The 57,271-nt window shown below is 56.5% G+C and carries 57 protein-coding genes and 1 tRNA gene (1 of these 58 running past the window's edge); 29 read left to right on the forward strand and 29 right to left on the reverse strand.

Annotated elements, in window-relative coordinates; translation table 11 throughout:
- The 3 genes from AC13DE_RS18885 to AC13DE_RS18895 all read left to right on the forward strand — a co-directional run.
- Positions 1 to 119: the end of a DUF3772 domain-containing protein gene (locus AC13DE_RS18885; protein ID WP_483048706.1), read on the forward strand. It extends 2,200 nt beyond the left edge of the window; the window shows 119 of its 2,319 coding nt (coding positions 2,201-2,319); the start codon falls outside the window, past its left edge; its stop codon occupies positions 117 to 119.
- Complete coding sequence (locus tag AC13DE_RS18890) at positions 116 to 835, forward strand: alanyl-tRNA editing protein (protein WP_446313649.1); 720 nt, start codon at positions 116 to 118, stop codon at positions 833 to 835. Before AC13DE_RS18885 ends, AC13DE_RS18890 begins: the two co-directional genes overlap by 4 nt.
- A gap of 69 nt (positions 836 to 904) precedes the next feature.
- Positions 905 to 994 (forward strand) — tRNA-Ser (locus AC13DE_RS18895).
- 109 nt (positions 995 to 1,103) lie between these two features.
- Here the strand turns inward: AC13DE_RS18895 and AC13DE_RS18900 are convergent.
- The 18 genes from AC13DE_RS18900 to AC13DE_RS18985 all read right to left on the reverse strand — a co-directional run bounded on the left by AC13DE_RS18900 (position 1,104) and on the right by AC13DE_RS18985 (position 18,526).
- Entirely contained in the window at positions 1,104 to 2,060 is a 957-nt protein-coding gene (locus AC13DE_RS18900; RefSeq protein ID WP_446313648.1) for a CobW family GTP-binding protein, read from the reverse strand.
- Complete coding sequence (locus AC13DE_RS18905) at positions 2,057 to 2,362, reverse strand: hypothetical protein (protein ID WP_446297321.1); 306 nt, start codon at positions 2,360 to 2,362, stop codon at positions 2,057 to 2,059. Before AC13DE_RS18905 ends, AC13DE_RS18900 begins: the two co-directional genes overlap by 4 nt.
- A 57-nt stretch (positions 2,363 to 2,419) precedes the next feature.
- The gene (locus tag AC13DE_RS18910) at positions 2,420 to 3,322 is read right to left on the reverse strand and encodes a polysaccharide deacetylase family protein (protein WP_446297320.1); all 903 of its coding nucleotides are present in this window, start codon (positions 3,320 to 3,322) and stop codon (positions 2,420 to 2,422) included.
- Positions 3,323 to 3,366: 44 nt separating this feature from the next.
- On the reverse strand, positions 3,367 to 4,719 hold the full coding sequence (locus AC13DE_RS18915) for an amidase (protein ID WP_483048707.1): 1,353 nt from the start codon (positions 4,717 to 4,719) through the stop codon (positions 3,367 to 3,369).
- An 11-nt stretch (positions 4,720 to 4,730) separates the two neighbouring features.
- Positions 4,731 to 5,837: an ABC transporter ATP-binding protein gene (locus AC13DE_RS18920; RefSeq protein WP_446297318.1), complete on the reverse strand. Its 1,107-nt coding sequence runs from the start codon at positions 5,835 to 5,837 to the stop codon at positions 4,731 to 4,733.
- A 70-nt stretch (positions 5,838 to 5,907) separates the two neighbouring features.
- Positions 5,908 to 7,131 (reverse strand): ABC transporter substrate-binding protein, encoded by a 1,224-nt coding sequence (locus AC13DE_RS18925; protein ID WP_483048708.1) that lies wholly within the window; start codon positions 7,129 to 7,131, stop codon positions 5,908 to 5,910.
- Between the two features lie 65 nt (positions 7,132 to 7,196).
- A complete protein-coding gene (locus tag AC13DE_RS18930; RefSeq protein ID WP_446297316.1) occupies positions 7,197 to 7,952 on the reverse strand; it encodes an SDR family NAD(P)-dependent oxidoreductase in 756 nt (251 codons plus the stop codon).
- Entirely contained in the window at positions 7,949 to 8,665 is a 717-nt protein-coding gene (locus tag AC13DE_RS18935; protein ID WP_483048709.1) for an SDR family NAD(P)-dependent oxidoreductase, read from the reverse strand. Before AC13DE_RS18935 ends, AC13DE_RS18930 begins: the two co-directional genes overlap by 4 nt.
- Positions 8,662 to 9,513 (reverse strand): ABC transporter permease, encoded by an 852-nt coding sequence (locus AC13DE_RS18940; RefSeq protein WP_446297314.1) that lies wholly within the window; start codon positions 9,511 to 9,513, stop codon positions 8,662 to 8,664. The genes AC13DE_RS18935 and AC13DE_RS18940 overlap by 4 nt, the downstream gene beginning before the upstream one ends.
- Positions 9,514 to 9,516: 3 nt before the next feature.
- Positions 9,517 to 10,383: an ABC transporter permease gene (locus AC13DE_RS18945; RefSeq protein ID WP_413851532.1), complete on the reverse strand. Its 867-nt coding sequence runs from the start codon at positions 10,381 to 10,383 to the stop codon at positions 9,517 to 9,519.
- Positions 10,380 to 11,465, reverse strand: a complete 1,086-nt coding sequence (locus AC13DE_RS18950) for an ABC transporter ATP-binding protein (protein ID WP_483048710.1) — start codon at positions 11,463 to 11,465, stop codon at positions 10,380 to 10,382. Before AC13DE_RS18950 ends, AC13DE_RS18945 begins: the two co-directional genes overlap by 4 nt.
- 237 nt (positions 11,466 to 11,702) lie before the next feature.
- Positions 11,703 to 12,686 (reverse strand): GntR family transcriptional regulator, encoded by a 984-nt coding sequence (locus AC13DE_RS18955; RefSeq protein ID WP_483048711.1) that lies wholly within the window; start codon positions 12,684 to 12,686, stop codon positions 11,703 to 11,705.
- Positions 12,683 to 13,918: an ABC transporter substrate-binding protein gene (locus AC13DE_RS18960; protein ID WP_446313642.1), complete on the reverse strand. Its 1,236-nt coding sequence runs from the start codon at positions 13,916 to 13,918 to the stop codon at positions 12,683 to 12,685. Before AC13DE_RS18960 ends, AC13DE_RS18955 begins: the two co-directional genes overlap by 4 nt.
- A gap of 343 nt (positions 13,919 to 14,261) precedes the next feature.
- Positions 14,262 to 15,233: a 5-oxoprolinase subunit C family protein gene (locus AC13DE_RS18965; RefSeq protein WP_446297310.1), complete on the reverse strand. Its 972-nt coding sequence runs from the start codon at positions 15,231 to 15,233 to the stop codon at positions 14,262 to 14,264.
- Positions 15,223 to 16,098, reverse strand: a complete 876-nt coding sequence (locus AC13DE_RS18970; protein ID WP_483048712.1) for a 5-oxoprolinase subunit B family protein — start codon at positions 16,096 to 16,098, stop codon at positions 15,223 to 15,225. The genes AC13DE_RS18965 and AC13DE_RS18970 overlap by 11 nt, the downstream gene beginning before the upstream one ends.
- 16 nt (positions 16,099 to 16,114) lie before the next feature.
- Positions 16,115 to 17,482 (reverse strand): acetyl-CoA carboxylase biotin carboxylase subunit, encoded by a 1,368-nt coding sequence (locus AC13DE_RS18975; protein WP_483048713.1) that lies wholly within the window; start codon positions 17,480 to 17,482, stop codon positions 16,115 to 16,117.
- A gap of 3 nt (positions 17,483 to 17,485) precedes the next feature.
- The gene (locus AC13DE_RS18980; protein ID WP_483048714.1) at positions 17,486 to 17,722 is read right to left on the reverse strand and encodes an acetyl-CoA carboxylase; all 237 of its coding nucleotides are present in this window, start codon (positions 17,720 to 17,722) and stop codon (positions 17,486 to 17,488) included.
- 24 nt (positions 17,723 to 17,746) lie between these two features.
- Complete coding sequence (locus tag AC13DE_RS18985; protein WP_483048715.1) at positions 17,747 to 18,526, reverse strand: 5-oxoprolinase subunit PxpA; 780 nt, start codon at positions 18,524 to 18,526, stop codon at positions 17,747 to 17,749.
- A gap of 129 nt (positions 18,527 to 18,655) precedes the next feature.
- On the opposite strand from AC13DE_RS18985, the gene AC13DE_RS18990 reads away from it, so the two are divergent.
- From AC13DE_RS18990 to AC13DE_RS19025, 8 genes are all read left to right on the forward strand, one after another.
- Positions 18,656 to 19,558 (forward strand): LysR family transcriptional regulator, encoded by a 903-nt coding sequence (locus AC13DE_RS18990; RefSeq protein ID WP_446313639.1) that lies wholly within the window; start codon positions 18,656 to 18,658, stop codon positions 19,556 to 19,558.
- Between the two features lie 107 nt (positions 19,559 to 19,665).
- On the forward strand, positions 19,666 to 20,580 hold the full coding sequence (locus tag AC13DE_RS18995; protein WP_483048716.1) for an AEC family transporter: 915 nt from the start codon (positions 19,666 to 19,668) through the stop codon (positions 20,578 to 20,580).
- 250 nt (positions 20,581 to 20,830) lie between these two features.
- On the forward strand, positions 20,831 to 21,142 hold the full coding sequence (locus AC13DE_RS19000) for a cupin domain-containing protein (protein ID WP_446297303.1): 312 nt from the start codon (positions 20,831 to 20,833) through the stop codon (positions 21,140 to 21,142).
- Between the two features lie 119 nt (positions 21,143 to 21,261).
- Positions 21,262 to 22,227: an AraC-like ligand-binding domain-containing protein gene (locus tag AC13DE_RS19005; RefSeq protein ID WP_446297302.1), complete on the forward strand. Its 966-nt coding sequence runs from the start codon at positions 21,262 to 21,264 to the stop codon at positions 22,225 to 22,227.
- 97 nt (positions 22,228 to 22,324) lie between these two features.
- Positions 22,325 to 24,352 (forward strand): hydantoinase/oxoprolinase family protein, encoded by a 2,028-nt coding sequence (locus AC13DE_RS19010; RefSeq protein WP_483048717.1) that lies wholly within the window; start codon positions 22,325 to 22,327, stop codon positions 24,350 to 24,352.
- Positions 24,353 to 24,355: 3 nt separating this feature from the next.
- Positions 24,356 to 26,317, forward strand: coding sequence for a hydantoinase B/oxoprolinase family protein (locus tag AC13DE_RS19015; protein WP_446297300.1), 1,962 nt, complete (start codon positions 24,356 to 24,358; stop codon positions 26,315 to 26,317).
- A 78-nt stretch (positions 26,318 to 26,395) separates the two neighbouring features.
- Positions 26,396 to 26,881: an Lrp/AsnC family transcriptional regulator gene (locus AC13DE_RS19020; RefSeq protein WP_483048718.1), complete on the forward strand. Its 486-nt coding sequence runs from the start codon at positions 26,396 to 26,398 to the stop codon at positions 26,879 to 26,881.
- Between the two features lie 172 nt (positions 26,882 to 27,053).
- Positions 27,054 to 28,424, forward strand: a complete 1,371-nt coding sequence (locus AC13DE_RS19025; protein WP_446313634.1) for an aspartate aminotransferase family protein — start codon at positions 27,054 to 27,056, stop codon at positions 28,422 to 28,424.
- 177 nt (positions 28,425 to 28,601) lie between these two features.
- Here the strand turns inward: AC13DE_RS19025 and mepK are convergent, their stop codons facing one another.
- Entirely contained in the window at positions 28,602 to 29,147 is a 546-nt protein-coding gene (gene mepK / locus AC13DE_RS19030) for a peptidoglycan L,D-endopeptidase MepK (protein ID WP_446297342.1), read from the reverse strand.
- Positions 29,148 to 29,485: 338 nt separating this feature from the next.
- Here mepK and AC13DE_RS19035 point away from each other — a divergent pair, with 338 nt between their 5' ends.
- Genes AC13DE_RS19035 through AC13DE_RS19050 form a run of 4 tightly spaced genes read left to right on the forward strand, consistent with a single transcriptional unit; the run spans position 29,486 to position 33,749 of the window.
- Positions 29,486 to 31,114, forward strand: coding sequence for a L,D-transpeptidase family protein (locus AC13DE_RS19035; protein ID WP_446313633.1), 1,629 nt, complete (start codon positions 29,486 to 29,488; stop codon positions 31,112 to 31,114).
- Between the two features lie 29 nt (positions 31,115 to 31,143).
- On the forward strand, positions 31,144 to 32,250 hold the full coding sequence (lpxD, locus tag AC13DE_RS19040; RefSeq protein WP_483048719.1) for a UDP-3-O-(3-hydroxymyristoyl)glucosamine N-acyltransferase: 1,107 nt from the start codon (positions 31,144 to 31,146) through the stop codon (positions 32,248 to 32,250).
- 23 nt (positions 32,251 to 32,273) lie between these two features.
- A complete protein-coding gene (locus tag AC13DE_RS19045) occupies positions 32,274 to 32,531 on the forward strand; it encodes an acyl carrier protein (RefSeq protein ID WP_446297295.1) in 258 nt (85 codons plus the stop codon).
- Positions 32,532 to 32,534: 3 nt separating this feature from the next.
- Positions 32,535 to 33,749, forward strand: a complete 1,215-nt coding sequence (locus AC13DE_RS19050; protein ID WP_483048720.1) for a beta-ketoacyl-[acyl-carrier-protein] synthase family protein — start codon at positions 32,535 to 32,537, stop codon at positions 33,747 to 33,749.
- Between the two features lie 59 nt (positions 33,750 to 33,808).
- On the opposite strand, the gene AC13DE_RS19055 is transcribed toward AC13DE_RS19050, so the two are convergent.
- Entirely contained in the window at positions 33,809 to 34,540 is a 732-nt protein-coding gene (locus tag AC13DE_RS19055; protein WP_483048721.1) for an invasion associated locus B family protein, read from the reverse strand.
- A 471-nt stretch (positions 34,541 to 35,011) separates the two neighbouring features.
- On the opposite strand from AC13DE_RS19055, the gene AC13DE_RS19060 reads away from it, so the two are divergent.
- On the forward strand, positions 35,012 to 36,562 hold the full coding sequence (locus AC13DE_RS19060; protein WP_483048722.1) for a helicase HerA-like domain-containing protein: 1,551 nt from the start codon (positions 35,012 to 35,014) through the stop codon (positions 36,560 to 36,562).
- 75 nt (positions 36,563 to 36,637) lie between these two features.
- Here the strand turns inward: AC13DE_RS19060 and AC13DE_RS19065 are convergent, their stop codons facing one another.
- From AC13DE_RS19065 to AC13DE_RS19100, 8 genes are all read right to left on the reverse strand, one after another.
- Entirely contained in the window at positions 36,638 to 37,942 is a 1,305-nt protein-coding gene (locus AC13DE_RS19065) for a branched-chain amino acid ABC transporter permease (RefSeq protein ID WP_483048723.1), read from the reverse strand.
- Positions 37,939 to 38,949 (reverse strand): branched-chain amino acid ABC transporter permease, encoded by a 1,011-nt coding sequence (locus tag AC13DE_RS19070; protein WP_446297290.1) that lies wholly within the window; start codon positions 38,947 to 38,949, stop codon positions 37,939 to 37,941. Before AC13DE_RS19070 ends, AC13DE_RS19065 begins: the two co-directional genes overlap by 4 nt.
- Entirely contained in the window at positions 38,949 to 39,401 is a 453-nt protein-coding gene (locus tag AC13DE_RS19075; RefSeq protein ID WP_446297289.1) for a hypothetical protein, read from the reverse strand. Before AC13DE_RS19075 ends, AC13DE_RS19070 begins: the two co-directional genes overlap by 1 nt.
- Positions 39,402 to 39,404: 3 nt before the next feature.
- Positions 39,405 to 40,226, reverse strand: coding sequence for an ABC transporter ATP-binding protein (locus AC13DE_RS19080; protein ID WP_446297288.1), 822 nt, complete (start codon positions 40,224 to 40,226; stop codon positions 39,405 to 39,407).
- A gap of 11 nt (positions 40,227 to 40,237) precedes the next feature.
- Complete coding sequence (locus AC13DE_RS19085) at positions 40,238 to 40,804, reverse strand: hypothetical protein (RefSeq protein ID WP_446297287.1); 567 nt, start codon at positions 40,802 to 40,804, stop codon at positions 40,238 to 40,240.
- The gene (locus tag AC13DE_RS19090) at positions 40,801 to 41,580 is read right to left on the reverse strand and encodes an ABC transporter ATP-binding protein (RefSeq protein WP_446313625.1); all 780 of its coding nucleotides are present in this window, start codon (positions 41,578 to 41,580) and stop codon (positions 40,801 to 40,803) included. Before AC13DE_RS19090 ends, AC13DE_RS19085 begins: the two co-directional genes overlap by 4 nt.
- Positions 41,581 to 41,681: 101 nt before the next feature.
- On the reverse strand, positions 41,682 to 42,875 hold the full coding sequence (locus AC13DE_RS19095) for an ABC transporter substrate-binding protein (RefSeq protein WP_446297285.1): 1,194 nt from the start codon (positions 42,873 to 42,875) through the stop codon (positions 41,682 to 41,684).
- 114 nt (positions 42,876 to 42,989) lie between these two features.
- Positions 42,990 to 43,994, reverse strand: a complete 1,005-nt coding sequence (locus AC13DE_RS19100; protein ID WP_446297284.1) for a GlxA family transcriptional regulator — start codon at positions 43,992 to 43,994, stop codon at positions 42,990 to 42,992.
- A gap of 201 nt (positions 43,995 to 44,195) precedes the next feature.
- Here AC13DE_RS19100 and AC13DE_RS19105 point away from each other — a divergent pair, with 201 nt between their 5' ends.
- Positions 44,196 to 45,566, forward strand: coding sequence for a class II 3-deoxy-7-phosphoheptulonate synthase (locus AC13DE_RS19105; RefSeq protein WP_446313624.1), 1,371 nt, complete (start codon positions 44,196 to 44,198; stop codon positions 45,564 to 45,566).
- 66 nt (positions 45,567 to 45,632) lie between these two features.
- Here AC13DE_RS19105 and AC13DE_RS19110 read toward each other — a convergent pair whose 3' ends face one another.
- A complete protein-coding gene (locus tag AC13DE_RS19110) occupies positions 45,633 to 46,268 on the reverse strand; it encodes a PAS domain-containing protein (protein ID WP_446295323.1) in 636 nt (211 codons plus the stop codon).
- A 314-nt stretch (positions 46,269 to 46,582) separates the two neighbouring features.
- On the opposite strand from AC13DE_RS19110, the gene AC13DE_RS19115 reads away from it, so the two are divergent.
- The 12 genes from AC13DE_RS19115 (at position 46,583) to aroQ (ending at position 57,245) form a co-directional block, all read left to right on the forward strand.
- The gene (locus AC13DE_RS19115) at positions 46,583 to 47,473 is read left to right on the forward strand and encodes a YicC/YloC family endoribonuclease (RefSeq protein WP_483048724.1); all 891 of its coding nucleotides are present in this window, start codon (positions 46,583 to 46,585) and stop codon (positions 47,471 to 47,473) included.
- Between the two features lie 3 nt (positions 47,474 to 47,476).
- Positions 47,477 to 48,118 carry a guanylate kinase gene (gene gmk, locus AC13DE_RS19120; protein ID WP_446295319.1) on the forward strand — a complete coding sequence of 214 codons (642 nt, stop codon included), beginning with the start codon at positions 47,477 to 47,479 and terminating at the stop codon, positions 48,116 to 48,118.
- The gene (locus tag AC13DE_RS19125) at positions 48,115 to 48,636 is read left to right on the forward strand and encodes a gamma carbonic anhydrase family protein (RefSeq protein ID WP_483048725.1); all 522 of its coding nucleotides are present in this window, start codon (positions 48,115 to 48,117) and stop codon (positions 48,634 to 48,636) included. The genes gmk and AC13DE_RS19125 overlap by 4 nt, the downstream gene beginning before the upstream one ends.
- Positions 48,637 to 48,639: 3 nt before the next feature.
- A complete protein-coding gene (locus AC13DE_RS19130; protein WP_446313622.1) occupies positions 48,640 to 49,683 on the forward strand; it encodes a sensor histidine kinase in 1,044 nt (347 codons plus the stop codon).
- A 151-nt stretch (positions 49,684 to 49,834) separates the two neighbouring features.
- Positions 49,835 to 50,875 (forward strand): substrate-binding domain-containing protein, encoded by a 1,041-nt coding sequence (locus tag AC13DE_RS19135; protein ID WP_446295313.1) that lies wholly within the window; start codon positions 49,835 to 49,837, stop codon positions 50,873 to 50,875.
- 103 nt (positions 50,876 to 50,978) lie between these two features.
- Entirely contained in the window at positions 50,979 to 52,478 is a 1,500-nt protein-coding gene (pstC, locus tag AC13DE_RS19140) for a phosphate ABC transporter permease subunit PstC (RefSeq protein WP_483048726.1), read from the forward strand.
- The gene (pstA, locus tag AC13DE_RS19145; protein WP_446295310.1) at positions 52,475 to 53,815 is read left to right on the forward strand and encodes a phosphate ABC transporter permease PstA; all 1,341 of its coding nucleotides are present in this window, start codon (positions 52,475 to 52,477) and stop codon (positions 53,813 to 53,815) included. Before pstC ends, pstA begins: the two co-directional genes overlap by 4 nt.
- A gap of 17 nt (positions 53,816 to 53,832) precedes the next feature.
- On the forward strand, positions 53,833 to 54,630 hold the full coding sequence (pstB, locus tag AC13DE_RS19150; RefSeq protein ID WP_446295308.1) for a phosphate ABC transporter ATP-binding protein PstB: 798 nt from the start codon (positions 53,833 to 53,835) through the stop codon (positions 54,628 to 54,630).
- Positions 54,631 to 54,635: 5 nt separating this feature from the next.
- Positions 54,636 to 55,343 carry a phosphate signaling complex protein PhoU gene (gene phoU / locus AC13DE_RS19155; RefSeq protein ID WP_446295306.1) on the forward strand — a complete coding sequence of 236 codons (708 nt, stop codon included), beginning with the start codon at positions 54,636 to 54,638 and terminating at the stop codon, positions 55,341 to 55,343.
- 5 nt (positions 55,344 to 55,348) lie between these two features.
- Positions 55,349 to 56,038: a phosphate regulon transcriptional regulator PhoB gene (gene phoB / locus AC13DE_RS19160; RefSeq protein ID WP_446295304.1), complete on the forward strand. Its 690-nt coding sequence runs from the start codon at positions 55,349 to 55,351 to the stop codon at positions 56,036 to 56,038.
- Positions 56,039 to 56,345: 307 nt separating this feature from the next.
- Positions 56,346 to 56,747 (forward strand): rhodanese-like domain-containing protein, encoded by a 402-nt coding sequence (locus tag AC13DE_RS19165; RefSeq protein WP_446295302.1) that lies wholly within the window; start codon positions 56,346 to 56,348, stop codon positions 56,745 to 56,747.
- Between the two features lie 60 nt (positions 56,748 to 56,807).
- Positions 56,808 to 57,245 carry a type II 3-dehydroquinate dehydratase gene (gene aroQ, locus AC13DE_RS19170; RefSeq protein WP_483048727.1) on the forward strand — a complete coding sequence of 146 codons (438 nt, stop codon included), beginning with the start codon at positions 56,808 to 56,810 and terminating at the stop codon, positions 57,243 to 57,245.
- Positions 57,246 to 57,271: the final 26 nt, after the last annotated feature.

Consider the following 57,271-nt stretch of genomic DNA (forward strand, 5'->3'; position numbering starts at 1 on the left):
GTGACATCAATCACGCGATCGCCGCACGCTTCACCGAAGAAAATATCGAAGTGCCCTTCGCACAGCGTGACGTATGGCTTCGCAACCCCGAAGCCCTGAAGGTGAGAAACGAGGAATGACCGAAGCCCTGTATCTGGAGGATGCCTATCTAAGGGATGCACCGGCGCGTGTTCGCCATGTTACCGCCGAAGGTGGTATCGTGCTGGACCGTACGATCTTTTATCCCACCGGGGGTGGTCAGCCGGGCGACAGCGGCTGGCTGTCTTGGGATGGCAGGCGCATGCCGATCGCAACGACGGTAAAGGGCGACGACGACAGCATCGTGCTGGTACCCGCAGAACCGCAACAGATGCCGCAGACCGGAACGCATCTGATCCAGTCGCTGGATTGGGACCGGCGACATCGCCACATGCGGGTGCACACGTTGCTGCATCTGTTATCGGTCGCCGTGCCTTTCGGCGTGACAGGCGGGCAGGTTTCGGTCAACCACGGGCGGCTGGATTTCGATATGCCCGATGCACCCGATGACCGCGAGGGTATTGAAAACGCGCTAAGTGAATTCATCACGGCGGATCTTCGCGTAAGCAGCGCATGGATCACGCAGGACGAGCTTCGCGCGGCACCTGATCTGGTCAAGACCATGGCTGTGGCACCGCCAAAGGGCGCCGAACGGGTCAGGTTGGTGCAAATCGGGGATATGGAAAGCCGGATCGACCTTCAGCCGTGTGGCGGCACCCATGTCGCCCGCACCGGCGAAATAGGTTCGATACAGCTGGGCAAGGTCGAAAAAAAAGGTCGTCACAATCGCAGGGTTTATGTCCATCTTGACGGCTGATCGCATTGTGGAAATAGGTGCATTTTTGCCCTTGCACCCAGACCGCGGCTCACGCTAAACCCCCCTAACGGACAGGTGGCCGAGTGGTCGAAGGCGCACGCCTGGAAAGTGTGTAGGCGGGAGACCGTCTCCAGGGTTCGAATCCCTGTCTGTCCGCCACTTGCCCTTTCAGTTTGTTCCTTCAGACTTTTTTACGGTAGACAGCGAGGCCGAGCCGGGTTTTCGCAGGTGCATGCGTGGGGCTTGGTCGGAAAGAATACCGCGCGGATCAACTGCGCGAAAAATAGTCGAGCGACCTGCGAAGATCGTCACCCTCGTATCCGCGACCGATAAAAACAATCTGGTTTTTGCGGCCAGTGGCACCGGGTGGAAGCAACTCCGGCGGTTGGACGGATTTGCGAACGGCCTGCAATAACAAGGGTCCGGCCGGTGTTGCGAAGACACCCTTGACCCGGACAAGATCGTCGCCTCGCGCATAGAGAAGCGCAGAAAGCCAGACTGAAAACGTCGCCCAGTCTATATCATCGCCAATGTCGATTTTGGTGGGCATGATAGGGGCTTCGCCCGCGGCAATGCTGGGCAAGTCATACGGTTCAGCCGAAGGAAGTTCCGGAATGCTGAAAGGCTGGCCTTTCACCGCCGCTTCGATCGGGGCCGAGGGATTAAGCTGTTTCAACGTCGCGATGACTGCGGCAAGTGTTGCGTCGGGTACAGCATCCACTTTGGTCAGGACCATGCGATCCGCAGACTCGACCTGTGCTCTGCTCAGATATTCACTGTGCAACTGGTCGGCGGCGTTCAGTGCGTCTACCAGTACGACGATCTCGGCTATGCGGACGTGGTGCACCAAAACCCCATCGTTTCTGATCGCATCCAATATGGCTGCCGGATCGGCCAGCCCGCTGGTCTCGAGGATTACCTGGTTGGAGCCTCTCTCGGTCGCGGTTTGCCGCGAGCGTTGATCGCACAGGGTACGCAGCGCGGTAATCAGATCGTTTTTGCCCGTGCAGCAGGCACACCCCCCGGCCAATGTGGTCAAGCTTGCCGCTCGCGAGGCCAGCAGTGTATCATCCACCGGCGTTTCGGCGGCCTCGTTGACCAGAATATGAGCATTGCCAAAAGCGCCGTCAAAAAGCTGGTGGCGCAGCCAGGTTGTTTTGCCAGACCCCAGGTAACCACCAAGGATCGTCAAGCGTAGTCGGCTGTCAACTGGCTGTGCAGTCATTGGGCTGAGGGGGCGGAAGATGTGAAGCGAGGGTCAAGCGGGTCGATCGGATGGCCAAGTTGTCGCGCGCTTTCTTCCCACAGGGCCTCCAGATCGGGGACCAGGGTGGTGCGGCCCGAAAACGAAGACAGGGCAAACCCCGGTCCGTGTCCGGGCGTACGTGCATTAAAACCATAGCCACTCAGCAGCTTGTTCAATATTTGCGCACGGCGCAGCTGAAGCCGAAGCCGGTCGCCGGTATTATCCGCACCAGCGTCGGTCCAGTGGCCGGGGCGGGTCGGGAAACCGCATGCATTGCACATTCAAAATCTCCTGACATGGCGGAAAGGGTAACGCTGCGTGCATTACCCTTTGATGTTTCAGATCACTTCGGGGCGCTTATCGCCGTCAAACGGGAAGCGTTTGCGGAAATCATCCGCGATGGTGTTGAAATCCACCCACTCCACGCCGGAATGCCCGTTGATATATTCGATCAGCCTTTCAAGCATAAGCAGGACCTGCGGGCGGCCTGCGACGTCGGGGTGAATGGTGATCGGGAACACGCCATATTCCATTTCGCGGTACACCCAGTCAAACTGGTCTTTCCACAACTGTTCAATGTCGCGGGGGCTGACAAAACCGTGGCTGTTGGGGGCATTCTTGATGAACATCATCGGGGGCAGATCATCCACGTACCAGTTGGCACCGATGTCAACCAGGTCGATCTCTTTACCGTGTTTCAGCGGGTGCATCCATTCCCCCGCGGTTTTGGAATAGTCGATCACATTCCATTCGTCACCGACCCGCGCATAAAACGGCTGAAAATCGCGGTAACTTTGGCTGTGATCGTAGGAAAACCCGTATTTGCCCAGAAGCGCCGCCGTCACGTTCGACATTTCCCACCACGGGGCCACATATCCCTTAGGTGCCTCGCCGGTAAGCCCCTTGATCAGTTCGATGGACTTGACCAGAACGTCCTCCTCCTGGGAAGGCGTCATGGCGACGGGGTTCTCATGCAGATACCCATGTGCGCCAATCTCGTGACCGGCTTCGACGATCATGTCCATCTCTTTGGGGAATGTCTCGAGCGAGTGGCCGGGAACAAAGAAAGACGTCCGCATTTCATACTTTTTGAACAGACGAAGCAAACGGGGCACCCCGACCTCGGTTGCGAAAATGCCGCGCTGTATGTCATTGGGCGAATCGCCGCCCCCATACGAACCAATCTGGCCCGCGACAGAGTCGATATCCGTGCCGAAGGCACAATAGATTTTTTTGGTCACTTTTCGGTCTCCTCTTGGTTTTTGCAGTGTTTGTCATGGCGGTGTCAGCCGCGGATGATGTCCTCGCAGCCCAAAGCTGCCCGTAGTAACGCCGTGTCTTGTCCGGTCGGGGCAGACAGCAGGAAACCTGTCGGCATGCCATCGGCGTCGGTCCCGTTTGGAATGGACACACCGCACCAATCCAGGAAATTTCCCAAACTGGTGTTGCGCAGGGTCAGTCCATTGTGGCGAAAGAATTCGTCTTGACCCGCTTCCAGAGGCGCGGTTTCCATCGCAGTCGTCGCTGTGGTCGGACACAGGACGATGGCATTCGCGATCCTTGCTGCGGTCGATGCCATAAGCCGGTACCGGGCTTCCTGAAGCATAAGAACATCAACCGCGCTCATGGTTTCCGCCAGCTTGATGCGGCGCACCACCCGTGCATCCATCTGCGCTGCGGCGGGGCCGCACACCCGGTCACGGTGTATCATCAGAGCCTCTGCACCCGCCAGAAACCCGTGACGCGCGATCAAATCGCTAAGCTCGGACAGTTCGGGCAATGAAATACGCGTGACCTTAGCACCTGCTGACTCGAGCCGTGCTACCGTGGCGTCGAAATTTGCTGAAACAGCAGGCATCACCCCGTCAAACAGGATCTGGTCGGGGATAACGAAGGACAATGTCTTGGCGGGCACGGCCTCGGCCTCGGGCCTGTCTTTGCCTCGCAGCACCGCATCGAACAAGGCGCAATCGGCCACGGTGTGGGCCAGCGGTCCAATTGTGTCTAGAGACGGGGCCAGCGGATAGACCCCTTGCATCGAATACCGACGCGATGAGGTCTTGTAGCCGACAACTCCATTGAACGACGCGGGAATTCTGACCGACCCTCCGGTGTCGGACCCCATCGACAGAGGCACGATGCCAGCCGACACCACCACCCCCGACGCCGAAGACGACCCGCCGGGACTGCGTGTTTGTCCTGTCGGTGCATGTATGTTGCGCGGGGTCCCGTAATGGGGGTTAAGTCCGATGCCGGAATAGGCGAATTCGGTCATGTTTACGGTTCCGGTGGTAACCATTCCCGCCCTGTGGGCCGTCGCAACGACCTGGGCGTCTGCCGTTGCCGGCGGATCGGTCCTGGTGACGACGGCCCCGGCGGTGGTCACGCGACCCTTCAGGTCAAAAAGATCCTTCCATGCGACAGGAACCCCGTCGAGAGGGCTGGCGGGCAGCCCGGCCTGAAGCCGCAAGCGCGACGCATGTGCTTCGACCATCGCCCGTGAGCGCGTGGTTTCGATATAGATCGCGCTGTCGCCATGTTGCTCGAGGCGCTCGTATACCTCTTCGGCTAACGTAACCGGGTCTAGTTTTCCCGTCCTCAGGCGTTCTGAAATCTCAGTTGCGGTGGCATGAACCATTGTTTTGCGTCCTAGCGGTCGATCACGGTAGCATTGGCGGATTTCCACGCGACGAAAGCACTTCCCCCGGCTTTCAACCTGTCGCGATACTTGTCGACATGGCCTTCGACATTGATCTGCTTGCCATCATCAAAACGCACGACCATGTGCATGATGTGGCCCACGATCTGCAAACGTTCTATGGTGCAGGGGATCGCGTTTGAACCAAAGGCGGCGCGCATTTCTGATTCGGGCACATCGGCGGGAACCAGATCAACCGCCTCCGCGGGCAGGATTATGCTCATCTCGCGACCCACATGTGCATCGGTTTTGGCGCGGTTGGCACCGGCCAAATTGCCGAACGCTGTTTGCAGAAACACGTTGCCGTTCTGTTGCGATGTGACCGTGCCGGGCAGGATCGTGTTGGAACCGATAAACCGGGCCACAAACTGACTGCTGGGACGCGTGTACAGTTCGCGCGGCGGGCTGATCTGTTCGATCCGGCCCGCATTCATCACGACGATACGGTCCGACAGGGCAAGCGCTTCGGATTGGGCATGGGTCACGAACACAAAAGTGATGCCCAGATCGCGCTGCAGCAGTTTCAGTTCGTTTTGAATACTCTTGCGAAGGTTTGCATCAAGCGCGCCAAGCGGTTCGTCCAGCAACAGGATGTCCGGTTCGACCACAAGCGAACGTGCCAGGGCTATACGCTGTCGCTGGCCGCCCGATAGCCGTGCTGTCGGCATCTGGGCAATATCGCTCAGACCCAGCTTTTCAAGGATTTGATCAACCTTGCGATCGGCCTGCGCCTTTGGCATTTGCTTGACTTCAAGGCCAAACAGGACGTTCTGCCGCACGTTCATGTGTGGAAACAGCGCGTAGTTCTGGAAGATCATCGAGGTCGGGCGTTTTTCGGGTAGCTGATCGTTTACGCGTTTGCCTCGGATCATCAGGTCGCCTGAGGTGACTGTCTCGAAGCCGGAAATCATCCGCAAGGTCGTAGATTTTCCGCAGCCCGAGGGGCCAAGAAAGGCAATGAACTCGCCTTTTTCGACGCTCAGATTGAAGTCGATGACGGCCGGAGTTCCATTGTCGTAGGTCTTGTAGACATTTGTGAGCTGAAGATCGTAGGCCAAGGGAAACGTCCTGTTCGTGATAAAAGGGAAGGGTGGGTTCAGCCGGTAACCCGGCTGAACCATCCGTGATTTAGGCTGACAGGAATTCGTCCCATTTGCGGATGAGAAGGTCATATTCGTCGGGCCACTGGTGCCAGTAAGCGACGTTCGCCGCACGCTCTTCCAATGAACCGCCGTCGCGCAGGTCGCCTTCCTTGATGCCGCGCTCGGCTTCGCCGACCCAGGGTTTCCCCTCGTACCAGAACGCGTATTTATCGGGATCCATGACGTTCTTGACGTTTGTGGTCGGCGAATAATAACCCTGTTCGGACACGGCAATCGCGGGAGGACCGGAGAGCCAGTAATCGGCATATGCAGTGACGGCTTCGAGGTTCGGAGAGGTTTTTAGCGGTGCCACGCCGATCGCCCAGCCACGATAGCCGCTTTTCATCGTCGCATAGGAGCATTCAACACCCTGCGCCTTGACCGCCATGACAGCAGGCTGCCATGCGTCGGCAATCACCATCTCGCCCGATGCGAGCAGGTTCACCAGTTCGCCGAAGTCGCCCCAAAGTGCGCGGAACTGACCTTCTTTCTTTTTCGAAATCAGGAACTTGGCCGCTTCTTCGATGGCTGCAGCATCGGGGTTCCCCGGGTTGCTTACTTCAAGAAGTCCCAGTTCGTTCATGGCCAGAACCGCCTGACCAAAGGCGATCAGAGGGTCAACGTTGAGGCCGGTCTTGCCCTTGAACTTCGGGTCAAACAACGCCGACCAGTTCGATGCTTCCTCGGCGTCTACCAGATCGGGGCGATACCCGATGGAGTCGTAGTTATAAACCGTCGGCACCATGTTCAGGCGTGTCTGGCTTTCGTCTTCCCAGATTTGACCGACGATTTGCTGGTTCAGCGCCCAACGGTCCGACGGCTTTGTGAAGGTTTCGCGAATACCGGCCCAATTGGTCAGATCCGCCGCAGCGACCGGGGCCAATTTGTCTGTGGCAACCATTGCGGCCAGACGTTCGCCGATGATCTCCCAGCAGTCGTATGCATCCGACCCAGACAGGATTTCGGTTTGGGTGTTTGGAAAGATATCTGCCTTGCCGCTGACCGATCCGACGCCCGACTGCGCCTTGAAATCGTTCAATATGCGCTCTTGCACAGTCACGGACAGGCCGACTGTGCGCAGTTCCTGATTGCCCAGGTTCGCGGCAAAGGCTTGTTGGGCACCAAGGAACGGCATCCCACCGGCTGCCAGCGCGGCCCCGCCAGCAGTGGTTTTCAGAAAGTTGCGCCTTGAGAAATTTGAGTGTGTCACTTGTCTTCTCCTTGTTGAGGTCGTTTTATTTTTGCAGTTTCGGAGGGCTGGCCCTCCGTACGTGTTCAGTAGCGCCCGACCATCAGCCCACCGTCCACCGTAATGACTTGTCCCGTCAGATAGCGCGCGGCATCCGACGCCAGAAATCCCACCACATCAGCGATGTCATCGGGTTGCCCGATGCGGCCCAATGGGACGATATCGCCCACGGTCTTGGCACCTTCGGGGCCAAGGGAATGTTTCTCGGATAAAAGCTGGGCGGTGCGGATGTAACCCGGCGCGATGCCGTTCACACGTATCCCACTGCGGCCCAATTCAACCGCAAGTCCGCGCACCAACCCGACCACACCGGCCTTGGCCGATGAATAATGCACATGCTCATCCCACCCATAGGCCACACCCATGATCGAGGATAAGCAGATAATCGAACCGCCGCCGCGCGCTTTCATGCCAGCGGCCGCCGGGCGAATGACCCGCAGCATCCCCTTGAGGTCGATGTCAAAGGTCTGGTCCCATTTTTCGTCGGTTAGCTGTTCTATCGGTACCCGGCGCGCGATACCCGCGTTGGCGACAATGGTGTCAATCCTGCCAAAGCGGGTCTCGATATCCTTGACCACAGAGTTGGCGCGGGTAGTGTCTCTTACATCCAGGTGCTGAAACTCGGCCTCACCGCCGGCTTTGCGAATTTCCTGAACGACGCTGCGGCCGTCATCCTCGAGAACATCGGTGACGACGACGTGATCACCCCGTGCGGCGAGCATCTTGGCCGTCGCACGTCCAATGCCGATACCGGCCCCCGTGATCAATGCGATTGATGTCATAACATTACGTCTCCCGAATTTGGTGACAGCGTCTGGCCCACATAAAGGCGTGCCGCGTCGGAACATAGAAACGCCACGGTTTCTGCCACGTCCTCCGGTTCTCCGAAGTGGCCCAATGGCAGCTCGGCGGCCTTGGCATTGCGCCAATCGTCCGAGAGCGCGCGCACAAGCGGGGTGTTGATCGGGCCGGGGGCCACTGCGTTAACACGCACGCCTTGGTTCGATACCTCTCGTGCCAAAGCCTTGGTCAGCCCGATTATGCCCGCCTTCGCCGCAGAATAATGAACCAGCTCAATACCGCCAATCTGGCCAAGCTGCGAGGCCATGTTCACCACGCAGCCTGATTTCCGGGTCAGCATGTCGGGCAACACCGCGCGGGTGCACAGGAACGTTCCGCGCAGGTGCACGGCAATCATCCGGTCGAATTCGGCAGGGTCCAGATCCACAAACCGGGACTGGTGGACGTGACCTGCGTTGTTTACCAGATGTGTTGCAGGGCCGTACGCGTCAACGCAGGCTTGTATCATCCCTGCGACATCGGCCTCGTTCGAAATGTCGCCTTGCACGGCCAGTCCGCCAATGTCATCGGCGGCTTTGTTGGCAGCATCGCCGTCATAATCATTGACCACCACATTATAATCCAGCGCGGCAAGCTTTCTTGCGACCGCAAGGCCTATGCCTGATCCGGCACCGGTTACGATTACGGTGCTCATGCGATATCCTCCTGCATCGCCATCTTTTTGGCGCGCCGCACGCTCAGGCCCATCAAGATGCCATAGACAGCCAAAAGAGCGAACGAGAACAGTGTCGTCATCACCCCGAATGCAAAGATGTTCGGGTGGATTTCGACCGAAAACGTTCCGTAAATCGCCAGTGGCAGGGTCTGGTCACGTCCCGACGCGAACAAAGTGCGAGGGAATTCATCAAAGCTGAGGGTAAATGCGAACAGCATCGCCGACAGGACCCCAGGGAAGATAAGCGGAAATGTTACCTTGCGAAATGTCGTCATCGGCGACACGCCCAACGACCACGATGCTTCTTCAACAGAGCCGTCAAAGCGGTTAAGAATGGCCAGCATCACAAGGAAAGCAAAGGGAAAAGTGTAAACCACATGGGCCAGAAACGCCGTGCTCCACCAGTGACGTTCAACCCCCACGACGTTGTTGGCCAACAGCGAAGTCCCCAAGCCGGTCAGGACACCGGGCACCATCATGCCCAACACGATCAGGTAAAACACGATGCCCGCGCCGCGAAACCGCTTGCGGAAAGCCTGTGCAGCCATGACACCCAGCACGGTTGCGGTAACCATGGTCATAAAGGCCAATGTTAGTGAACGTACCAGTGCCTCTCCGACGGGCAGGGGCGCGATGCGGGACGGCGGGGTCAGACCAAAAAGATGCTTGTACCAGTAGGTCGACCATTCAATGATCGGAAACTGCGGGCCGCCCTCTGGCCCTTGTTGGAAGGACAGGATGCCCAACACAATGAACGGACCGTATAGGAACAGGATGAACAAGCCGACATAAACAGCGAGGATCGGTTTCAAGACCTTGGATTCCATCGATTATATCTCCCGTTTCAGATCAACGATGCGCAGGAAACCCGCCACCACGATGCCCAGCAGGATGGTAAGGATCACCCCGACAACCGACGCCATCGCCCATTTCAATGATCCGACCTGGGTGACGATGATATTGCCCAGAAGGTTGACTTTGCGCCCCGAAAGCGCACCCGAAGTGGCAAATTCACCCAACACCATCACACTCACAAAGATCGCGCCGACGACGACCCCCGGCAGGCTGAGCGGAAAGATGATCTTCCAGAAGATACGCCCGAACCCGGCACCCAGATCTCGGGCGGCTTCGATGATATTGTGGTCGATGCGGCCCAGCATGAACGCGATCGGCCCCACCATGAACACCACGTAAATCTGCGTCATGCCGATGATCACCGAAAGTTCTGAGAACAGCAGAACCTCGATCGGCGTTTGGATAAGTCCGAGTTTCTGGAGAATGATGTTGATCGCGCCTTCCTTGCCAAGCATCGGTCGCCACGCAAGCACACGGATCAGGAAAGAGGTCCAGAAGGGGATCACGCAAAGAACCAGCAAAACGGTTGAGATTGTCTTGCTCTTGACCATTAGGCCCACGTAAAGCGCCGCCGGGTAACCGATGACGAAGGTCAGGGTAAGAACGATGAGCCAAAGGCGGATCGTCGTCCATAACGCACCGACATAAGCCTCTGATGCGAAGAAGTTTTTCCAACTGTCCAGTGTCAGTGTCGAGTTGATCGCGAAGGTCGTCTGGGTCCAGAACGACACGTAAACGATCATCATGATAGGCGCGATAAGGAACAGGATCATCCAAACGACACCGGGGGCGAGAAGGCGAAAAGTCGTTTTCTTCTGCCTGTTGCGGCTTGTGGCGGTCATCTTGCTGTCTCCTTGCCAAAAACGATCGCGTGTTCGGGATTCCACGAGAGCGTGTAGTTTTCGCCAACCGTCAAAGGCCGTGGTTCGCCGAGACTCAGGTGGTGATCGACTTCGACCGTCTTTTGATCTTCGGTTTCGAACAGGAAGATGATCGAAGATCCAAGGTATTCGCTCGCCAGGAACCGGGCAGGCAGGGCCGGGCCTGGCAGGTTGGCATCGCCCGCGTCGAATATCTGGGTGCGATCATACCGAATGGCATAGGTGTCGCTCTTGTTTTGGCGTGGGTTTGTGACAGGCACTGCCCCAAACGGCCCAGTGAAGATTCCGTTTTCAAGAATGCCTTCAAACAGGTTGAAACGATTAAGAAACTTTGCAACATCGGAAACAACCGGGCCATCATAGATTGTATCTGGGGTGTCGTATTGAACGATCCGGCCGGCATCGAGAACCGCAACTTTATCACCCATCGCCAGCGCCTCGGTTTCGCTTCCCGTCACGTGCAGAAAGGTGACATCGAGCCGCTCTCGGATAGCGCGCAGTTCAACTTGCATGCGTTCGCGCAGATTGGCATCAAGCGCTCCGAGCGGTTCGTCAAGCAGCACCAGTTTGGGCTGCATCACAAGCGAACGGGCCAGCGCCACCCGCTGTTTCTGGCCGCCGGATATCTGTTCCGGACTGCGATCTTCCAGTCCGGCAAGGCCCACCATCTCTATCGACGATTTTACACGTTCCGCTATCTCGTCTTTTGGCAGCGCCTGCGCGCCGTGACGAAGGCCGAACGCCACATTTTCGAAAACCGTAAGGTGCGGAAACAACGCAAAGTTCTGGAACACGAACCCGATGCCACGTTCATGTGCGGGTAAATCCGTGATATCGCGCCCTTGGAACCAAATGCGCCCTGCATCCGGTGTTTCGAAACCGGCGATCACGCGTAACAGGGACGTTTTACCGGAACCCGAAGGCCCGAGTAAGGCGATATAGGCATTGTCTTCCGCGACGAAATCAATGCCGTCTAGCGCCGTCAGATTACCGTATCTGCGCGTCACACCTTCTAGTCGGAATATAGGGTCGCGTTGCGTCATAGAGCCCTCTTTTTTTGTGAAGCCAAGGTGTGATCGTCCGTCGCGAACTGCTTAGAGCGCCAGTCCGATCCCATCTTCACAATAATGTATAACGTATGAAATGACTGATCGCATTTTATTGCAAGAGTCATTATTTAAGAATTTATTGCACTAAATTCGTCATTTAGTTGAAAATATAGCCAAAATCGCAGGTAAATCCTCAAAACTAAATGAACATCGAACGCAAAATCCGTTTTTTTAGACTCGGCTGAGGTATTTGGGAATCGAGTCGCTCTCGGGTATCAAGGCGACAATTTTCAGCCGTGCCAGACTTTTGTAAGAGAGGATGCGAAGGTGTTCGCGAAGGTACTCGGTCGCCGCGTGGATCTGGTGTGATTTGATCAGCCGAAACAGCGTCCCGTATTGGTCCAGCGCCACGGTATCCACCGGAAGACCTAGGTCGCTCAGGGCTTTGTCCATGGCCGATAGCAACAAGCGGTTGTTGGTGATGATTTCGACCAACGCGCTGTTGGGTGCCCGGGACAGGCAGTATTTCATGAGCGCGTCTTCAAGCTCTGCGGCGTCCTTGGTCATGCCGCTTTCAATCTGGTCACAAACCCGCGCGATCTGGGCGTGGTCCATCCAATCGGCGGCCAATCGCAGGGCCGCAGGTTCCATGATACTGCGCAGTTCAAACTTTTCGCGCAGTGTCCGCGCGGTCAGCGGACCAGCGAGCCAGTGCGAAGTGGCGCCTTTTCGTATCAACCCGCGTTCGTTCAGACGGCTGAGCACATCGCGAGCCACCGTGCGACTGACGCCAAGATGGTTGGCCAATTCTGTCTCTATCACCCTGAATTCACCAAAGATCTGGCAAGCCGCTATTTCGGCTTCGACCTTGTCATAGACGCGCTGCCACGTACCCCGGACAGCCAAGGCGGATCGGGATGAGGACGGGATTTCAAAGTCGAATTCATCCAGTGCCTTGCGGATAGGGCGAAGCCCGGGCAAGGCAGGGCCAACCAGATAGCCGCGCCCCCGAAACCGGTGAATAAGCCCTTCGGCGTTGAGCATTCGCAAAGACGCCTGCACGGGGGCGCGGCTTGTTTGCATCACTTTTGCAATGGGGCCTTCGATCAGCACCAGACCATCGGGCAGACGCCCGGATGTGATATTATGGCGCAAGATGCGGCTGATGGTATCGTAAAGCGGTTCCTGACCGGAATTGGGTTGCTTTCCAGTCATGGTGTCGCTGCCCCCAGGGCCGCGATGAAACGGTTCCACGAACGGGCGGCGTAGTTATATTCGTCCATCACAGTGTTCCACAGCGCTATCCGACTGACCCGCTCGCGGTAGGCACCGCCGGGGCGGCGCTGACCCTGGCGGACCACGATCCTGCCGTCGGGGCCTTTAAGATCACACCGTGCGATATCACCATCATACCAGTATCCCCACTCCTCGGGGCTAAGGTATTCGCGCAAGCCTTCGGCATTGGTCATATAGTGGCCTTGTCGCGCCATCACGGCTCCGGCAGGTCCGGTTAACCACCAATTCAAATAATCATACGCCATGTCGAGCTTGCTCCCGGTCAGGTGGCGGGCCAAGGATGCACCGCCATGCCACGCACGATAGCCTTCCCGTGGGAAGCTTTCCCGAAAGACGTCTTTCATGGGCCCAAGATTGGCGTATGAGGGCGACCACATGCTTTGCACCGACACACGGTCGGCATGAACCAGCGCCTCGGCTTGATCGGGCGAAACCCAGCTCCCTACAAAGAACCCTTGTTGACGAAGGGTTTCCAACAGCGCCATGAGGCTGTCGATTTCATCTACCGTCATGTTTCCGATGTCTTGAAATGTCAGGTCACCATTGGCTTCTGCAGCCAAAGCTGCGTCGAAGATCCCGATCGCCGGCTCGTCTACCAATGCGATCCGACCACGGGCCCGCCGGTCGAGCAGCCAGGCCCAGCTTGATCCCTCCGGCCCTTCCGCGCCGAACAGTCGGGTATCATAACCAAAGCTATCGACGTTATGGGCCGTGGGCAGCATGCTGATTGTTGGCATCGGTTGCTGGCCCAGCGTCCCATCGGGCTGCACATACAACTTGCGCACCGGCGCATCGCCATGTCCGGTCCAGGTGTATTTACTGATGCCGCCGGTCTTTGCCAGATCGCCAATGTTATCCCATTGTTTGATCCGTCGAGTTTCAATCGGTTGCAAAGCACCCCAATACCAGACGATATCAAGGTTATGAAAGCACTGTTCATAGATGTCATAGTTCATCGGATCCATCGCCGCCCGGTGCTGGCAGGTCAGGAAATCAAGCGACTCATGCTGGATATCAAAGCCTAGATCCGCGATCGCCATCTGTCGCACCTCGTCGAGCAAGGTTACATCTGTGCCCCGGACCCGAAGAATACGACGTTTCACTTGCGGCGGCGACGACAGCTTGTGCGGGTTGCGGGTGATAGCTGGCATTATGTATCATGCTCTCTGTAATGTGCGGCGACCGGCATGGTGCGGGTGGGCAAAACCATAGGTCGCCTATGCAAAGACCAGACGATCTGTCTGATAATAAAACGCTGCTTGGGCGATGTCTTTATTTAGGATGTACTCCAAACAATCATGAGATCAGGCAAACAAAGATGATGTTGAACAGCGGCGTCAGCGGTTTTTGAGGGTCTTCACGGCTAGGATACAGGAAACGCTTGGGAGGGGATAAGCCCGTGGACAGGTAAGTTGTTGTTGTTGCGGCCCGGCGCAAGGCCCGGGAAGGAAAGACCGGTTGCCCACCGCGATAGCGGGCAGCCGGAGAAGCAATTCAGCCCAGATGGGCGCGGACAGCGGCGAGCATTTTCTTGCGCGCGGCGCGGGCTTGCAACGCTTCGTCCATGTCGACCTTGCGGAATTTCACCTGGGTGTGCGGCTGAAGCTGACCGATCAAATCCATGTCAGCCGAAATTATCGCACCGAGGGTGAAATAGCCGCCGCCCGAAACCGCATCGCGGTGCAGAACGATCGGCTCCAAACCGCCAGGAACCTGAATTGAACCGTAGGAATAGCAGCCATCCACGATATTGGACGGGTCGGCCCCGGCACCAAAGGGTTGTTCACGCTCTACAAACTCCAGCGGTTTCCCACCCTTGAACCGGTATCCCATGCGGTCTGCTTCCAAGGCGACTGTCCAGTCATCACGAAAGAACCCTTCCTGCGCGGCGCTGGTCAGGCGATGCCAGTAAAGGCCGGGAAGAACCCGAAGCTCGGCCGGTTTGCCGGGCATGCGGCGCAAGTTCTCTGGCACGCTCAGCCCCGGTTCGATCATGTCAGCCTCTCCGACAGGAATGACATCGCCAGCCTGAATGTTGCGACCGTCGATGCCGCCCAACGCACCAATCGGATAGGTGGAACGGCTTTCCAGGGCAGGGGGCGTGTCTATGCCTCCGCTAATGGCGATATAGGCCCGAGCGCCCGATTTGAGGAAGTCAAAGCTTAGCGTCTGACCTGATTTGACTTCAAAGGCGGTCCATCCTTCCTGCAGCACCCCGTCGACTTTGGCGGGCAGATCGGCCCCGGTCACGGCGACCAGAGCGTCTTGGTCGAACACGATCTGCGGCCCCATGAACACGACCTCCAGGCCCGCCGCGCCTTCGGGGTTGCCGACCAGCATGTTGGCCACGCGAAGCGCGAAACGATCCATCGCACCACCGATAGGTATGCCAAGATGAAAATAGCCCGGACGACCCAGATCCTGGATCGAGGTCGAAAGGCCCGGTTGCATGACTTTAAACGACATTGAGCGCCTCCATCAGTTTGGCGTTGGTGCCTGGCATGTCCGCGTTGAAAGCTTCCGGATCGAAATCGACTTCGGCGATGCGCGGTACGTATGTGTCGGCTTCAACCTCGGCCAGGATGCGATCATATTCGGCACGATCAATCGGCTTCCACTTCACGATGTCGCCGGGTTTGAAGAACACCATGAAATCGCTAAGGTAACTTTGTTTCTGATCGGGATCGAAAATCGGCATCGGGGTCACGCCAAACATTTGATAGCCACCTGCACCACGCACCGAATAAATACAGGAAAAGCAGCCGCCGTACCCCACTGTCAACTTTGGCGTGTCGGTGCGCGGTCTCAGGTATTTGGGGACCTGTAACTGCTTTTCGCGTTCAACCAGCTGATAGAGAAAAGGGAGCCCGGCAACAAAGCCCACCATCGAGACGAACCACGGTTGCGAATGATGGGCCTCGATAAACGCTTCTGCACTGTCAAATCCGTTGATCCGCGCCGCATAATCCAGATCGGTGCCGGACGGGTCCTGGTGACGCTCGCGGAACCGCATGAGGGTCTCATGCGTCCAGGGATCTTGATAATAGACGGGAATTTCAATGATACGCGTCTTCAGGCGCTTGTCTGCATCCTCGGCCTTGTCCTCAAGTTCTTGAACTTTCTTCATCATCTCCTCGGGCGCGATGATGTCGGGATCATAGCGCACCTGAAAGGATGCGTTCGCCGGGCAGATTTCCGTCACGCCTTTGATATCCGCATTACGGACGGCGTTGCTCATCGACAGGGATTTGAAAAATGCATCAAGCGACATTTCGTCATCCACTTCGACGTAGATGTGTTCGTCGCCACCGTAGGTATAACGTGTTTTCACGATTTGCCTCCTTTGGTTAAGGGGTTTGTTTTAGATTGCCTGCGGCCAGCCAAGGCTCCAGCCACTGCGTATGAAAGTCGTCTGCACGTACAGAAGCGTCGTGGGCCAATGCCAGATGAAGTGGTTTCGTTGTCTTGATGCCGCCGATCTCCAGCCCGTTGAGGGCCGATATCATCAGGTCGATCGCCGCTTCACGGTTTTCGGCGTGGACGATCAGTTTGCCCAGAAGGGAGTCGTAGAATGGCGGAACCTGATACCCTTCGTACAAAAAGTGGTCAAAACGGATGCCTTCACCCTCTGGTACGCGCAACGTGCCGATTTTCCCGGGCGATGGCAGAAACTGCATCAGCGGGTCTTCGGCATTGAGCCGCACTTCAATCGAGTGTCCGTTGCGGGTGATGTCGGACTGGGACTTGCGAAGTTTGCCGCCACCTGCGACGTGGATCATTTCCTGCACCAGATCCGTGTCGGTCAACATTTCCGTAACGGGGTGTTCGACCTGAATGCGGGTGTTCATTTCTATGAAAAAGAACTCTTTGGTCTGACTGTCGTAAAGATACTCAAGCGTCCCCGCGCCCACATAGTTGACAGCCTTGGCAAGCGCGACCGCAGTAGCGCACAAATGGGCGCGGGTTTCCTGGTCAAGGCACGTGGCACCTGCTTCTTCCCAGACTTTCTGGCGACGGCGCTGCATAGAGCATTCACGTTCAAAGTAGTGAACCGCATCCGTACCATCGCCCATGATCTGCACCTCGATATGGCGTGGTGAACTGATCGCGCGTTCAAGGTACAGACCGCCGTCGCCGAAAGACGCCTTGGCCTCGGCCTGCGCCTGGGGTGCCATCTTGCGCAGGTCCGCCTCGGTATCGGCGATGCGAATACCCTTGCCTCCACCGCCAGCAGCCGCCTTGATCATCACCGGGTATCCCAGTTTCGCGGCGACGTTGACGGCGTCTTCCACTGTGTCTAGGCGACCCTTTGAACCCGGAACCACCGGTACCCCGGCTGCCTCTGCGGCCTGTCTTGCCGCCACCTTGTCGCCCATTCGGTCGATAACGTCGGCGGAAGGCCCGACAAAGGTGATGCCAGCGGCATCCAGTGCGCGTACGAATTCGGCGTTCTCTGCCATAAAGCCGTAACCGGGGTGAACCGCATCCGCTTTGGTCGCCTTGGCGGCCGCGACCACCGCTTCGATGTCCAGATAAGACTGCGCCGCCTGAGCAGGCCCGATGCAAACGGCCTCATCCGCCAGCCGCACAGCCAGCATGTCGACGTCAGCTTCAGAGTGCGCTTGGATGGTGTGTATACCCATCGCCTTGGCCGCGCGAATGATCCGCACCGCGATTTCACCCCGATTGGCAATCAGCATGCGTTTGATTGACATCCCTCAGCCCTCAAGCTCTGCAAGCGGTTGACCCGCGTTGATCGCCGCACCGTCCTCGGCGAGAAATTCCTTGAAGGTGCCCGAGGTTTCGGCTTTGACCTCGATGAAGGTTTTCATCACCTCGATCAAACCAATGACATCGCCCGCCGCGACGGAATCTCCTGGTTGCTTGAACTGCGGCTCGCCCGGTGCGGCCTGCGTGTAAAATGTGCCGGGGACGGGGGAAAGAACCTGTGTCATGTTGGTCTCCTGGTTGAAGATTGATCAAAGTGTTTTCGCGACTTCCGCCGCTGAGGCGATGCGAATTCCGGCATCCTGAAGGCCAGCGCGAATAGCCTGTCCCATCGTCAGGGCACCTGGTGTGTCAGAATGAAAGCAGATTGATTCAAAAGCGATGTCTATGTCATCGCCCTCGACGGTGGTGACCTTGCCGGTCTTGCAGGCTTTTACGCATTTGGCGGCAATCTGCGCCGGGTCGGGGCGCCCGACCTGACGTCGAAATACGATTGAACCCGAGTTGTCGTATTCGCGATCGGCATAGAATTCGCGGATCACAGGGTGCCCGGCCCGTTTGGCAGCCTCGTAGGTTTTGGAGACTCCCATGCAAAACAACAACGAGTCAGAACTGGTATCCTGCAACGTATCAACCAGCATCTGCGATAATTCGTCGTTTACCGCCGCCTCCATATAAAGCGCACCGTGCAATTTTACGTGCTGAAGCGGGGCACCATAGCGCCTTCCGAACTCGCGTATGGCCCCGATCTGGTAGATGATATCGTTGATGAGCTCGTTCGTGTCGGTCTTGATAAACCGGCGTCCGAAACCTTGAAGATCTGCATAGCCGGGATGCGCCCCAAGCCCGACGCCATGCGCCTGAGCCAGTTTGACGACGCGGTCCATTGAGTTGGGGTCACCCGCATGAAAGCCCGCCGCGATATTGGCGGAACTGATGATTTTCATAATCTCTTGGTCCGGGGCGTCACCAAGCACCCACTGACCAAAACCTTCACCCATGTCGCAATTCAGATCGACGATCTCTTTCATGATTGCATCCTTTTGCTGGTATGGGGCCACCATCGCATGCCAGAGCAAAATTGATATTTCATTTTTTCATTGATGCATTATTAGTTTTATAGATAATGCCTGAACTCGATGCACATTGGAAGGTAACGTATGAATTTCAAGCACTTGAAGTACTTTGTTGCCACGGCGGATACAGGGCAGGTCAGCCGGGCAGCCCGGTTATTATCAATTTCGCAGTCCTCTGTCACCGGATCGGTGCGCGAACTCGAAGCGATATTGGGGGTGACGCTGTTTGAACGGCGGGCACAGGGAATGGAATTGACCAAGGCCGGCCGCGAGTTTCTTCAGGTTGCGCGGGACATCCTCGAGAAGGTTGATGCGGCATATCAGATACGGCGCGGCACTTCGGACATTAGTGGAACACTGAAGGTGGCGGCGACCTATACCGTCCTTGGATATTTCCTGCCGTTTCATCTGGGACGGATGGCGCAGCTATACCCGCATATCGACATCCAGATCGTCGAATTGAACCGTCAGAATATCGAAGAACAGTTGCTGCACAACCAGATCGACATGGCAGTCGCTCTTACCTCCAACATCCAGCGCGAGGGGATCGAGACCCTAACGCTGCTGAAATCGCCACGGCGGGTATGGGTGCCGACGGGTCATGTGTTTTGCCAAGGCGGAGAGGTATCGCTGCATAGGATTGCTGAAGAACCCTACGTCATGCTGACCGTGGACGAAGCGGCGCATTCAAGCATGAAATACTGGAACAGCCACAACGCCCATCCCAACATCAAGCTGCGCACTTCGTCGGTCGAGGCCGTCCGCTCGATCGTGGCCAACGATCAGGGGGTCACTATTCTTTCGGACATGGTATATCGTCCCTGGTCGCTTGAGGGGCGAAGAATAGAGACCGTGCCGACCGATGTGGAAATTCCGACGATGGATGTGGGCTTGGCTTTCAATCGTGCCACCGCAGTTACTCCGGCTATGAAGGCTCTGAAATCGTACTTCTATTCTGCATTTCTGTCACCCAAGTTGCAGTTTTAGTCGGTCCGGCCTTGTACGGCAACGCCGCATCAACGATAGAATTAAGCCATGAACAATCGGCGTAAATTTTGTGAACCTGCCAGATCAAGCTGCTTGCGGACGGTTCCGTGATTGTCGGTCTGGGCCTGATTGCGCCGTTTTTTATTTATATATTGTCGGGTGTTATCGCTCAGATTCTGCTGCGCCACGGTGCTGATCAACAGCGCTGGCTGGATGCCTTCGTCTTTTATCTGGCGTTGCCTGCGCTGCTGTTTCAGTCGGTCCGGACGGTACCACCGGGTGCGGAAAGCCTGGTCGGCTTTCTTGCCGTGACCACCACGATGACGGGCATGATGTTCGTGATCGGTTGGTTTATCGGGCGGGGCAATCAAGCCGGGGATCATCGCGCGGTGTTCGGTTTGGCCGCCAGCTATTCGAACATCGGCTACATGGGCCCGGCGTTGACGGTGGCGGTGCTGGGTCCCGCGGCGGGTGCGCCTGCCGCGTTCGTATTCTGTGCCGACGTGCTTCTAATTTTTACCATCTGGCCGATGATGATCGGCGACGGTACCGGCGGATCTGCTCGTTTGTGGCAATCAATGCGCAAAGTTATCACTCATCCATTCATCCTTGCCACTATCGCGGCACTTTTATTTGCTTCGACAGGCTGGCCGCTGCCCAAATTTATCGACACTCCGCTAACCGGTTTTCAGCATGCCGCAGCACCTGCGGCTCTGTTTTCACTCGGGTTAACCCTGGCCCGAAACAGGGGTGGTCATGTGGAGACCAGGCTTGGGGCATGCCTTGCGGTTAAACTGATCATCCACCCGCTTGCGGTGGCATTGGCCTTTATGCTGGTGTCGGGGTTTGATCCGATCTGGGTCGCCACGGCAATCATTATGGGTGCTTTGCCTCCGGCTGCGAATGTCTATGTCATGGCCCGCGCAGAAGGTATCAGCGTTGCGCTCTCCGCGCGTGCTGTTCTGTACGGAACACTCTTTTCCGCAGTCACGTTGCCCGTGGTAATTTCGCTGGTTGCCTAAGCTGCGCTGACACTGCGAAACGGCACAAGCAGGCTTCGTTGGCGAGGGCTACCGCCTATCGTTCGAATTCATCCGGGACCGCGGTGGTTCGGGATACAATGGGATGTGTGTGCCAAATCATTCGACGAATTCAAATCGGTTGGCTAGCATGGTGGTAACTTGAACGCTGACGGCGTCGTCAGACCAACGCTGGCACGGATGCTGATCGTGTTCGCGGCAAGAACAATCTTCGGTATGGAAAGGATCAACAATGTGTACGTCGACAGGTACGGGATCTGCCGTTTCAGATGTTTTGATCGAAAACGATCGCGCCCGCGTGACACGCTGGCGCTTCCCCAAGCGCGACGACAACACCGGGTGGCACGTGCATGAACACGACTATCTGGTCGTTCCGCTTTACGACGGGGTACTGAATATTAGGGACGCCAAAGGGAACATCAGCCAGTCCGACCTAAGGAGCGGGGTGCCATATTTCGGCAAACAGGGCGTAGAGCATGACGTGTCCAGTCCCAACGATTTCGAATTCGCTTTCATCGAAGTCGAGTTTTTCGTGGAAGCCTAGAAGAGGCCTGCACCAAATATTTGTGCGCAAATCGCCTATTTTTGATTGCGGGATAAAGTAAGGTTGATCCCAACACGCAGGGGCCGGCGCTTGCGGTGAACTGCGAACAGGAGGAAAGGATGCTTGTTTCGACCGACCATAGCGACGCCGTCGACAAGAACAAAGTCTGGTCTAGGATGATTTCGGAAACCTATTTTCCGCTTTCCGTGGAATGTGCGAACCCACGAGATTTCAGAGGACATCTAAAGTCATGGGGATTGGGTGTGCTCGGGCTGTCTGAAATGGCCTGTGACAGCGTCATGTACCGGCGCAGCAAAAGCCACTTCGCGGAAGAAAAAGAAAACAGTCTGTTGATAACGATCCCGCACAGTGCCGATGTGCACTTTCATCAGGCGTCGCGTCAAACCAGCTGCGGGCCTGGCGGATTTCTGGTTGAACAGGGCGACATGCCCTATGAATTTTCCCACACCCAGCGAAACAGGCTTTGGGTGCTGAAAGTGCCCACTGCCAGCGTCCAGTCCCGCATCGGCCCCACGGAACGTCTAAGCGCCCTCACGTTTGACGCAACTTCCGGGATTGGGTCATACTTTGTCGGGGCGGTGCGCAACACGATCGAAAGCATTGACACCATCAACAATGCGGCGCGCGAGATGGCCGGACAGCATCTGTTGGATCTGCTGTGCCTCTCCATGCGAAGCGACGACCGCATCCTTGACAGCTCCGTTTCGACCATCCGTGCCGCACATCTGCAACGGGCTGAACAATTCATCCGCGACAATCTGGCTGACCCCGGTCTAAGCCCGCTGATGGTCGCAGAGTCCTGCGGCATTTCACTACGGTATCTTCAAGGACTGTTTGCCGAAAATGAATGCTCAGTCGCGGGCTATATCCGGGACAAGCGGCTAACGCGGTGTCACGAAACGCTCGAGATGCTGCACGATACATCCACGATGGCGCAGATCGCGCACAGGTGGGGGTTCTACGACCATGCGCAGTTTTGCAAACATTACCGCAACCGCTTTGGTTGCACCCCGACAGACACACGCAAGAAAAGACGGTTGCAGGTAGCCTCGCGCTGTCAATAGCACCCGTCGGATCCCCATGTGCATACAAGCCTTTATGGTTCAACGGACGCCTCGGTTCGTGGCCATACCGCACGTTTAATCAGATTAGGAACGACATATGACAACGACAAGAGTAGCGGTGGATGTTGGCGGTACCTTTACAGATGTTTGCATCATGGACGAACAAACCGGTGAAATCAGGATTGAAAAGACACCGTCGACGCCTGATGATCCCATGCGCGCCATCATGACCGGCGTTTCGCAGGCGAATATAGATCTGGCCGACGTGACGCTGTTCTCGCACGGGACCACGGTCGCCACGAATGCGTTGATCACGCGCAAATTGCCGCGCACGGCGATGGTCTGCACCGAAGGTTTTCGCGACGTTGTGGAAATACGCCGCTCGAACAAGGAAGACCTGTGGGACACTTACAAGGACGTCGCCAAACCTTACATCCCCCGCCGCGACCGGTTGACGGTCAAGGAACGTGTCGATGCGGCAGGTGAGATAATTCAATCGCTTGACGAAGAAGAAGTGCGGCGCGTGGCAGGTATACTGAAAAAGCGCGGCGTGAAGGCGATAGCTGTGTGCTTCATCAACTCTTACGTCAACGCCAGCAATGAGATTCGGGTACGCGAAATCCTGCGAGAGGTTATGCCTGACGTACATATTTCCACCTCGTCCGAGATCATGCCCGAGATATTCGAGCACGAACGCTTTTCGACCACGATGGTCAATGCTGTCGTGTCCCCAGTCGTGGTGGATTATGTCTCAAGGCTTAGCGACAAGCTGACCGAGGGCGGATATCGGCGCGATCTTTTGTTGCTGCATTCCGGAGGCGGCGTCATGACGCCAGCCAGCGTCAAGGACTTTGCCGCACGTCTGGCGGGGTCGGGTATCGCTGCGGGAGCGATCGCAAGTCGCTTTATCGGCAATCTGTGCGGTTACGAAAACTCCATCGGGTTCGACATGGGAGGGACCAGCACCGATGTTTCGCTGACCTATCAAGGTGAATCCACAGTCACCAAGGATTGGTATATCGAATACGGCTATCCGATCCGCTTTCCCAGCATCGAAGTGCTTACCATCGGGGCCGGTGGCGGGTCTTTGGCCTGGAGGGACGAAGGCGGATCGTTGCGCAACGGACCGCAATCGGCAGGGGCGCAACCCGGCCCGGCTTGCTATTCCAACGGAAACGAAGTGGCGACCAACACTGACGCCAATGTCGTGCTCGGGCGGCTTGGGCACAGCTTGGCCGGAGGTGACATCACGCTGGACCCGACGCTTGCGGAAAATGCGGTGCGCGAGACCGTGGCAGAGCCTTTCGGGATGGAACTGCACGAGGCAGCCGAGGCGATCATCGATGTCGCCAATGCCAACATGGCAAACGCGGTGCGCCTGCTGTCCATCAGCCGTGGCCACGACCCGAGGGATTTCGCGCTTGTGGCCTTTGGCGGGGCAGGTGCCTTGCACGGCGCTGCCGTCGCGCAAGAGCTGGCCATTCCGGTTGTGATTGTGCCGCCAAATCCTGGGGTTACCTCGGCAATGGGGTGTTTGCTGGTCGATATCCAACATGACTTTTCCGATAGTTTCATGGCGGATGCGTCCACCACGACGGCGCAAGATCTGGAAGCCGCTTTTGCAAAGATCGAACAAGAAGCGGTAGATCGTCTGCATCATGAAGGCGTGTTGCCCGAAGACACGGTCCTGCAACGCTTTGTTGAAATGATGTATCAAGGCCAATGGCGGTCCTTGTCGGTCTCTGCACCGCCAAAGATTACCAGCACCCAAGATTTGGTGGACGGATTTCACGCGGAACACGCGCGCGAATACAACTTTCGTCGCGACGATTCTCCGGTCAGCATCTTCAGGGTCGGGGTCAAGGCGATCGGCGTTGTGCAAAAGGCCAATCTACCGTCGTTCGAGGTGGTCAAACATGTACCGGAACCCGCAGGCCAACGTGCGGTCTGGTTCAAGGGCAAACAATGCGACGCTGCAATCTATCATCGTCAGGATATCAAGGCGGGCGCTGAATTCTCTGGCCCCGCGATTGTCGAGCAAATCGATTCAACCGTTGTCGTGCCGCCAAATACCACAGCAACTGTCGACAAATACTTGAACATTCTTATCCGTGTGAAGGGCTAAGACATGAAAAATACACCCAATCAGGACCTTGATCCGGTCACGTTCGAGGTTCTCAAGAATTCATTCATCACCTCTGTTGACCAAATGGCAGAGCAAATGCTGAGAACTTGTTATTCGTTCGTGATCTATAACCGTGATTTTTCAAACGGTCTGCATGACGCCGACGGTAACTGCGTGGCACAGGGCAATTCGGACATCGCCGTCCATGTCGGGACGCTTCACTACACCTGCAAGGACGTGATCCGCGTGTTCAAGGGCGACATGTATCCAGGCGATGTATACGCCATCAATGATCCCTACGCTGGCGGGACCCACTTTAGCGACGTACGCCTTATCCGACCGATATTCGACGAAGAGACCTTGATCGGATTCTCGCAATCCAATGGTCATTGGTCTGATCTGGGTGGTTCGGTACCGGGATCGTTCAACGTTGCAGCCCACGAAATGTTTGGCGAAGCCGTGCGCATAACGCCGATCCGCTTGTTTCACAAAGGCAAATTCTGCGCTGATGTGGCAAACATGATTGCCGCCAACACACGCGACCCTGCGGCTATCATCGGCGACATCCATTCACAGGCGCAAGCGACGCAGGTCGCCGAACGTGAGCTTCAGCGTTTGGTGGGCAAATATGGCCGCGGTCAGGTGACCAAGGGCATGGAGGAAGTGCAGAACTATGTCGAACGGGCCGTGCGTCAACGGATTGCCGACTTGCCCGACGGAACATGGGAGGCCGTGGACTATATCGACCGCGATCCCGGTGCCGGCGAGGGGATGATCCCGATTCACATCAAGATGACGATCAAGGGCGACCAGATTGTATATGATTTCGAGGGCAGTCATCCTACGATCTCGTCAATCTACAACTCCGCACATGGCGCGACCTTTTCGGCTGTGGTCGCAGGTATGAAAACCTTCTTTCCCGATCTTCCGCTCAACAGCGGCTTTTACCGTATGGTGGACGTACGGGCCCCCAAGAACAGCGTCGTCAGCGCCGAGTGGCCCGTCGCCGTGACCGGGTTCTTGATGCCGTTCGAAAAAATCATGAATGCTATTTTCGAAATGTGGTCGCAGATCATGCCTGATCGCGCCATCGCGTGTGCGTTTAATCTTGAATACCTGCTGGCCGGCGGGAATGACCTGCGCAAACCGGACAAACCTATTTACATGTTCTACGAATGGTTGCCCGGTGGCTGGGGCGGGCGTAACGGTAAAGACGGCAGCGATGTTACCACGGCCTGTTTCGGTACCGGACTGATGTCGCAGCCGTCCGAAGGCAATGAGCGGGTGAACCCGACCCGCGCGGACGAATTTCAGATCAAGCAAGACAGCCCCGGCCCCGGCAAATGGCGTGGCGGTGCCGGTGTCATCAAGGCGTCTACGTTGCTGGAGGCCGACAACACGGTGATGTCTTATATCTGCGACCGCGAACGGGCCGTGGTGTGGGGCGTCGAGGGCGGATTGCCGTCCATGCCACATGGGCTGATGGTAAAACACGCGGACACCGGCGAAGAGAAATGGCTTGGATCGGTATTTTCCAATTACAAGATCAAAAGCGGCGACAGGTTTACCCGCCCAACGGCTGGGGGCGGGGGTTATGGCGACCCGCTTGAGCGTGATGCAGAACGGGTGCGTCAAGACGTGATCGACGAGTATGTTTCTGTTGAGCGGGCCGAACTGGACTATGGTGTCGTGATCAAGGTGATCGACGCGGATATGCTGGAGTATGAAATCGACGATGCCGCGACGGAAAAAGCCCGCGCGTATATCCGTGAGCACCGGGTTGGGTGGGCCAGGATGGATCCTGATCGCGTGTCAAAGATGTACCAAAACGGCGATATCAACGAAATGGACGCGGTGCGCAAATACGCGGTCATTCTCGACTGGGGCTCTGGGGAGGTGATGCATAATTCGACCCGGCAATTTCGTGAAAGTTTCGAAAAGCGCTCGGTGGCCCATTGGACGTGACGGTGTTCATGATCTGCGGTGTCTGTGATCATCGGGCAGTCGGTTGCTGACGATGTTCAGCGGGGTTATAGGTTGGCCATGGTGAAACTTGACCGCATCGATTTCCGGATCTTACGCGTGTTGTCTGTTGACGGGCGAATGACCAAAGCGGCATTGGCGGAAAAGGTCGGGCTTTCACCTTCGCCGTGCTGGGAACGTTTGCGCCGCCTCGAGGCGTCGGGCCTGATCGCCGGTTACCGTGCCGAAATCAATCTGCGCAAGCTTCCGGGTACGGTAACCGTATTTGTAACGATCGAACTGGATTCACATGCCGTCGCGCGGTTCCAGTCCTTTGAGAACACGGTCAGCAAGCACCCTGAAATTATCGGTTGTTGGGCGATAGGTGGAGGGTATGATTATCTGGTTCAGGTGGTGGCATCGTCCATCGAAGCCTATCAGGAGCTGATGGAAACCGTGCTTGACGCCTCTGACGATATTGCGCGTTACTATTCGTATATTGTCACGAAAACCGTACGCAGCCCCGCGGCACCCCTGCATCTATTTTCTGAACAATCAGACGATTAGCAAGGAATTATCGGTCATTCGTGTTGATTATTCCGAAAACGCAGGGAACTTCGGATAAATCATCTTTGACGAACGGCTATGGTCGCGATCAGGGGCCCGTCTTGCAACAGGGTCGATTTTCAATTTCGAGGCGGCCAGCTTTGACCGTCCATCCATGATATGAGGGAACAGCATGCTGCATAACGACCAGATGAGCGAATGGGATCGCGAAAACTTTTTTCACCCGTCCACCCACTTGGCAAAACACCGGCGCGGTGAAACTCCGACCCGGGTGATCACCGGCGCCAAGGGTGTTTACATCGAGGACCGTGACGGTAAAAAGCTGCTGGATGCCTTCGCCGGGCTGTACTGTGTGAATGTCGGATACGGGCGCACGGAAATTGCCGATGCAATTGCTGCGCAGGCCCATGAGCTGGCGTATTACCATGCCTACGTGGGTCACGGCACCGAAGCGTCCATTACCTTGGCCAAAATGGTGATGGACCGGGCTCCAGCGACGATGTCTAAGGTCTATTTCGGCTTGGGAGGGTCGGATGCGAACGAGACCAACGTCAAGTTGATCTGGTATTACAACAACATTCTTGGACGGCCGAAAAAGAAAAAGATCATCTCGCGGTGGCGCGGTTACCATGGATCGGGGTTGGTAACCGGGTCGTTGACCGGGCTGGAGCTGTTTCACAAAAAATTCGACCTGCCGTTGGATCAGGTCATTCACACTGAGGCACCATATTACTTCCGGCGCGACGATCTGGACATGACCGAAGCCGATTTTACGGCTCATTGCGTTCAAAAGCTTGAAGAATTGATCGCACGCGAAGGTCCCGACACCATCGCCGCGTTCATCGGCGAACCGGTCTTGGGGACGGGCGGTATCGTCCCGCCCCCAGAAGGGTATTGGCCAGCGATCCAGAAAGTCCTGCAAAAGCATGATATTCTTCTGGTTGCAGACGAGGTTGTCACCGGCTTTGGCCGTACCGGTACGATGATGGGATCGACGCATTACGGGATGGAGCCCGATTTAATCACCATCGCCAAGGGCCTCACGTCGGCCTATGCGCCTTTGTCAGGGTCAATTGTATCAGAAAAAGTCTGGAAGGTTTTGGAGGACGGCACCGATGAATTCGGACCGCTGGGTCACGGATGGACCTATTCGGCGCACCCGATCGGTGCAGCCGCCGGTGTGGCAAACCTAAAGCTGATTGATGAACTGAACTTGATAGAAAATAACACCGTGACAGGGGACTACCTGCGCGCGGGCTTGCTTGAACGACTTGGCGATCATCCCAACGTCGGCGATATTCGTGGTGTCGGAATGCTGGCGGCGGTAGAATTCGTCGAACAAAAAAGCGGGCGAAAGTTTTTCGATGCGTCGGCGGGGGTAGGTGCGCAGGTTGCGGCTGCCTTGGTCGGAAAGGGCGTCATCGGGCGGGCCATGCCGCAGGGTGACATCTTGGGGTTCGCACCGCCGTTCTGTCTTACCCAGCAAGAAGCCGATATCGTGATCGCCAAAACCGAAGAAGCGGTGCGCGAAACCTTCGATTAACCGGGGCGGGGCGACGCGCCCCCCCAAACGGGGCAGGGTCAAATGAAACTCGGTGTCTGACCCTTTAGCGTTCAGACACCAAGGACGGCCCATTGCCTTACCGGCTAAACCAAGATGGCGGTACAAACGAAAAAAGCGCCATATGGCGCTTTTACTCGGGCGGGAATGGCGAAGTGTTCAGGCACCCCAGCTGCGGATTTGTCCGCAATCCATATGGACGAAATTGGAACCGGAATACCGGCCGACACCGCCGCCGTTACACGCTATCGCGGCCTTTGCCATCTGATTGACAGAGCGTGATCCCAAACGCAGGTCTGCGGCCTGACCGCGCATGTGAAGCGAATTCTTGGCGACGCCACGCGATCTTGATCGCAGCATAGCGTTGGTTTTGGGGCTGCGGTAGCCTGACAACAGCATGTATGGTTCGGTTACGTCCAAAAGATTATGGGAGGCCGCCATGATGTCCACCGTACGCATATCGATGGTCTTGATCCCGTCGGTACGCCAGTCGCGCATGAAATAGTTCAATTCGTTTACAGCATCGGGTATATAATTACCCTCAATCCAGTAAATCATGTCGATGCGTTCGCCGGTGCGGCCGGAGTACATCTTGATCCTGCGAATGTCGCCTGCGCCTCGCAGGAAACCAGCTGCATTTGCGAACGTAGGAGCGGCTGTTACCGCTGTTGCTGCGAATGCACCTAACAGTGCGCGTCGGGTCATCCCCGAAGAACTCATACCAGTCATAATGTGTGTCCCGTTTGTCTGCCCGTGGTTCCATGATGTTACATGGAAATTTTCACCTATCCCCAGATGCAACGTTTTTATGGCATAGCGAGATTCTTTGACCAAGTGCTGAATCAAAAAGGTTCCATCAATCAATAATTTTAGGCGAAAAACTGCGCAAAGCTTTGTGACTTGGTGATTTATGTCACAGTACCGATGCACGAAGGCATCAATTTTGCCTTAGTTTCTTACTCACGACGAATGTTATTGGACAATATCCGGTAGCATGAGGCGTAACAGATACCATTGGTATCCTTTTGTCTGAGGAAGATTCGATGCAGAGAATTTTAGGTATTCGCATAGGGCGATCGCGCCGCATTCCAATTTTTTTGGGATTGATGGCAACTTTAATTGCTCTTTTAGTCGCTCCTCATCAGGTTGTCGCGCAAGTAACTGCATTCAAGCAGGCAGTCGCCGAGGCTGCTTCGCGTGACCAGGACATAGCCGCTTACTACCGCACCAGCGATTATGCTCCGATCTGGACCGAAGCAAATGAGACGCAACGCGGCCGCCGTGCCGCGCTGATGGCAGCGATTACCACGGCGCATCTGCACGGCCTTCCCACCGCCCGGTACGACCCCGAAGGCTTGATGGAAAAACTTAAAAATGTCCGCAGCCCAAGAGACCGGGGTTTGGCGGAGGTGGAAATGACCCGCGTGTTTCTGCAATACGCGCGTGATATCCAATCGGGAGTGCTGATACCGTCAAGGATCGACAAGCTGATCGTTCGCGATGTGCCGTATCGGGATCGGCAAGGGTATCTGAAGGACTTCGTTACGTCAGATCCGATGCTGTTCTTTCGCAACCTGCGCCCGCGCACGTTGGAATATAATGCGTTGATGCGGGAAAAGCTGCGCATGGAGCAGCTTTTGGCCCAAGGCGGGTGGGGGCCCGTGGTCCCGGCGACGTCGGTGAAGCCCGGCGAACAGGGCAAGAACGTTATTGCATTGCGAAATCGTCTGATTTCGATGGGCTATCTGAACAGGTCCAACGCATCGAGCTATGATGCGACGATGCAGCAGGCGGTGCGCGAGTTCCAGCGCGACCACGGATTGAACGAAGATGGTGTCGCCGGATCGACCACCTTGGCCGAGATGAACAAGAGCGTCGAAACTCGCCTGAAGTCTGTGATCGTGGCGATGGAGCGTGAACGCTGGATGAACATCGAACGCGGTCCTCGGCATATTCTTGTGAATATCCCTGCCTTCAAAGTTGAAATTGTGGATAACGGCGAGGTCACCTTTGAAACCCGTTCGGTCGTCGGGGCGGCAGAAGACGACCGTCCTACCCCGGAATTTTCCGATATGATGGAATACATCGTGATCAACCCGACCTGGACTGTGCCACGTTCGATCGTCACCAAGGAATATTTGCCCTCCATGCAGCGCAACGCCAATGCAGCAGGGCATATCGACCTGATAGACGGTGGTGGGCGTGTCATAAACCGTTCATCGGTTAACTTTAGCAAGTATAACGCGCGCAACTTTCCGTTTGGGATGCGCCAGAAACCCGGCAACGACAACGCGCTCGGGCTGGTGAAGTTCATCTTTCCGAACAAGTACAACATCTACCTGCATGACACGCCGTCAAAAAACCTGTTTTCCCGGGACGTCCGTGCTTTCAGCCATGGATGCGTGCGACTGGCTGATCCGTTCGATTTCGCCTACAAGCTTCTGGCTGCACAGACCGACGATCCCGTCGGGTTCTTCAAAGCCAAGTTGGCGACCAAGCGAGAAACCTTTGTACATCTCGAAGTGGAGCTGCCGGTTCACCTGATTTACCGTACCGCATTCACCACGCCGCGTGGTCATACGCAGTATCGTGCGGATATCTATGGCCGTGACGCACGAATTTGGGATGCGCTAAGCAAGGCAGGGGTGGCGTTGGGTGACGTTCAGGGGTAATTCTCATCCCCGATAAGGGGAGACCTGCGATGACTTACACTATCCAGCAGATAGCTGATGCGCTTGGCGCGAAAGCTGTCGGAGATACAACGCTGCGGATTGCAAAACTTGCAGAACCCGCCACCGCTCATGCCGATGATCTGGCACTTGCGATGAGCCCGAAGTACGCGCAAACCCTGTCGGACGGTGCTGCGTTGGCGGCGATGTTGTGGCCTGACGCTGACTGGCAAGGCATGGGCCTCAAAGCGGCGATCCTGCCCGATCGACCACGCTTTGCGATGTCAGGGCTGACCCGCATGATGGACCCCGGGCAGGGTTTTGAAACGGGTATCCACCCGTCAGCGATTATTGATCCGGCAGCCCAGCTTGCTGATGACGTAACCGTCGGGCCGCTGACGATCGTTGCGGCGGGGGCGCAAATCGGCGCGGGCAGCATCATCGGTCCCCAGTGTTATATCGGGACTGGTGCCAGTATCGGCAAAAATGCCTATCTGCGCGACCATGTGAGTATCGGCGCACGCGTCAATATCGGCGACAACTTCATTGCGCAGCCCGGTGCCCGACTGGGCGGCGACGGATTTTCGTTTGTGACACCCGAACCAAGCACCGTCGAAGAGACCCGCAAGACGCTGGGTAACCGCGGTGACACGAAAGCGCAACAATGGGCCCGTATCCACACGCTTGGCAGCGTTACCGTCGGCGACGATGTTGAATGCGGAATGAACGTAACCGTCGACAGCGGCACCATTCGGGACACCATGATTGGAGATGGAACCAAGTTGGATAACCTTGTGCATCTGGGGCACAATGTCGTTGTGGGCAAGAACTGCCTGTTGTGCGGGCAGGTCGGTGTTGCCGGGTCGGTCACCATCGGTGACAACGTGGTATTGGGCGGTCAGGTTGGGGTGAGCGACAATATTTTCATCGGTGACGGCGTCATTGCCGGCGGCGGTACCAAGATCATGTCGAACGCGCCAGCAGGGCGGTCGATGCTGGGCTATCCTGGAACCGAAATGAGCAAACAGATAGAGGGTTACAAGGCATTGCGTCGCTTGCCGCGATTGATACGTGATTTCGCTAAATTGAAGGCTGACTTGGCCCAGAGCGACCGGCCCAAAGCCTCTGACGAAAGCTAGGGCCCGCATCAACGGAGAGTAAGATGAGCACCAGAGATCAGGTTATCGCCATTCTTGCCGATCAGGCATTTCTAGATCCGTCAGATGTCAGCATTGACAGCACGCTCGAACAGCTCGGGATTGACAGCATGGGGGTGGTCGAAAGCATATTTGTCATCGAGGAAGCGTTTAATATCAGCGTTCCTTTCAACGCCAATCAACCGGGGGCGGCGGATTTCGACATCACCAGCGTGGCCAGCATCATTGCAGGGGTGGAACGGCTGCGTGCAGAGCAGGCCTAAGCGATGAAGCGCGTTGTCATTACCGGTGCAGGGACGGTCAACGCGCTTGGGATGAATGTGCCCGATACCATGTCCGCCATGCGCGACGGTATCTGCGGAATCGGACCGCTCGAGTTTCGCGACGTGGAACGCCTGACGATCCAGATCGGTGGTCAGGTCAAAGGTTTCGACGCCCACCATGCGTTTAGCCGCCACCAGATTTCCCTCTATGATCGCTTTACCCAATTCGCTCTTGTCGCTGCGGCCGAGGCGATCGCACAGTCAGGGCTGGACTTTACCGAGGAGCTTTCGCACAGGTCCGGCGTCATCCTGGGCACCGCAGGCGGCGGCATCAGTACGTCTGATGACAATTACCGCACCGTCTATGAAGAGGGAAAGAACCGGGTCCACCCCTTTGTCGTTCCCAAGCTGATGAACAGTGCAGCGGCGAGTCATATCAGCATGGAATACAACCTCAAAGGGCCTTCATTCACGGTCTCCACGGCGTGTGCTTCCTCTAATCATGCGATTGCCCAGGCGTTTGAAATGGTACGTTCGGGCATGGCCCCGGTGATGATAGCGGGCGGCTCTGAATCGATGTTGTGCTTTGGCGGCGTCAAGGCCTGGGAAGGGCTTCGCGTGTTAAGCCGTGACGCCTGCCGACCATTTTCGGCCAATCGCAATGGAATGGTGCAAGGAGAGGGCGCGGGGATATTCGTATTCGAGGAATACGAACGTGCCCGGGCCCGAGGTGCCGACATATTGTGCGAGATTTCGGGCTACGCCATGACGTCGGATGCCGCGGATATTGTCATGCCGTCCAAGGAAGGTGCTGCTCGGGCGATGGCCGGTGCCCTGACTGATGCACGCATCAATGCAGACGAAGTTGGTTATATCAACGCGCATGGGACCGGGACCATGGCGAATGACAAAACCGAATGCGCGGCGGTCATGGACGTTTTTGGTGAGCACGCACGCCGGTTGATGATCAGCTCTACCAAGTCGATGCACGGTCATTTGATCGGAGGCACGGGTGCTGTTGAACTGTTGGCGTGTATCATGGCGCTACGCGATGGGGTGATTGCCCCCACGATCGGCTATCAGGAACCCGATCCCGATTGTGCGCTTGATGTGGTGCCCAACCAAGCGCGCAAAGCCAAGGTGACTGTCGCGTTGTCCAATGCTTTCGCCTTCGGGGGTATGAACGCCGTTATCGTTTTGCGGACACCCCAGGCATAAAAAAAGGTCACCTCCACCAAGAAGATGACCTAAAGCTGTAACAGCGCATCGCTGGGTGTTTACTGTGCCAGTACCGAAGACTTGTCATAGCTGGTCGTAAATCCGTCAAGAGATAGCGCCAGTTCGACTTTTTGATCCGGCGCAAGCGCAGGCACGATGGTGATCAAGGCTTCCTTGCCGCGCTTGAACGCTGCGATATCAGCCGAAGTCAGCCCCATGCGCACGTAGCAGCCGACCGAGTTGCAAAATGCGAACGGATAGCGACGCGCCTTGCCACCATCGACAGTAACCGTCAGCTGTGCAGCAAGCGCTGTTTCAAGGGGTACGACGACAGTGGCACCGGCTTCGGCTTTGCCGCCATCAGGAAGTCGAAACAACGAAATCTCTGCAACCGGGGCACCCTGACCATCGTCCATCAGCTGGTACATTTGGCAAGGGTCGTTTTCATCTTCGGTCTTGATGCAGCGCATCTCCCACGCGCCGTTTACTTCCTTGGTATAGGGTTTGCCGACCGCTTGCGCCGCTTCCCCATCTTCCCCCAAGCTCAGCTGCGAATCGATCCCAGCAGGCTGGGAATCCGTCGCTTCTGCGCCGGCGGGTGCAGTCTCGGCAGGCGCCGTTGCAGATGACGCTGCATCAGATGTCGCACCCTCTGCCGGTGCGGTATTCGACGGCGGGGTCTCTGCCTCAGCCGCGGGGGCCTCCGATGTGGGTGTTTGGGCATAGCCGGAAACGGGCAGGGTCAAGGCAAGCGCCGCGCAAAAAGGGAGAATGGTAAAATACTTGTTCATGCTCGTTCCAAATCAGTTAGGTTCGCCGCTGTTTAACATGCCGAAATCCGATTGTCAGGTAACTTACTGAGAAACAACTGCGCCATAGGGCAAATTTTTGCTGATAGGTCATCCTGCGACGCGGCGGCAAGTCAGAAAATGGATAAGCAAAACAGAAAAAAGAGCGCATAGCGCTCTTTTCCCGTTCTTCGTTCTCCCCATCGGACTGGGCCGACTTATTGATGACACGTTACGAAAGGATGTGAGAGCGGTCAACAGGAAAAATTCAATTATGCGCGGGTCTTATGCTGCAATGCCGCGAAAAAAAAGGGCCGTACCCGAAGGCACGGCCAGTCTGACAGGGAGGAAGTGCCGCGCACCAAAATGGACATGAAGGCTCGCGGCAAAATCACTATGGCACGCAAAGGTTAAGGTTGTATGCTTTTAGGGTACTTTGCCGGAAAGGCGTAGCCCGAAAAGGATACCGACAGCGTGACTCAAAATATTTTCATCGGTGGCGGAGGCGACGACTATTCCGTCCAGCAATTCCTCGATCTGGGCTACGCCAACCGCCACGGGCTGATTGCAGGGGCGACCGGAACCGGCAAAACCGTCACCTTGCAGATATTGGCCGAAGGGTTTTCCGCTGCCGGCGTGCCGGTTTTTCTTTCGGACGTCAAAGGCGATCTTTCCGGTCTTGCCCAGGCGGGATCACCGACCCACAAGCTGCATGGGCCCTTTACGGACCGCGCGAAAACCATTGGCTTTGATGATTATAGCTACGCGTCATTTCCAGTGACGTTCTGGGACATGTTCGGCAAGCAGGGCCATCCGGTTCGCACCACGATCTCTGAGATGGGGCCTCTGTTGCTGGGTCAACTGCTCGGCCTCAGCGAGGCCCAGGAGGGGATATTGAACATCGTCTTTCGTGTCGCCGATGAAGACGGCTTGCCGCTGCTTGACCTGAAAGATCTGCAATCACTGCTGGTTTGGGTGGGTGAAAACGCCGCCACCTTGGCGCTGCGCTATGGCAATGTGTCGACCTCGTCGGTCGGTGCGATACAGCGTCGTCTGCTGGTGCTGGAAAATCAAGGCGCTGCGGATTTCTTTGGCGAACCGGCCCTGGCCTTGTCTGACCTGATGCGCCACGATGCCGATGGCCGTGGCATCATCAACATTCTCGCGGCCGACCAACTGATGACCTCCCCCAAACTCTACGCGACCTTTCTTTTGTGGCTGCTGTCCGAACTCTTCGAAGAGCTTCCCGAAGTCGGCAATCCGGATAAACCAAAGCTGGTGTTTTTCTTCGACGAAGCCCACCTGCTGTTTGACGATGCTCCCAAAGCGCTGTTGGACAAGGTCGAACAGGTTGCACGTCTGATCCGCTCCAAGGGTGTCGGTGTCTATTTCGTTACTCAAAACCCCGCCGATGTGCCCGAAGATATTCTGGGACAGTTGGGAAACCGTATCCAACATGCCCTGCGGGCCTTTACTGCCAAAGACCGCAAGGAACTGCGCCAGGCCGTACAAACCTACCGCGAAAACCCGCGCTTCGATACCGAAGAGGCGATCCGCGAAGTCGGGGTCGGCGAAGCGGTTACCTCGATGTTGCAGAAAAAAGGCGTGCCCGGTGTGGTAGAAAGAACATTGATCCGCCCACCTTCCTCGCAATTGGGTCCGATCGACGCGGCCAGCCGCGCCACGCTGATTGCTCAAAGCCCGATGGCCGGGAAATACAACCCCAGACTGGACCGCCAATCCGCTTGCGAGATGCTCGCCGCTAGGTCTGAAAACGCCGCGATCGCAGCCGCGGATGCCGAAGAAAAGGCCGACGCGGACGATAGCCCGGCTGAGCTTCGCGAATATAACTCAGCCCGGCGTTACACGGGAAAGCGCGTATCGCGTTCCACGGCCAAGCCTCGCAAAGCGGATGCCGAAGGCTGGGGGGATGCGATCGCCGGTGTGGTCATGAAGGAACTCAAGGGTACGACCGGCCGCCGCATCGTTCGCGGTATCCTCGGCGGGCTTTTCAAAGGTCGCTGACCTGATATTCCAAATGGAATTAAATCCTCGCCGAAGGCAGGCCATATCCGCAGGGATATGGCCTATTCTTCGTCGCTATTTCTCCGGAATCAACCCGCGCGGGCTGAAGCGCAATACCAACAACAACACCGCGCCCATCGTCATCAGTCGCATATGAGCGGCGGATTCGATCAAATGATCCTTCAACCAATACCCGTCGGTCATGCTCATGGTCACAAGGTTCATCAGCCACAAACCCATCGGTTCGACCATCACCCACAGATACCACATCAGGAAGCCGCCCAATACAGCCCCGAGATTGTTGCCCGACCCGCCGACAATCACCATGACCCATATCAAGAACGTAAAGCGAAGCGGCTGGTACGACCCCGGTGTCAACTGGCCGTCCAGCGTCGTCATCATCGCTCCGGCAATCCCGCAAATGGCAGAGCCCAGTATAAAGACCTGCAAGTGCCGCGCGGTCACGTCTTTTCCCATCGCTTCGGCGGCGGTTTCGTTGTCGCGGATCGCGCGTAACATGCGGCCCCATGGTGAATGCAATGCCCGCTGGCTCAACCACAACAAGATCAGCAGTACGCCGGCAAACAACGCCACATACAAGACCTTGACCCACAGGGTCGATGCCTCCACCGGATCGAATCCAAGGCTGGCGGCGCGCTCCACAAAACCCGGATCATTTTGCAGGTCGATCTCATAGGGGACGGGGCGCGGGATGCCGATCACGTTTTTCACTCCGCGCGCCAGCCAGTCTTCGTTCTTCAGAACGGCGATGATGATCTCGGCAATGCCCAGCGTTGCAATTGCCAGATAATCCGAACGCAGACCCAGAGCTGTCTTGCCGATGATCCAGGCCGCGCCGGCAGCTAGTAATCCACCGACCGGCCAGGCCAGTATCACCGGCAGGCCAAGCCCCCCCAGATAGCCGGTCTGCGCCGGGTTGAGCGCCTCTATCGCTTCGACCGCCGGGTCAAGCACGGCCCGGAACAGCATGAACCCGGCCACCAGGATCGCGGTGATCGTTACCATACGCAGCCATCCCTTGCGCATACGTTTGGCAACAAGGGCGGTCGCGAAGATCGTGACGGCCCCCATGAGCAACGCGGCGGTGATCCCCCATCCACCTGCCGACCACCCCCCCAGCGTAGGCGGCATGCCGATCAACACTGCGGCCAGGCCCCCCAAAGCGACAAACCCCATGATGCCCACGTTGAACAGACCTGCAAAACCCCATTGCAGGTTTACCCCCAGGGCCATGATGCTTGAAATCAACCCCATCGAAATGATCAAGAGCGCCGCGTTCCAGCTTTGTGTAAAGCCGGTAAAGACGATCAGGGCCGCGATGATGGCAAAAAGGCCGGTGTTTCTAAGTGTCTCGTTCATACCGATTGCCCCTTGAAAAGACCGGTGGGTTTGAACAGCAACACGATCAGCAGGATCACGAAGCTTACGGCGAATTTGTAATCGGTCGACATCAGTTGCACCAAGCTGTCCGGCTCGAACCCGGTGGGCATCAGATACCCCAGAACTTTTTTCCAGGCATAGGTTATTGTCACCTCGGAAAACGCGATGACAAACCCGCCCGCGATGGCACCCACAGGGTTACCCAGACCCCCGACGATGGCCGAGGCGAATATGGGCAGCAAGAGCTGGAAATACGTGAATGGTTTATATGACTTGTCCAACCCGTAAAGAACGCCGGCGGTGGTCGCCAGACATGCTACGATGACCCAGGTGATCATGACCACGCGTTCAGGGTTGATGCCGGATAAAAGCGCCAGATCCTCGTTGTCCGAATAGGCGCGCATCGACTTGCCGGATCTGGTCTTGTTCAGGAACCAGAACAGTAACGCGACCACGATGACTGCGGTAACCACTGTCAGGCCTTGGGTGGTCTTGATCGCCAGCCCTTCCTCCAGGCCGGTCATTTTCTTGAAGGTCCTTGCCGAAATGATAAACCGCTCACCGTCCAGGAAATTCTGGTCGTCGGAACCGATGATAAATCGGGTGATGCCGTTGTAGATAAACGTGACACCCAGCGATACGATGACGAAGATCACCGGTTTCGCCTTCTTTTCACGATAAAATCTGTAAACCAGACGGTCGGTACCCAATAGCAACACAATCGTGAATACGATGGCAAGGGGCAGGGCCAGCAATGCCGTAGGCAGCACCCAAAGGTGTAACCCGATTGCCTGAAACCCCCAGGTGATCAACACCGCCGACATTGCTCCAAGCGCCATGGTGTCACCATGGGCAAAGTTGGAAAACCGCAAGATGCCGTACACCAGCGTCACGCCGAGCGCACCAAGAGCAAGTTGCGAGCCATAGGCGATGCCAGGGACGAGGACGTAGTTGGCCAATGCAATAAATGCGTTCAGTAAATCCATCAGTTGCAGGTCCCTAAATAGCTAATGAGAGTCGGGCCATCAGCGTAATGTACTGTATATCGCGTGGTCCCGTCAGCGGCGATGCTCATCAAGTGACGAGCGGCAAAGCTGCCGCCTGAAAGAGACAAGGCCATATTGGATTTGACCCCGATCAGTTCGATCGTTTCGCTGTCGGTACGCATAAAGCTTTGCACGACAAGGTCATTTGGTGTCAGCCCACCCGCATTCCCGGAAATTTCCGGGGCGAAGTCGGTCTTGGTGCACGGCTCGCCTTCGACGCATTCGAAAGCGAAACTGCATGTCATCTCGATATCCTGTCGAAATGGTGCGGTGTCGAGCGTCAGCTCTTCCATCGCGCCCTCGGCGTCATGGTTTTCAGTGGTTGTCCCGGTATCCTGTGCCTGTACGGAGGTCGTGAAAAAGGCCAGAGCAAGTATAATGAACCAGCGCATGTCTTACCCTCCCAAGAACGATTTTCGGACCTCGGGGTCGGCCAAAAGCTCTTTGCCCGTGCCGGTAAATGCATTGGCACCTTGCACCAGCACATAGCCTTTGTCGGCAATCTCCAACGCCTGCCGCGCGTTCTGTTCGACCATCAGGATCGGGATTCCCGTGCGGGCTACCTCGATGATCCGGTCAAAGAGTTCATCCATGACAATGGGCGACACCCCCGCGGTCGGTTCATCCAGCATCAGCACCTTGGGCTGGGTCATCAATGCACGGCCCACAGCCACCTGTTGACGTTGCCCGCCCGAAAGCTCGCCCGCCGGCTGAAGCCGCTTTTCCTTGAGGATGGGAAACAGGTCATAAACCTGCGTCATGGTATCGCGGAAATCATCGCGGCGGATGAAGGCACCCATCTCAAGGTTTTCCTCCACTGACATCGATGTGAAAATATTCGAGGTCTGCGGGACAAACCCCATCCCCTTGGCGACGCGGTCTTGCGGCGACAGGGCGGTGATGTCTTCTCCGTCAAGTCGCACGTGACCCTGGCGCACGTCCAACATACCAAATACCGCTTTCATCGCCGTGGATTTGCCTGCGCCATTGGGGCCGACGATCACCGCGATCTCGCCTTTTTCGACGGCGATGGTGCAGTCATGCAGAATGTCGGGCCCATTGCCGTAACCGCCGGTCATGCCATCACCGATCAGGAAAGGGCCGCCGGGGGCAGGGTGGCTCTTGCCGCCCTGTCTGACGGGTTGCGCCGTGCCTTGGCCTTTCGGGTTTCCGATCGAAATATCGTGGTTGCCTCGGTCCCCGTATGGATCAGTCATGTTGGTTTCTTTCATTCGTTCGCCTGGGTAGTTGGCGCAATCGCGTCAGCGCAGGTGATTTCATCCGCGCAGCTGTCCCGCAGCATCATCGCCACTTCAAACGATATTTTTTCCATTTCTTCCAAGGGCATCGTGTCTGCGCTATCAAGATAGACCATGATCCGCGACGACCCTACCTCCGACAGCATCACAGCGCTCATGGTGCGGCTGCCGTCAATTTCGTCATACTGCAAGTGTCGCAGCGTCAACCCACGGGGGGTTACGATCTTGTCAACCTGAAGCACTTCGGGCGGGGTCGTATTTTCGGCTGCTATCGATGCGGTATAGGTATCGAACTGCTCTGACAGCGTTGTCGAACTGTCGCTGATTTCAAAGCCGGGCCACTGATCGGTGAAGTTCAATATCACCTCTCCAAGATAACGCGTTGTGCCGTCGCCAACCGGGTCCCAGGTGGCATTTTCCCACGCGGTGCCGCGGTCACACATCCAAACGGATTCTGACAGTTGGGAACAGGCAGCCGACGCCTGTGGCAATGCGGTCATCACGACGCTCGCCCATACAGCCAACCCGAATTTCATGCGGTCACGGTCTTGTTTTTCAGGCCGGTCCCAAGATACGCTTCTATGACCTGTTCGTTCGCCTTGATTTCGGGCAGCGTCCCTTCGGCCAGAACCTTGCCTTCGGCCATGCAGATGACCGGATCACACAGGCGTCCGATAAAATCCATGTCGTGTTCGATCACAACAAAAGTATACCCACGTTCCTGGTTAAGGCGGATGATGGCGTCACCGATGATATTGAGCAAGGTGCGGTTTACGCCGGCACCAACTTCGTCAAGAAACACGATCTTGGCGTCAACCATCATGGTCCGGCCGAGTTCAAGCAATTTTTTTTGACCACCGGAAATCTGCCCGGCTTTTTGCTCGGCCAGATGTTCAATCGTCAAAAACTCGAGAACCTCGTCGGCTTTGGCCTTCAGGGCACGTTCCTGGTCCGCAATCCGCTTGCGGCCAAACCAGGTATTCCAAAGCGTTTCGCCAGCTTGATCGCCCGGAACCATCATCAGGTTTTCGCGGCAGGTCATCGATGAAAATTCGTGGGCGATCTGAAAGGTTCTAAGCAGACCCTTGTGAAACAGGTCATGCGGCGGCAATCCGGTGATGTCTTCGCCGTCCATCATCACGCGGCCCGATGTGGGCTTTAGTACGCCGGCTATCACGTTGAACAAGGTGGTTTTTCCGGCACCATTCGGGCCGATCAAACCGGTGATGGTGCCCTTGTCAATGGTCAGGCTCGCGCCATCGACGGCATGAAACCCGCCAAAGTGTTTGTGTACGTCGTCAACGACGATCATATGAATATCCCTGTGTCCACGTCGTAGATGCGTGGTTTTTCTTACTCAAACAGCAGCCCGATTGCCCGGGCTGCTGATAATGATGTGGTAATCTAAAGAACTTATTTGAAACCGATGGTTTCGATCTTGCCGTCTTTGACCTCGATCATCCGGTAGGTCCCTGCGGATTCACCGGCTCCGATCAGCTCGACCGCGGAGGCACCGACATAGTCGACATCCTTGCCCGCCGCGATCAATTCGAGCGCTTTGGCGAGCTCACCAGGATAGATTTTCTCTCCGGGGGCGTTGGCGACATCAAGGATCTTGGGGCCGTATTTTGCCGGATCCATTGAATCGGCTGCCTGCATCGCCAGCAGGAAAAGTGCTGCGGCGTCATAGGATTCGGGGGTGTAGGGCGACGTGCCGTTAAATCCCGCGTCTTCCGCCATCTTCGAGAAAGTGTCGATGCCCTGACCTTCGGAACCTGCGATCTGTCCGTAAGATCCGTTCAGATCGTCGCCGATACGGTCGGGCAAAGTGTCACCGATCATGCCGCCTGGCAGTCCGAAGGTATCGAACGCACCGGTGTCCAAAGCCGCATTGATGATACCTGGGCCGCCCTGGTCAAGGTAGCCAGCGACAACCAGGATATCCCCACCGGCAGAGGCCAGTGCACCGACTTCGGCCGAATAATCTGCCTTGCCGTCTTCATGCGCGGCCACGATGGTGACCTCGCCGCCCACGGCTTTGAAGCTGGTTTCGATCGCATCGGCCAGACCCTTGCCATAGTCGTTGTTGGTATAGGTCAACGCAATGGATTTCACACCGCGTTCCTTGAGGATCTCTGCCATGACTTCCCCCTCACGCGCATCAGACGGCGAGGTGCGGAAGAACAGGTCGTTGTCGTCCATCGTCGACAGACCAGGGGATGTTGCCGAAGGCGATATCATCACCATGCCATTCGGTATCGCGACGTTCTGCAAAACCGCTCCTGTCACACCAGAGCAATCTGCGCCAATCAGCCCGTTGATCCCCTCGGAGATCAGCCTTTCGGCACCCGATACCGCGAGCCCATTATCAATACAGCCGGAATCCGCGCGGATCGACGTCACCTTGGCACCACCCAGCAAAAGGCCGCTGTCGGTAACTTCTTTCATGGCCATTTCGGCACCGGCGGCCATCGGGCCCGTCAGCGATTCAATGGGACCGGTAAAGCCGAACTCCACGCCCAGTTTCACTTCTTTGCTGTGAGCGTCTGCAAATGCGTTCGTCGCAAGCAATGCCGCAGCCGTTGTGGCCATAAGCATCTTTTTCATTGATTATCTCCCGTGTTGGAACGTTATGTTCAGCGCAAAGCCTATGCGGCGGACTTCCAAAAGAAAAGTCTAATTGTAGATTGGCACGCTCCGGGAGCCTACCGCGACCTGCCTTTAAATCGACAGTCTTGTCGCGTGCGAGCCACGCTCGCGGTAGGGGGTCGTGTCATAATGGGCGCGATAGCATTTGGAAAAATGCGAAGGCGATGCAAACCCGCAGGCAAGGGCGACATTGATGACGCTCATGTCGGTCTGCATCAAAAGGTTTCTGGCTTTCTGAAGCCGCAACTCCATGTAATAGCGCTTGGGACTGCGGTTGAGATAGCGGCGGAACAGCCGCTCGAGCTGCCGGGTCGACATACCTACATCACGTGCAAGAAAGGACGGGCTGATCGGTTCTTCGATGTTGGCTTCCATCATCTGGATAACCTGGCTCAACTTGGGGTGTCGCACACCGATGCGCGTCGGAACCGACAACCGCTGGGTATCCTGATCGGTCCGGATCGAGCTGTAGATCAACTGATCTGCGACCGCGTTGGCAAGGTCTTCGCCCAGATCATCGGCGATCAGCTTGAGCATCAGGTCGATCGAAGATGTCCCGCCAGCGGTGGTCATCCGGTTGCCATCGACCACAAACACCGATTTGGTCAGGTTCACTTCTTCAAAGTCTTCGGAAAAGCTGTCTTGGTTTTCCCAATGGATCGTCGCCCGCTTCCCGTCCAGCAATCCGGCCTTGGCCAAGGTGAATGCAGCAGTACACAGCCCCCCCACCATCATGCCCTTTCGGGCCTCGCGGCGCAGCCACCCCAAAAGCTTCTTTGTTGTGGCGGTCTGTACATCTATACCGCTGCACACCACCAATGTATCTTCGCGACGCAGTTCATCCAGATCGCCGTCGAGGGTGAATTCCGCACCCGCAGAACAGCGTACCCGCCCGCCACCTTCACCGATCAACCGCCAGTCATAGACGCTGCGCCCCGCCATACGGTTGGCGATCCGTAAACATTCCACGGCCGAAGCAAAGCTGAGCATCGTAAAGTTTTCAAGCAGCACAAAGACGAAAAGACGCGCCTTTTCATCTTTGGCAATGATACGTGTAGCCGCGCGGGCGTCTGACATCTCGTCGCCTTTCGGGTTGACTTGAGTTAATGGGCATAGCGGAAGCTGCCCCTCAAAACCTGCCGAAAACCTTGCCCATGAGGCGGCATCAAGGTCAATAGGGTGAATTTCGGTTCTGGTCACTCGGCACAGGGTTTTGTATACCAAAGACCTAAATGTTTGCGCCTGACAATGGGGCGCTGCGTAGTTCGGAGAGAAATGATGACCGATTGGACAAAATCAAGCTGGCGCGACAAACCGCGGATCCAGATGCCCGACTATCCTGATCAGGACGCGCTGCGCGCCGTCGAGGCTGAATTGTCCCGGTATCCATTGTTGGTTTTTGCAGGCGAAGCCCGCCGTTTGAAAAAGCATCTGGCCGCGGCTGGCCGGGGCGACGCGTTTTTGCTTCAAGGCGGCGATTGCGCCGAAAGCTTCGAGCAGTTCAGCAGCGACATGATCCGCGACACGTTCAAGGTTATGCTGCAAATGGCGATCGTGCTGACCCACGGTGCCAAAGTTCCGGTCATCAAGCTGGGCCGGATGGCCGGTCAGTTTGCCAAGCCACGTTCGGCACCCACCGAAGTTGTCGGTGGCGTGGAGCTTCCCAGCTACCGCGGTGACATCATCAACGAACTGGCATTCACAGCCGAGGCCCGCATCCCGGACCCCAAAAAAATGCTGCGTGCCTACACTCAGGCCGCCGCGACGCTGAACCTGATCCGTGCGTTTTCGACCGGTGGTTATGCGGATGTGCATCAGGTGCATGGCTGGACCCTGGGCTTTACCGAAAGCGAAAAGGCCGAGAAATACCGCGAGATCGCGAACCGCATTTCAGACACGCTTGATTTCATGGCGGCGGCCGGTGTGACCGCCGAAACCGCGCATACCTTGCAATCGGTTGAATATTATACAAGCCATGAATCGCTTCTTCTGGAATACGAAGAGGCGCTGTGCCGTCAGGACAGCCAGACCGGCAAATGGCTGGCGGGGTCTGGCCACATGATCTGGATCGGCGACCGTACCCGCCAACCCGATGGCGCGCACGTCGAATTCGCGCGCGGTGTCCAGAACCCGATCGGCCTGAAGTGTGGCCCGACCATGACAAGCGACGACCTGAAGCAGTTGATGAAAACGCTGAACCCCCAGAACGAGGAGGGTCGCCTGACCCTGATCGCGCGGTTTGGAGCGGGCAACGTGGGCGAACACCTGCCGCGTCTGATCAAGACCGTGCAGGAAGAGGGCGCAAACGTGGTATGGACCTGCGACGCGATGCACGGCAACACCATCAAGTCTTCGAGCGGCTACAAGACACGGCCCTTCGATTCCGTATTGCGCGAGGTGCGGGAATTCTTTTCGGTTCACGCAGCCGAAGGTACTGTGCCCGGCGGTGTCCATTTCGAGATGACCGGCCAGGATGTCACTGAATGCACCGGTGGTGTCCGTGCCGTCCAGGACGAGGATCTGTCAGATCGGTACCACACCGCCTGTGATCCCCGCTTGAATGCCAGCCAATCGCTTGAGCTGGCATTTTTGGTCGCGGAAGAGCTATCAGCGCGGCGCGCAGCTCATCAAGTCAAGGCGGCAGGCTGACACCTTGGTCCCATTACAAATCGACCGCGTAATCCATCGGTTGCGCGGTTGATCCTTTTGTAGGGCTTATTTCTCGGGGTCCACCAGGCGCAGGTAGCCCGGACGCGGTCGTTTTGGGTCACTGTCAAATACCGGCGGCTTTTCCGCAAATCCCTGAACAGGCCGTACGGCGGGCGGCGGCATATCCATGGGAAGCGACGCGCCGCCCGAACGAAGCGGGGTGATCTTTGCGCTTCTCATGTCAAAACGGCAGGGACTGCCCGGCGGGGTGCCTTTGGTCATGAGGCAACCAAGCATCCGACTGGTGTCGCCCATATCGCTTTTTAGCGGCAAGAGCAGCATGCGTCCTTGTATCTGGCCCTCGCGGTTCCCAAGTTCGAGCATTCCGATTGCAGGGGTCTCGAACAGTTCTTCCATCATGAGATTAAAGCGTTGTCGTGCTTCTATTTGAATGAACGAGGTGATCGCCATACCGCGCACTTCCATTCCCATCAACTCGTTCAGGTGGCTACCCGCGACGCGCAATCGTGCAACCCCCGGTTTGATGCGTTCCAGGATGAAGGCGTGGTGCAATGCGGGTTCCAGGCCTCTGGGGTCGATCTGGGACCGCTTGGGAATGATCTGTTCTCCGCGCAACGATTCCCAATACGCCTGGACTTGCGCCAACACGGTGAGATCGGGGTCTGAAACATCTTCTGTCATTGAAATAATATTCTGTGGTTTTGGTTGCTTTGGCGTATCAAGTGGCGGTTAATTCTCTTTGTGGCGCGAAGACGCAATGCGTTAAATCCCCGCAGGTCTATGTCGTTCGCGCGGTAGCCACGGGACGGGCCGAGGCAACGTTGCACAATGGTATAGGCGGTTTTGCCGAATTTCGGCTAAAACTTTTCGGAAAATCTTAGGCGTTGGTTAATCCAAGAGGCGGGAACCCTCCCGAACCTTCAGGCTTTTGACTTGCTCCGATAGAAAGTTTGGCCTTTAAGGCGGGCAACAGTGCCAGCAGACAAGGACCACCCATGATACGATCGATGACCGGTTTCGCTTCGGGAAGTGGTGCTTTGACACCGCATAGTTGGGCGTGGGAAATACGGGCTGTCAACGGCAAGGGGCTGGATCTGCGCCTGCGTGTGCCCGACTGGATCGACGGGCTCGAGATTGCGTTGCGCAAGCAGCTGAGCGATGCACTGGTGCGCGGCAACGTGACCTGCAATCTCAGGATGACCCGCGACGAAGGTACCGGAACCCTAAGCGTTAACGCCGTCCAGCTTGATGCCGTTCTTGACGCCCTGCACGAGATCGAAGCCCGGGCAATGGATGCCGGTGTATCGCTCGCGCCGTCAAAAGCCACCGATATCGTCACCATGCGCGGCGTGTTGGAACAAGCGCCGCAGGTGGATGATGTGCCTGCGCTAAGTGCCGCGTTGCAGGAGGATTTTGCAAGAATATTGGCGGATTTCAATTCTATGCGGGTCAACGAGGGCGCGGCGTTGGATCAGGTCTTGCGGTCGCAACTGACAGAAATCGAGGAATTGACCGGTCGCGCCAAGCTGGTGGCCGCGCAACGCAAAGACGAGATGGCGCGCATCCTAAAGCGCAATCTTGCACGGGTTCTTGATAACAGTGACGGCGTAGATGAAAACCGTCTGGCACAAGAACTGGCGATCATCGCCGTGAAATCGGACGTGACCGAGGAAATAGACCGGTTGCACGCCCATATCAATGCCGCGCGTGAACTGCTGCATCACGGCGGGCCCGTGGGGCGAAAGCTCGATTTCCTGATGCAAGAATTCAACCGCGAAGCCAATACCTTGTGCAGCAAGGCACAAGACACGGATCTGACCCAGATCGGGCTGGCATTGAAAGCAATAATCGACCAGATGCGCGAACAAGTGCAGAACGTGGAGTAAGACATGAGCGAGCGTCGCGGCCTATTGATCATTCTGAGCTCACCGTCCGGTGCGGGCAAGTCAACCTTGGCACGCAAACTGCGCGACTGGGATGCATCATTGCAATTTTCGGTATCGGCGACGACCCGTAAACCCAGGGTCGGGGAAACGGATGCAAAAGATTACTATTTCGTCTCCGAAGATGAATTCCGCAAATACGTCAACGAAGGCGAAATGCTGGAACATGCGCGGGTTTTCAACAACTATTACGGATCACCAAAGGGGCCGGTGCAAAAGGCGATAGATAACGGACGCGATGTTTTGTTTGATGTCGACTGGCAGGGTGCCCAGCAAATCAGCAACTCATCTCTCAAGCAGCATGTGCTGTCGATCTTCATCTTGCCGCCGTCAATCCGCGAACTGCGCCGTCGTCTCGAAACCCGCGGCCAGGATGATCACGATACAATTGCCTTGCGGATGGAGAAAAGCTGGGACGAGATCAGCCACTGGGACGGTTATGATTATGTGCTTGTTAATGACGATCTTGTCGACACCGAAGCGCGTTTGAAGGCGATCATCACCGCGGAACGATTGCGGCTTTCCCAGCAGCCGAAACTGGTGGATCATGTGCGCGCATTGCAATCTGAATTCGAGGATACCAAATGACCCTATACGCTTTGGCCGACATTCGTCCCGACGTGGATCCTGACGCATGGGTTGCGCCTGATGCCAATGTGATCGGTAACGTCGTGCTCGAGGCGGGTACATCCGTGTGGTTCGGCGCAACACTTCGCGGCGACAACGAAAGAATTCACGTCGGAAAAGGCAGCAACGTTCAAGAAAATTCGGTTTTCCACACCGATCCCGGATGCCCGCTGACGATTGGTGAAAACTGCACCATCGGGCACAAGGTCATGCTGCATGGCTGCACGATCGGGGACAATTCGCTTGTCGGAATGGGTGCCACAGTGCTGAACGGTGCCAAGATCGGCAAGAATTGTCTGATTGGGGCCGGGGCCCTGATCACCGAAAACAAGGTGATTCCGGATGGATCGTTGGTGATGGGTGCGCCGGGCAAGGTCGTGCGGGAACTGGATGCAGCAGCGATAGCCGGGCTGACGGCCAGTGCGCGACACTATCAGGAAAACGCCCGGCGGTTTCGCCAAGACCTCGCGCCAGTCTGACTGGTGGTGTTACGTCCTCATCTGCCTGATCTTCTTGCAGCACTGCCGCTGCCGACCTTGGCGGTAAACCGGGCCGAACGCATTGTAGCGATGAATACCGAAGCCCAAGCCCTGCTGGGCAGCACTGCGATAGACCGTCATTACATCAACGTGCTGCGTCAGCCGGCGGTGGTGGATGCGGTGGAACAGTGTCAACAAGACAGCACCCCCCGCGAGGCGCAGTACCTGGCCAACGACGGCGGCAACGATACGACCTATCGTGTACATGTGCGCAAGGTCTCGGGAATGGACTATGTTCTGCTCAGCTTCCAGGACATTACCCAGTTGGCCAATGCAAGTCAGATGCGCCGCGATTTTGTGGCCAATGTCAGCCACGAACTGCGAACACCGCTGACGGCCTTGATGGGTTTCATCGAAACCCTGCGCGGCCCCGCGCGCGATGATGCCGCCGCGCGCGACAGGTTTCTTGGTATCATGACCGGTGAGGCCGAGCGGATGAACCGGTTGGTCGGCGATCTCTTGTCACTGTCACGGGTTGAATCCGATGAACGGGTGCGCCCTACCGACAAGGTTGATTTGCGCTATGTCCTGCAATCGACGCTGCGCAACCTGAATCCGCTGGCAGACGAGGCGAATGTCACGCTGGTCCTGCTGATGGGTGACGACCCGATGCCGTTGCTGGGCGACACCGATCAGCTTTTGCAGGTATTCACCAATCTGATCGAAAACGCGATAAAGTATGGCGGCAAAGGCAAAAAAGTGGAAATCCAAGTCGAGCAAACCCTGCGCGACCCGTCTTTGCGCGGCCCTGCGGTACAGGTTACCGTGCGCGATCACGGGCCGGGCATCGACCCCATCCACCTGCCGCGCCTGACCGAACGATTCTACCGCGCCGATAGCCATCGCAGCCGGGCGTTGGGGGGCACCGGATTGGGGTTGGCCATCGTAAAACATATATTGAACCGGCATCGCGGACGGCTGAAAATCAGCAGCAGTCTGGGGCAGGGCGCGAAGTTCATTGTAATTTTACCGATGGATATGACGTAAGTTGCTATATTTATGACAGATGAACGTTGAAATTTCCCCGTCTGTCATGAAACTGTAACACGAGTGTCACAAAAGCTAAGTGTCATCTAAATATTGGTGCGGCCAGATCACCATGGGGGTGGTCAGAAATTCTAAGCTGACAGGAGACATCATGTCGCTCGTTAAATTCACCACTTCCGCGTTCGCTATCGCGGCTTTATCCGCAACCGCGGCTGCCGCGCGGGATCAGGTCCAGATCGCTGGTTCGTCCACAGTGCTGCCCTATGCGTCCATCGTTGCCGAGGCCTTTGGCGAAAATTTTGACTTCCCCACGCCGGTTGTAGAATCGGGCGGCTCTTCCGCGGGTCTCAAGCGGTTTTGCGAAGGTGTAGGCGAGAATACGATCGACATTGCAAATGCTTCTCGCAAGATCAAAAGCTCCGAAGTCGAGGTGTGCGCAGCCAATGGTGTGACCGACATCATCGAAGTCCAGATCGGCTATGACGGTATCGTTTTCGCCTCGGATATCAACGGTAACACCTTCGAATTCACCCCGGAAGACTGGTACAAAGCCCTGTCCTCGGAAGTGGTGGTTGATGGCAAGATCGTCGCGAACCCCAACAAAAACTGGTCTGACGTCAACGCGAACTTCCCCGACCAGCCGATCCAGGCTTATATTCCCGGTACCAAGCACGGCACACGTGAAGTGTTTGAAGACAAGGTGATTTTGGCTGGCTGTGAAGCCACCGGTGACTTTGAGGTTTTCAAGGCCGCCAACGGTGACGATAAAAAAGCTGCGGAAAAAGCCTGTATCGCGCTGCGCACAGACGGTGTGTCCGTGGACATCGACGGTGACTATACCGAAACGCTGGCCCGCATCGAAAGCAACAAGGACGGCATCGGCGTGTTCGGTCTGGCGTTCTATGAGAACAACACAGACAAGCTGCAAGTGGCGACAATGGGTGGCGTAGAACCCTCTGTCGAAACCATTTCAGCAGGTGATTACCCTGTGTCCCGCCCGTTGTTCTTCTATGTCAAGAAAGCGCATATCGGCGTTATTCCGGGCTTGAAAGAATACGCTGAATTTTTCGTCGCCGACGAAATCGCGGGGCCTGATGGTCCGTTGGCAGAATACGGGTTGGTATCCGATCCCGAACTGGCAAAGACCCAAGCTATTGTCGCTGACGAAGTCGTCATGGGTAGCGATTCCTAAACCTTTCATTCTACCCGGAGAGACTTTAACCTCTCCGGGTCGTTTTTTGTCTGATATCAAGCAATGACGGGTCCGCGTTTGGATCACGACCTGGGGGCTTTGCATGAGCTACTTTCTGAATGTGGCACCGACCACGGTTTTGGTGCTCGTGCTGTTGGCGCTGACGCTGGTGGCCTTCGGAATGGTGCGCAGCCGTGCAATGGCTTCGGTGGGCGGAGATTCCCGCAAGCTGCATTCCCTCCCGAATTATTATGGCTACAACGCGGCCTTGTTTACGGCGATTCCGTCATTGTTCGTGCTGGTGGCCTGGCTGCTGATCCAACCTGTTGTGATCCAGAACGCTGTGATCGAAATGATCCCACAAAGCGCGATCGCCGAAGGGTCTTCGGTCAGCTTGGTCATGAGCGACGTGACCCGCGTTGCCAACGGGCTGGACGCGGCGGTTCAAGCCGGGGCCATCGATGCCGACCGGGCGCGCAACCTGTCGTCAAACGACACTGACGTGCGCGCATTGCTGGCAGAAAGCGGCGTGGCGCTTGGGTCAGACGTCAGCCCCGAGGTTCTGGCGGCAGCACAGCGATACCGCAGCATGCAGGGTACGGGCCGGCTGCTGATGATTGCCATTGTCAGCACCATCGCAATGGCCGGGTTACTGTTTGCTTTTCGCGTAACAACAGAAAAATTCCGCGCGCGGAACATGGTCGAACGGTTCTTGCTGTCCATGCTGATTGCCGCGGCTTCGCTGGCGATCCTGACGACTGTGGGGATCGTCCTGTCGATGCTGTTTGAAACGATCAACTTCTTCAAGCTCCACCCATGGCAGGACTTTTTCCTGGGCACCACCTGGGCTCCGAATTTCCGGGGTGACAGTGAGCTGTCGATCCTGCCATTGCTGTGGGGCACCCTGTATATTTCGTTGATCGCACTGCTGGTTGCGGTTCCCATCGGGTTATTTGCCGCAATTTACCTATCCGAATACGCCAATGGCAAGGTCCGCGCCTTTGCCAAACCGTTGCTCGAAATACTCGCCGGTATCCCGACCATCGTCTATGGTCTGTTCGCCCTTCTGACGGTGGGCCCGTTTTTGGTCAATCTGTTTGGACGCGGGGAAAACGGCATATTGGGCGTGGACTGGATGAGCGGCGCAACATCCGTACTGACCGCCGGGTTGGTCATGGGGATCATGTTGATTCCGTTTGTCTCCTCGCTGAGCGATGACATTATCAATGCGGTGCCTCAGTCCTTGCGTGACGGGTCTTTCGGGCTTGGGGCCACCCATAGCGAAACCATCCGTCAGGTTGTCTTGCCGGCTGCGTTGCCGGGTATTGTCGGTGCTGTCTTGCTGGCCGCCAGCCGTGCGATCGGCGAAACCATGATCGTCGTGCTGGGGGCAGGGGCCATCGCCAGAATATCCGCCAATCCGCTTGAGGCGATGACAACCATCACCACGCGCATCGTGAGCCAGCTTACCGGCGACACCGACTTTGCCAGCCCCGAAACGCTGGTGGCTTTCGCGCTTGGGCTGACGTTGTTCGTTCTGACCTTGGGGCTGAACGTACTGGCGCTGTATATCGTGCGCAAATACCGGGAGCAGTATGAATGACTGATTTGCCAGACCATACCCAGCCACAGCGGTCGTTGCTTCAGCAAGACGCACGCACCGTCAAGCGCAACCGGGCCGAAAAGCGTTTCAAGATGTATGGCATCGTCGCCATTGCCATCGGGTTGCTCATGTTGGCGATTTTGCTCGTGACGATTGTCGGTCGTGGTACCGGTGCGTTTCAGCAGACCTTTCTCACGCTGGATGTGCAGTTGCTAGAAGCAAAGCTGGACAAGAAAGGCGACCGCAATATCGAGGACATCAAGAAGGTTTCGACCTTCGGTTATGCGCCGTTGATGTCGGCGGCACTTGAAGCCAAAGTTGCGACGCTAGGGATCCAGACCGAGCTGAAGCCAAAGGCAATGGCCGACATCCTGTCAAAGGATGCAGCTGCACAGCTGCGCGATTTTGTGCTGGCCAACCCTGACCTGATCGGCACCTCTGTGGAGTTCAAGTTTTTGACCAACAGCCGGGTCGACGGGTACATGAAGGGGCGCGTCAGCCGCGAAAGCATTGCCAACGACAAGAATATCAATGCCGCACAGCTTGATCTGGTAGACGCGCTGCACGCTGCGGGTGCGTTGCAAACGCAGTTCAACCTTTCGTTCATCACCGGGGCAGACGCATCTGACGCCCGCCCCGAAGCCGCTGGCATGGGGGTCGCGATGATCGGGTCCTTGTTCATGATGTTGGTGGTGTTGATACTTGCGCTTCCGATCGGGGTTGCTGCTTCGATCTATCTTGAGGAATTCGCACCCAAAAATCTGCTTACCGATATCATCGAAGTCAACATAGCCAACCTCGCGGCGGTCCCGTCGATTGTTTTCGGCATCCTGGGGCTCGCGGTGTTCATCAATTACATGCATTTGCCAAACTCGGCTCCTCTGGTGGGCGGGCTGGTGCTGACGCTCATGACCTTGCCGACAATCATCATTTCGACCCGCGCATCGCTGAAATCGGTGCCGCCGTCGATCCGCGATGCTGCACTGGGGGTAGGCGCGTCCAAGATGCAATCGGTGTTTCACCATGTGTTGCCTCTGGCCGCACCGGGCATTCTGACCGGTACCATCATCGGTCTGGCGCAGGCCTTGGGGGAAACGGCACCGTTGCTTCTGATCGGCATGGTCGGCTTTATCGCGTCGAACCCGCCTGATAGCATCGCTTCAGGCTTGCTTGCGCCCAATTCTGCAATGCCTGCACAGATCTATGAATGGGCTAAACGTGCCGACCCAGCATTTTACGAAAGAGCCTGGGGTGGTATCATCATTTTGCTGGTCTTCTTGGTAACGATGAATGCGATCGCCGTCCTGTTACGCCGTCGTTTTGAACGACGCTGGTAAGAGCGGAAGGCAAGGCAATGAAAGATAACGTAATTTCGGAGACCGACGTAATGTCAAACAAGATCAAAATCGCGGCTCGCAACGTGCAGGTGTACTATGGCGATAACCATGCGATCAAGGACGTGTCGGTTGATATCCTGGACAAGACCGTAACTGCCTTTATCGGCCCGTCAGGGTGCGGAAAATCGACTTTCCTGCGCTGTATCAATCGGATGAACGACACGATTGCGATCAGTTCTGTACAAGGCGACATTCTGATTGACGGCGAAGACATCTACGACAGTAACGTCGATCCGGTACAGCTTCGCGCCAAGGTTGGCATGGTATTTCAAAAGCCGAACCCGTTTCCGAAATCGATCTACGATAACGTGGCCTATGGGCCCCGGATCCACGGGCTGGCCCGAAACAAGGCCGACCTGGACGAGATCGTCGAGCGCGCCCTTAAACGAGCCGCGATCTGGAACGAAGTCAAGGACCGGCTTCTTGCGCCCGGTACCGGCCTGTCGGGGGGGCAGCAGCAGCGTCTTTGCATTGCCCGTGCCATCGCGACCGAACCCGAAGTTCTGTTGATGGACGAGCCGTGTTCGGCGCTTGACCCGATCGCGACGGCGCAGGTCGAGGAGCTGATCGATGAGCTACGACAGGATTATTCGGTGGTCATCGTGACCCATTCGATGCAGCAGGCTGCACGGGTCAGTCAGAAAACCGCGTTTTTCCACCTTGGGCACCTCGTGGAATACGGAGAAACCGATAAAATCTTCACGTCTCCGGAGGACCCTAGAACCGAAAGCTATATCACTGGCCGGATTGGATAAATATCATGCAAGAACAACATATTGCTTCTGCTTTTGACCGAGACCTGGAAAGCGTTCAGGCCCAAATCATGAAAATGGGCGGCATGGTCGAAGACGCCATCCGTCTTGCGGCGCAGTCGCTTGAGACCCGCGATGAAGAATTGGCCAATCAGGTGCGGGCAGGGGACAAGCCCATCGATGCCCTGGAAGAGCTTATCAACGAACGAGCCGCCCGTATTATCGCCTTGCGGGCACCTACAGCCGTAGATTTACGGTTGATCTTGAGCGTGATCAAGATCAGCGCCAGCCTGGAACGTATTGGCGATTATGCAAAAAACATGGCCAAGCGCAATTCGGTTCTGGCGCAGTTGCCGCCGGTGGCGGACAGCGCAGGAGCCATCCGGCGCATGTGCAAAACCGTCGAGATCATGCTGAAGGATGCGCTTGACTCCTATGTGCAGCGTGATGCGACCCTGGCCATGGATGTCATCGCGCGCGATGAAGATGTCGACCAGATGTATAATGCGCTGTTTCGCGAATTCCTGACGTTCATGATGGAAGATCCCCGCAACATCACATCGTGCATGCATCTGCATTTCATCGCCAAAAACGTTGAGCGTATGGGCGATCTGGTTACGTCCATCGCCGAACAGGTAGTCTATCTTGTTACCGGAACCCAGCCCGATGAGGATCGGCCCAAAGCCGATGATACGTCGACCAACCTGAAGGTCTAAGGCCCATGTCAGCGTCACAACCCCAAATCCTCCTGGTGGAAGATGAACCTGCGCAGCGCGAAGTTCTGGCGTATAACCTTGAATCCGAAGGGTTCGATGTGCGCCGCGCCGAGAATGGCGAAGAAGCAATGCTGCTGGTCGCCGAGGCACTGCCAGACCTTGTTATTCTTGACTGGATGATGCCGCTGTTAAGCGGGATAGAAGTGTGCCGGCAGCTTAAAACCCGCGATGACACGCGGCACATACCGGTGATCATGCTATCGGCGCGGTCCGAAGAGGTCGACACCGTACGCGGCCTTGAAACCGGTGCTGATGACTATGTGGTGAAGCCATATTCGATGCGCGAACTTATGGCGCGCGTCCGAACCCAGTTGCGTCGCGTCCGTCCGGCATCGGCCGGTGCCGCGCTCAGCTTTGGTGACATCACGCTGGATACTGAACGCCACAGGGTCAACCGTGCTGAAAATGAACTCAAGCTTGGCCCAACCGAATATCGATTGCTGGTGACCTTGCTGGAACGTCCTGGCCGCGTGTTCAGCCGTGATCAGCTGTTGGACCACGTCTGGGGGCGCGACATCTATGTGGATACACGCACCGTCGATGTTCACATCGCAAGGCTGCGAAAGGCGTTGACGATCTATGGCGGGGACGACCCGATAAGAACCGTGCGCGGTGCAGGTTATGCATTAGGATAGCCGTATTATTGGCTGAAATATAACAGTATTTCAGGGGAAACTTCTTTCCGGACACTTTGTATACTTAATCCTATAATCAGTATTATGTAATTAAAGTGGCTTAAAGTTAGCTGGCCCTATCTCATCTTATGGATGATGAACGTTCGGTATCATACTGAATATACAAAATTTAACCATGCACGACGTGCACCGCGTCGGGTTTCGCCATGTTTTTCTTTACGCGCCTTCCGTCGATGCCATAATCAAGGCAAGCGTTACGCCGGTTTCCCCGACTGGTTCACCCGGAATTTAATTAAAGGACATCTCTATGGCCGGACTTAGAGTTTCATCAGCGGACATGGTGCGCGCTGCCCGGGCGCGAATTACCGAGATTGACGCCCCTGAGCTGATAAATATGATGAACGACCCCGATGTCGTTATCGTCGATTTGCGCGACATTCGCGAACGTCAGCGCAGCGGCTATATTCCTGGAAGCTTTCACGCACCGCGCGGCATGATCGAATTCTGGGTCGACCCCGACAGCCCGTACTTCAAAGAGATCTTCGGTCAGGACAAGAAATTTGTGTTCCATTGCGCTTCTGGCTGGCGGTCGGCGATCACCACGGGAACCTTGCAGGACATGGGGTTCGATGCGGCGCATCTGCGTGAAGGGTTCTCGACATGGGAAAAGCACGGCGGTCCGGTCGAATTCCCTGAAAAGAAAGACTAAACTTGCTGGAACGCCTGTGTTACGTCTGAGCCACCAAAAAGCAACAACAAGGCCACCGCTATGACATCCATTCTGATCCTGAACGGTCCGAACCTGAACCTGCTGGGCACGCGCCAGCCTGATGTCTACGGCAAGACAACCTTGGCCGATGTCGAGGCGCTGTGCCGCGAAAAAGCAAAGACGCTGGGGTTTGATGTCGCGTTTGAGCAGTCCAACCACGAAGGCGCATTGATCGATCTGATCCACGCGGCCAAAGGCAAACATGCCGGGATCGTGCTGAATGCCGGCGCCTATACACATACGTCGATTGCATTGATGGATGCAATTGCCTCAGTCGAGCTTACGGTCGTCGAAGTACACCTGAGCAACATCCACGCGCGCGAGGAATTTCGGCATCGTTCCTACATCGCGCCTGTGGCTCTGGGTCAAATCTGCGGGTTCGGCGCGCAAGGGTATCTGATGGCGTTGGATGCGCTCAAAGCTCATCTGAAAGCTTAGGATTAGCATGTTATAATTTGATTTTA

It is taken from the genome of Sulfitobacter sp. L-8, from assembly GCF_056859255.1.

Bases quoted from the DNA above. Each gene is read 5' to 3' on its own strand.
- AC13DE_RS19070 (WP_446297290.1), bottom strand. From the start codon at position 38,949: ATGGATTTACTGAACGCATTTATTGCATTGGCCAACTACGTCCTCGTC.
- AC13DE_RS18930 (WP_446297316.1), bottom strand. From the start codon at position 7,952: ATGACATCAATCGCATTGATCACGGGGGCCGGTATCGGCATTGGACGT.
- AC13DE_RS19125 (WP_483048725.1), top strand. From the start codon at position 48,115: ATGACCCTATACGCTTTGGCCGACATTCGTCCCGACGTGGATCCTGAC.
- AC13DE_RS19110 (WP_446295323.1), bottom strand. From the start codon at position 46,268: ATGACAGAAGATGTTTCAGACCCCGATCTCACCGTGTTGGCGCAAGTC.
- AC13DE_RS18980 (WP_483048714.1), bottom strand. From the start codon at position 17,722: ATGACACAGGTTCTTTCCCCCGTCCCCGGCACATTTTACACGCAGGCC.
- AC13DE_RS19135 (WP_446295313.1), top strand. From the start codon at position 49,835: ATGTCGCTCGTTAAATTCACCACTTCCGCGTTCGCTATCGCGGCTTTA.
- AC13DE_RS19020 (WP_483048718.1), top strand. From the start codon at position 26,396: ATGGTGAAACTTGACCGCATCGATTTCCGGATCTTACGCGTGTTGTCT.
- AC13DE_RS19055 (WP_483048721.1), bottom strand. From the start codon at position 34,540: ATGAACAAGTATTTTACCATTCTCCCTTTTTGCGCGGCGCTTGCCTTG.
- gmk (WP_446295319.1), top strand. From the start codon at position 47,477: ATGAGCGAGCGTCGCGGCCTATTGATCATTCTGAGCTCACCGTCCGGT.
- AC13DE_RS19065 (WP_483048723.1), bottom strand. From the start codon at position 37,942: ATGAACGAGACACTTAGAAACACCGGCCTTTTTGCCATCATCGCGGCC.
- AC13DE_RS19105 (WP_446313624.1), top strand. From the start codon at position 44,196: ATGACCGATTGGACAAAATCAAGCTGGCGCGACAAACCGCGGATCCAG.
- AC13DE_RS19080 (WP_446297288.1), bottom strand. From the start codon at position 40,226: ATGACTGATCCATACGGGGACCGAGGCAACCACGATATTTCGATCGGA.
- AC13DE_RS19115 (WP_483048724.1), top strand. From the start codon at position 46,583: ATGATACGATCGATGACCGGTTTCGCTTCGGGAAGTGGTGCTTTGACA.
- AC13DE_RS18965 (WP_446297310.1), bottom strand. From the start codon at position 15,233: ATGTCGTTTAAAGTCATGCAACCGGGCCTTTCGACCTCGATCCAGGAT.
- AC13DE_RS19085 (WP_446297287.1), bottom strand. From the start codon at position 40,804: ATGAAATTCGGGTTGGCTGTATGGGCGAGCGTCGTGATGACCGCATTG.
- AC13DE_RS19095 (WP_446297285.1), bottom strand. From the start codon at position 42,875: ATGAAAAAGATGCTTATGGCCACAACGGCTGCGGCATTGCTTGCGACG.
- aroQ (WP_483048727.1), top strand. From the start codon at position 56,808: ATGACATCCATTCTGATCCTGAACGGTCCGAACCTGAACCTGCTGGGC.
- AC13DE_RS19165 (WP_446295302.1), top strand. From the start codon at position 56,346: ATGGCCGGACTTAGAGTTTCATCAGCGGACATGGTGCGCGCTGCCCGG.
- AC13DE_RS19000 (WP_446297303.1), top strand. From the start codon at position 20,831: ATGTGTACGTCGACAGGTACGGGATCTGCCGTTTCAGATGTTTTGATC.
- AC13DE_RS18915 (WP_483048707.1), bottom strand. From the start codon at position 4,719: ATGGTTCATGCCACCGCAACTGAGATTTCAGAACGCCTGAGGACGGGA.
- AC13DE_RS18945 (WP_413851532.1), bottom strand. From the start codon at position 10,383: ATGACCGCCACAAGCCGCAACAGGCAGAAGAAAACGACTTTTCGCCTT.
- lpxD (WP_483048719.1), top strand. From the start codon at position 31,144: ATGACTTACACTATCCAGCAGATAGCTGATGCGCTTGGCGCGAAAGCT.
- AC13DE_RS18900 (WP_446313648.1), bottom strand. From the start codon at position 2,060: ATGACTGCACAGCCAGTTGACAGCCGACTACGCTTGACGATCCTTGGT.
- AC13DE_RS19015 (WP_446297300.1), top strand. From the start codon at position 24,356: ATGAAAAATACACCCAATCAGGACCTTGATCCGGTCACGTTCGAGGTT.
- AC13DE_RS18975 (WP_483048713.1), bottom strand. From the start codon at position 17,482: ATGTCAATCAAACGCATGCTGATTGCCAATCGGGGTGAAATCGCGGTG.
- AC13DE_RS19090 (WP_446313625.1), bottom strand. From the start codon at position 41,580: ATGATCGTCGTTGACGACGTACACAAACACTTTGGCGGGTTTCATGCC.
- AC13DE_RS19010 (WP_483048717.1), top strand. From the start codon at position 22,325: ATGACAACGACAAGAGTAGCGGTGGATGTTGGCGGTACCTTTACAGAT.
- AC13DE_RS19005 (WP_446297302.1), top strand. From the start codon at position 21,262: ATGCTTGTTTCGACCGACCATAGCGACGCCGTCGACAAGAACAAAGTC.
- AC13DE_RS18890 (WP_446313649.1), top strand. From the start codon at position 116: ATGACCGAAGCCCTGTATCTGGAGGATGCCTATCTAAGGGATGCACCG.
- pstC (WP_483048726.1), top strand. From the start codon at position 50,979: ATGAGCTACTTTCTGAATGTGGCACCGACCACGGTTTTGGTGCTCGTG.
- pstB (WP_446295308.1), top strand. From the start codon at position 53,833: ATGAAAGATAACGTAATTTCGGAGACCGACGTAATGTCAAACAAGATC.
- mepK (WP_446297342.1), bottom strand. From the start codon at position 29,147: ATGACCCGACGCGCACTGTTAGGTGCATTCGCAGCAACAGCGGTAACA.
- phoB (WP_446295304.1), top strand. From the start codon at position 55,349: ATGTCAGCGTCACAACCCCAAATCCTCCTGGTGGAAGATGAACCTGCG.
- AC13DE_RS19050 (WP_483048720.1), top strand. From the start codon at position 32,535: ATGAAGCGCGTTGTCATTACCGGTGCAGGGACGGTCAACGCGCTTGGG.
- AC13DE_RS19045 (WP_446297295.1), top strand. From the start codon at position 32,274: ATGAGCACCAGAGATCAGGTTATCGCCATTCTTGCCGATCAGGCATTT.
- pstA (WP_446295310.1), top strand. From the start codon at position 52,475: ATGACTGATTTGCCAGACCATACCCAGCCACAGCGGTCGTTGCTTCAG.
- AC13DE_RS18960 (WP_446313642.1), bottom strand. From the start codon at position 13,918: ATGCCAGCTATCACCCGCAACCCGCACAAGCTGTCGTCGCCGCCGCAA.
- AC13DE_RS18950 (WP_483048710.1), bottom strand. From the start codon at position 11,465: ATGACGCAACGCGACCCTATATTCCGACTAGAAGGTGTGACGCGCAGA.
- AC13DE_RS18905 (WP_446297321.1), bottom strand. From the start codon at position 2,362: ATGTGCAATGCATGCGGTTTCCCGACCCGCCCCGGCCACTGGACCGAC.
- AC13DE_RS18940 (WP_446297314.1), bottom strand. From the start codon at position 9,513: ATGGAATCCAAGGTCTTGAAACCGATCCTCGCTGTTTATGTCGGCTTG.
- AC13DE_RS19025 (WP_446313634.1), top strand. From the start codon at position 27,054: ATGCTGCATAACGACCAGATGAGCGAATGGGATCGCGAAAACTTTTTT.
- AC13DE_RS18990 (WP_446313639.1), top strand. From the start codon at position 18,656: ATGAATTTCAAGCACTTGAAGTACTTTGTTGCCACGGCGGATACAGGG.
- AC13DE_RS19075 (WP_446297289.1), bottom strand. From the start codon at position 39,401: ATGCGCTGGTTCATTATACTTGCTCTGGCCTTTTTCACGACCTCCGTA.
- AC13DE_RS19035 (WP_446313633.1), top strand. From the start codon at position 29,486: ATGCAGAGAATTTTAGGTATTCGCATAGGGCGATCGCGCCGCATTCCA.
- AC13DE_RS18955 (WP_483048711.1), bottom strand. From the start codon at position 12,686: ATGACTGGAAAGCAACCCAATTCCGGTCAGGAACCGCTTTACGATACC.
- AC13DE_RS19100 (WP_446297284.1), bottom strand. From the start codon at position 43,994: ATGTCAGACGCCCGCGCGGCTACACGTATCATTGCCAAAGATGAAAAG.
- AC13DE_RS18985 (WP_483048715.1), bottom strand. From the start codon at position 18,526: ATGAAAGAGATCGTCGATCTGAATTGCGACATGGGTGAAGGTTTTGGT.
- phoU (WP_446295306.1), top strand. From the start codon at position 54,636: ATGCAAGAACAACATATTGCTTCTGCTTTTGACCGAGACCTGGAAAGC.
- AC13DE_RS18935 (WP_483048709.1), bottom strand. From the start codon at position 8,665: ATGAGCACCGTAATCGTAACCGGTGCCGGATCAGGCATAGGCCTTGCG.